This window comes from Megasphaera sp. DISK 18, from assembly GCF_001682955.1.
GTDB classification, from domain to species: Bacteria; Bacillota; Negativicutes; order Veillonellales; family Megasphaeraceae; genus Megasphaera; species Megasphaera massiliensis.
Map to the genome: position 1 here is coordinate 1 of NZ_LUGJ01000017.1, position 57154 is coordinate 57154.

Annotated in this window: 60 protein-coding genes, 6 tRNA genes and 1 other annotated feature (1 of these 67 cut by a window edge); of the genes, 12 read left to right on the top strand and 54 right to left on the bottom strand. The window is 51.0% G+C overall.

Annotated features, from left to right (window positions below):
- The first annotated feature begins 446 nt into the window (after positions 1-446).
- Genes A0U42_RS03710 through A0U42_RS03720 form a run of 3 tightly spaced genes read left to right on the top strand, consistent with a single transcriptional unit; the run spans position 447 to position 2675 of the window.
- Entirely contained in the window at positions 447-1229 is a 783-nt protein-coding gene (locus A0U42_RS03710) for a basic amino acid ABC transporter substrate-binding protein (protein ID WP_044505460.1), read from the top strand.
- Between the two features lie 3 nt (positions 1230-1232).
- Positions 1233-1877 carry an HAD family hydrolase gene (locus tag A0U42_RS03715; protein ID WP_065359928.1) on the top strand — a complete coding sequence of 215 codons (645 nt, stop codon included), beginning with the start codon at positions 1233-1235 and terminating at the stop codon, positions 1875-1877.
- A gap of 15 nt (positions 1878-1892) precedes the next feature.
- Positions 1893-2675, top strand: coding sequence for a basic amino acid ABC transporter substrate-binding protein (locus tag A0U42_RS03720; RefSeq protein ID WP_044505458.1), 783 nt, complete (start codon positions 1893-1895; stop codon positions 2673-2675).
- Between the two features lie 87 nt (positions 2676-2762).
- On the opposite strand, the gene A0U42_RS03725 is transcribed toward A0U42_RS03720, so the two are convergent.
- From A0U42_RS03725 to A0U42_RS03780, 12 genes are all read right to left on the bottom strand, one after another.
- The gene (locus A0U42_RS03725; RefSeq protein WP_255304099.1) at positions 2763-4064 is read right to left on the bottom strand and encodes a hypothetical protein; all 1302 of its coding nucleotides are present in this window, start codon (positions 4062-4064) and stop codon (positions 2763-2765) included.
- Complete coding sequence (gene whiA / locus A0U42_RS03730; RefSeq protein WP_065359929.1) at positions 4051-4986, bottom strand: DNA-binding protein WhiA; 936 nt, start codon at positions 4984-4986, stop codon at positions 4051-4053. The genes A0U42_RS03725 and whiA overlap by 14 nt, the downstream gene beginning before the upstream one ends.
- A gap of 13 nt (positions 4987-4999) precedes the next feature.
- The gene (gene yvcK / locus A0U42_RS03735) at positions 5000-6346 is read right to left on the bottom strand and encodes a YvcK family protein (RefSeq protein WP_065359930.1); all 1347 of its coding nucleotides are present in this window, start codon (positions 6344-6346) and stop codon (positions 5000-5002) included.
- A gap of 11 nt (positions 6347-6357) precedes the next feature.
- Positions 6358-7272, bottom strand: a complete 915-nt coding sequence (rapZ, locus tag A0U42_RS03740; protein ID WP_044505455.1) for an RNase adapter RapZ — start codon at positions 7270-7272, stop codon at positions 6358-6360.
- Between the two features lie 12 nt (positions 7273-7284).
- The gene (locus tag A0U42_RS03745; RefSeq protein WP_065359931.1) at positions 7285-8085 is read right to left on the bottom strand and encodes a Cof-type HAD-IIB family hydrolase; all 801 of its coding nucleotides are present in this window, start codon (positions 8083-8085) and stop codon (positions 7285-7287) included.
- Positions 8085-8477 carry a hypothetical protein gene (locus A0U42_RS03750; RefSeq protein WP_065359932.1) on the bottom strand — a complete coding sequence of 131 codons (393 nt, stop codon included), beginning with the start codon at positions 8475-8477 and terminating at the stop codon, positions 8085-8087. The genes A0U42_RS03745 and A0U42_RS03750 overlap by 1 nt, the downstream gene beginning before the upstream one ends.
- A gap of 85 nt (positions 8478-8562) precedes the next feature.
- Entirely contained in the window at positions 8563-9132 is a 570-nt protein-coding gene (locus A0U42_RS03755) for a DivIVA domain-containing protein (protein WP_044505452.1), read from the bottom strand.
- A 27-nt stretch (positions 9133-9159) separates the two neighbouring features.
- The gene (locus A0U42_RS03760) at positions 9160-9945 is read right to left on the bottom strand and encodes an RNA-binding protein (protein ID WP_044505451.1); all 786 of its coding nucleotides are present in this window, start codon (positions 9943-9945) and stop codon (positions 9160-9162) included.
- Positions 9946-9961: 16 nt separating this feature from the next.
- Complete coding sequence (locus A0U42_RS03765) at positions 9962-10489, bottom strand: cell division protein SepF (protein ID WP_044505450.1); 528 nt, start codon at positions 10487-10489, stop codon at positions 9962-9964.
- Between the two features lie 15 nt (positions 10490-10504).
- The gene (locus A0U42_RS03770; RefSeq protein WP_065359933.1) at positions 10505-11188 is read right to left on the bottom strand and encodes a YggS family pyridoxal phosphate-dependent enzyme; all 684 of its coding nucleotides are present in this window, start codon (positions 11186-11188) and stop codon (positions 10505-10507) included.
- 116 nt (positions 11189-11304) lie between these two features.
- Positions 11305-12111, bottom strand: a complete 807-nt coding sequence (pgeF, locus tag A0U42_RS03775) for a peptidoglycan editing factor PgeF (RefSeq protein ID WP_065359934.1) — start codon at positions 12109-12111, stop codon at positions 11305-11307.
- Between the two features lies 1 nt (position 12112).
- The gene (locus A0U42_RS03780; protein ID WP_065359935.1) at positions 12113-13840 is read right to left on the bottom strand and encodes a radical SAM protein; all 1728 of its coding nucleotides are present in this window, start codon (positions 13838-13840) and stop codon (positions 12113-12115) included.
- 253 nt (positions 13841-14093) lie between these two features.
- Here A0U42_RS03780 and crcB point away from each other — a divergent pair, with 253 nt between their 5' ends.
- Positions 14094-14474: a fluoride efflux transporter CrcB gene (crcB, locus tag A0U42_RS03785; protein ID WP_065359936.1), complete on the top strand. Its 381-nt coding sequence runs from the start codon at positions 14094-14096 to the stop codon at positions 14472-14474.
- A gap of 4 nt (positions 14475-14478) precedes the next feature.
- Here the strand turns inward: crcB and A0U42_RS03790 are convergent, their stop codons facing one another.
- The 14 genes from A0U42_RS03790 to A0U42_RS03855 all read right to left on the bottom strand — a co-directional run bounded on the left by A0U42_RS03790 (position 14479) and on the right by A0U42_RS03855 (position 27803).
- The gene (locus tag A0U42_RS03790; protein ID WP_255304100.1) at positions 14479-15915 is read right to left on the bottom strand and encodes a sodium:solute symporter family protein; all 1437 of its coding nucleotides are present in this window, start codon (positions 15913-15915) and stop codon (positions 14479-14481) included.
- A gap of 45 nt (positions 15916-15960) precedes the next feature.
- Positions 15961-16231: a binding site (T-box leader), on the bottom strand.
- 97 nt (positions 16232-16328) lie between these two features.
- The gene (locus A0U42_RS03795; RefSeq protein ID WP_065359937.1) at positions 16329-17429 is read right to left on the bottom strand and encodes a type II secretion system protein GspD; all 1101 of its coding nucleotides are present in this window, start codon (positions 17427-17429) and stop codon (positions 16329-16331) included.
- Positions 17430-17448: 19 nt separating this feature from the next.
- The gene (locus A0U42_RS03800) at positions 17449-17871 is read right to left on the bottom strand and encodes a hypothetical protein (RefSeq protein WP_065359979.1); all 423 of its coding nucleotides are present in this window, start codon (positions 17869-17871) and stop codon (positions 17449-17451) included.
- A 133-nt stretch (positions 17872-18004) separates the two neighbouring features.
- On the bottom strand, positions 18005-19000 hold the full coding sequence (gene galE, locus A0U42_RS03805; protein ID WP_065359938.1) for a UDP-glucose 4-epimerase GalE: 996 nt from the start codon (positions 18998-19000) through the stop codon (positions 18005-18007).
- A gap of 3 nt (positions 19001-19003) precedes the next feature.
- A complete protein-coding gene (locus tag A0U42_RS03810) occupies positions 19004-20446 on the bottom strand; it encodes a hypothetical protein (RefSeq protein WP_044505443.1) in 1443 nt (480 codons plus the stop codon).
- 155 nt (positions 20447-20601) lie between these two features.
- Positions 20602-21369 (bottom strand): amino acid ABC transporter ATP-binding protein, encoded by a 768-nt coding sequence (locus A0U42_RS03815; protein ID WP_065359939.1) that lies wholly within the window; start codon positions 21367-21369, stop codon positions 20602-20604.
- Between the two features lie 15 nt (positions 21370-21384).
- Positions 21385-22035, bottom strand: a complete 651-nt coding sequence (locus A0U42_RS03820; RefSeq protein ID WP_044505441.1) for an amino acid ABC transporter permease — start codon at positions 22033-22035, stop codon at positions 21385-21387.
- Positions 22036-22182: 147 nt separating this feature from the next.
- The gene (locus A0U42_RS03825) at positions 22183-22986 is read right to left on the bottom strand and encodes an amino acid ABC transporter substrate-binding protein (RefSeq protein WP_044505440.1); all 804 of its coding nucleotides are present in this window, start codon (positions 22984-22986) and stop codon (positions 22183-22185) included.
- 248 nt (positions 22987-23234) lie between these two features.
- Positions 23235-23735 carry a hypothetical protein gene (locus A0U42_RS03830; protein WP_065359940.1) on the bottom strand — a complete coding sequence of 167 codons (501 nt, stop codon included), beginning with the start codon at positions 23733-23735 and terminating at the stop codon, positions 23235-23237.
- A 35-nt stretch (positions 23736-23770) separates the two neighbouring features.
- Positions 23771-24106 (bottom strand): hypothetical protein, encoded by a 336-nt coding sequence (locus tag A0U42_RS03835; RefSeq protein WP_176698844.1) that lies wholly within the window; start codon positions 24104-24106, stop codon positions 23771-23773.
- A gap of 10 nt (positions 24107-24116) precedes the next feature.
- The gene (locus A0U42_RS03840) at positions 24117-25019 is read right to left on the bottom strand and encodes a hypothetical protein (protein WP_065359941.1); all 903 of its coding nucleotides are present in this window, start codon (positions 25017-25019) and stop codon (positions 24117-24119) included.
- A gap of 11 nt (positions 25020-25030) precedes the next feature.
- Entirely contained in the window at positions 25031-25975 is a 945-nt protein-coding gene (locus A0U42_RS03845; protein ID WP_044505437.1) for a phosphodiester glycosidase family protein, read from the bottom strand.
- Positions 25976-25997: 22 nt separating this feature from the next.
- Entirely contained in the window at positions 25998-26807 is an 810-nt protein-coding gene (locus tag A0U42_RS03850) for a polysaccharide deacetylase family protein (RefSeq protein WP_065359942.1), read from the bottom strand.
- A 24-nt stretch (positions 26808-26831) separates the two neighbouring features.
- Positions 26832-27803 (bottom strand): C-terminal binding protein, encoded by a 972-nt coding sequence (locus A0U42_RS03855; protein WP_044505435.1) that lies wholly within the window; start codon positions 27801-27803, stop codon positions 26832-26834.
- A gap of 139 nt (positions 27804-27942) precedes the next feature.
- On the opposite strand from A0U42_RS03855, the gene A0U42_RS03860 reads away from it, so the two are divergent.
- Positions 27943-28031, top strand: a tRNA-Ser gene (locus tag A0U42_RS03860).
- 86 nt (positions 28032-28117) lie between these two features.
- Here A0U42_RS03860 and hydE read toward each other — a convergent pair.
- From hydE to A0U42_RS03940, 16 genes are all read right to left on the bottom strand, one after another.
- Positions 28118-29197 carry a [FeFe] hydrogenase H-cluster radical SAM maturase HydE gene (hydE, locus tag A0U42_RS03865; protein ID WP_044505434.1) on the bottom strand — a complete coding sequence of 360 codons (1080 nt, stop codon included), beginning with the start codon at positions 29195-29197 and terminating at the stop codon, positions 28118-28120.
- A 61-nt stretch (positions 29198-29258) separates the two neighbouring features.
- Entirely contained in the window at positions 29259-30527 is a 1269-nt protein-coding gene (uraA, locus tag A0U42_RS03870) for a uracil permease (protein WP_044505433.1), read from the bottom strand.
- Positions 30528-30590: 63 nt separating this feature from the next.
- Positions 30591-31865 carry an FtsW/RodA/SpoVE family cell cycle protein gene (locus A0U42_RS03875; protein ID WP_065359943.1) on the bottom strand — a complete coding sequence of 425 codons (1275 nt, stop codon included), beginning with the start codon at positions 31863-31865 and terminating at the stop codon, positions 30591-30593.
- Positions 31819-32523 (bottom strand): tRNA (guanosine(46)-N7)-methyltransferase TrmB, encoded by a 705-nt coding sequence (trmB, locus tag A0U42_RS03880; RefSeq protein ID WP_065359944.1) that lies wholly within the window; start codon positions 32521-32523, stop codon positions 31819-31821. Before trmB ends, A0U42_RS03875 begins: the two co-directional genes overlap by 47 nt.
- 154 nt (positions 32524-32677) lie before the next feature.
- Positions 32678-33766, bottom strand: coding sequence for a dipeptide epimerase (locus tag A0U42_RS03885; RefSeq protein ID WP_065359945.1), 1089 nt, complete (start codon positions 33764-33766; stop codon positions 32678-32680).
- 9 nt (positions 33767-33775) lie between these two features.
- Positions 33776-34894 (bottom strand): HAD family hydrolase, encoded by a 1119-nt coding sequence (locus A0U42_RS03890; protein WP_083122261.1) that lies wholly within the window; start codon positions 34892-34894, stop codon positions 33776-33778.
- Positions 34895-34908: 14 nt separating this feature from the next.
- The gene (gene hisIE, locus A0U42_RS03895; protein WP_065359946.1) at positions 34909-35622 is read right to left on the bottom strand and encodes a bifunctional phosphoribosyl-AMP cyclohydrolase/phosphoribosyl-ATP diphosphatase HisIE; all 714 of its coding nucleotides are present in this window, start codon (positions 35620-35622) and stop codon (positions 34909-34911) included.
- Positions 35623-36387: an imidazole glycerol phosphate synthase subunit HisF gene (gene hisF / locus A0U42_RS03900; RefSeq protein ID WP_065359947.1), complete on the bottom strand. Its 765-nt coding sequence runs from the start codon at positions 36385-36387 to the stop codon at positions 35623-35625.
- A gap of 1 nt (position 36388) precedes the next feature.
- Positions 36389-37105, bottom strand: a complete 717-nt coding sequence (gene hisA, locus A0U42_RS03905) for a 1-(5-phosphoribosyl)-5-[(5-phosphoribosylamino)methylideneamino]imidazole-4-carboxamide isomerase (protein WP_044505428.1) — start codon at positions 37103-37105, stop codon at positions 36389-36391.
- Between the two features lie 4 nt (positions 37106-37109).
- Entirely contained in the window at positions 37110-37727 is a 618-nt protein-coding gene (gene hisH, locus A0U42_RS03910) for an imidazole glycerol phosphate synthase subunit HisH (RefSeq protein WP_065359948.1), read from the bottom strand.
- Positions 37724-38311, bottom strand: coding sequence for an imidazoleglycerol-phosphate dehydratase HisB (gene hisB / locus A0U42_RS03915; protein ID WP_044505426.1), 588 nt, complete (start codon positions 38309-38311; stop codon positions 37724-37726). The genes hisH and hisB overlap by 4 nt, the downstream gene beginning before the upstream one ends.
- Positions 38304-39380 carry a histidinol-phosphate transaminase gene (gene hisC, locus A0U42_RS03920; protein ID WP_065359949.1) on the bottom strand — a complete coding sequence of 359 codons (1077 nt, stop codon included), beginning with the start codon at positions 39378-39380 and terminating at the stop codon, positions 38304-38306. Before hisC ends, hisB begins: the two co-directional genes overlap by 8 nt.
- Positions 39370-40662 (bottom strand): histidinol dehydrogenase, encoded by a 1293-nt coding sequence (hisD, locus tag A0U42_RS03925; protein ID WP_065359950.1) that lies wholly within the window; start codon positions 40660-40662, stop codon positions 39370-39372. Before hisD ends, hisC begins: the two co-directional genes overlap by 11 nt.
- A gap of 15 nt (positions 40663-40677) precedes the next feature.
- The gene (gene hisG, locus A0U42_RS03930) at positions 40678-41313 is read right to left on the bottom strand and encodes an ATP phosphoribosyltransferase (protein ID WP_044505423.1); all 636 of its coding nucleotides are present in this window, start codon (positions 41311-41313) and stop codon (positions 40678-40680) included.
- 1 nt (position 41314) lies between these two features.
- Positions 41315-42532, bottom strand: coding sequence for an ATP phosphoribosyltransferase regulatory subunit (locus A0U42_RS03935; RefSeq protein WP_044505422.1), 1218 nt, complete (start codon positions 42530-42532; stop codon positions 41315-41317).
- Between the two features lie 109 nt (positions 42533-42641).
- Complete coding sequence (locus A0U42_RS03940; RefSeq protein ID WP_044505421.1) at positions 42642-42857, bottom strand: DUF951 domain-containing protein; 216 nt, start codon at positions 42855-42857, stop codon at positions 42642-42644.
- Positions 42858-43021: 164 nt separating this feature from the next.
- Between A0U42_RS03940 and A0U42_RS03945 the strand changes: the two genes are divergently transcribed.
- From A0U42_RS03945 to rbr, 4 genes are all read left to right on the top strand, one after another.
- Positions 43022-43330 (top strand): hypothetical protein, encoded by a 309-nt coding sequence (locus tag A0U42_RS03945; RefSeq protein ID WP_065359951.1) that lies wholly within the window; start codon positions 43022-43024, stop codon positions 43328-43330.
- Positions 43317-44024, top strand: coding sequence for a DUF1700 domain-containing protein (locus A0U42_RS03950; RefSeq protein WP_083122264.1), 708 nt, complete (start codon positions 43317-43319; stop codon positions 44022-44024). The genes A0U42_RS03945 and A0U42_RS03950 overlap by 14 nt, the downstream gene beginning before the upstream one ends.
- 2 nt (positions 44025-44026) lie before the next feature.
- On the top strand, positions 44027-44521 hold the full coding sequence (locus A0U42_RS03955; protein ID WP_065359952.1) for a hypothetical protein: 495 nt from the start codon (positions 44027-44029) through the stop codon (positions 44519-44521).
- A 143-nt stretch (positions 44522-44664) separates the two neighbouring features.
- Positions 44665-45204: a rubrerythrin gene (gene rbr, locus A0U42_RS03960; RefSeq protein WP_065359953.1), complete on the top strand. Its 540-nt coding sequence runs from the start codon at positions 44665-44667 to the stop codon at positions 45202-45204.
- 65 nt (positions 45205-45269) lie between these two features.
- Here the strand turns inward: rbr and A0U42_RS03965 are convergent, their stop codons facing one another.
- The 10 genes from A0U42_RS03965 to A0U42_RS04010 form a co-directional block, all read right to left on the bottom strand.
- The gene (locus tag A0U42_RS03965) at positions 45270-45977 is read right to left on the bottom strand and encodes a response regulator transcription factor (protein WP_044505416.1); all 708 of its coding nucleotides are present in this window, start codon (positions 45975-45977) and stop codon (positions 45270-45272) included.
- A 32-nt stretch (positions 45978-46009) separates the two neighbouring features.
- Positions 46010-46852, bottom strand: a complete 843-nt coding sequence (locus A0U42_RS03970; RefSeq protein WP_065359954.1) for a D-alanyl-D-alanine carboxypeptidase family protein — start codon at positions 46850-46852, stop codon at positions 46010-46012.
- 180 nt (positions 46853-47032) lie between these two features.
- The gene (locus A0U42_RS03975; RefSeq protein WP_065359955.1) at positions 47033-47833 is read right to left on the bottom strand and encodes a CpXC domain-containing protein; all 801 of its coding nucleotides are present in this window, start codon (positions 47831-47833) and stop codon (positions 47033-47035) included.
- A gap of 3 nt (positions 47834-47836) precedes the next feature.
- Positions 47837-48583 carry a macro domain-containing protein gene (locus A0U42_RS03980; protein WP_065359956.1) on the bottom strand — a complete coding sequence of 249 codons (747 nt, stop codon included), beginning with the start codon at positions 48581-48583 and terminating at the stop codon, positions 47837-47839.
- 41 nt (positions 48584-48624) lie between these two features.
- Positions 48625-49542 (bottom strand): metal-sensing transcriptional repressor, encoded by a 918-nt coding sequence (locus tag A0U42_RS03985; protein ID WP_065359957.1) that lies wholly within the window; start codon positions 49540-49542, stop codon positions 48625-48627.
- Positions 49543-49617: 75 nt separating this feature from the next.
- Positions 49618-49703 (bottom strand) — tRNA-Leu (locus tag A0U42_RS03990).
- Positions 49704-49725: 22 nt separating this feature from the next.
- Positions 49726-49802 (bottom strand) — tRNA-Asp (locus tag A0U42_RS03995).
- 32 nt (positions 49803-49834) lie between these two features.
- Positions 49835-49920, bottom strand: a tRNA-Leu gene (locus A0U42_RS04000).
- Positions 49921-49935: 15 nt separating this feature from the next.
- Positions 49936-50011: transfer RNA gene (locus A0U42_RS04005), tRNA-Phe, on the bottom strand.
- An 8-nt stretch (positions 50012-50019) separates the two neighbouring features.
- A tRNA-Asp gene (locus A0U42_RS04010) sits at positions 50020-50096 on the bottom strand.
- Between the two features lie 329 nt (positions 50097-50425).
- On the opposite strand from A0U42_RS04010, the gene A0U42_RS04015 reads away from it, so the two are divergent.
- Positions 50426-51424, top strand: coding sequence for a LysR family transcriptional regulator (locus tag A0U42_RS04015; RefSeq protein ID WP_065359958.1), 999 nt, complete (start codon positions 50426-50428; stop codon positions 51422-51424).
- Positions 51425-51483: 59 nt separating this feature from the next.
- On the opposite strand, the gene A0U42_RS04020 is transcribed toward A0U42_RS04015, so the two are convergent.
- Complete coding sequence (locus A0U42_RS04020; RefSeq protein WP_083122268.1) at positions 51484-52938, bottom strand: Na+/H+ antiporter NhaC family protein; 1455 nt, start codon at positions 52936-52938, stop codon at positions 51484-51486.
- 365 nt (positions 52939-53303) lie between these two features.
- Positions 53304-54503, bottom strand: coding sequence for a methionine gamma-lyase (gene megL / locus A0U42_RS04025; RefSeq protein ID WP_065359959.1), 1200 nt, complete (start codon positions 54501-54503; stop codon positions 53304-53306).
- Positions 54504-54848: 345 nt separating this feature from the next.
- On the opposite strand from megL, the gene A0U42_RS04030 reads away from it, so the two are divergent.
- Positions 54849-56669, top strand: coding sequence for a phosphoethanolamine transferase (locus A0U42_RS04030; RefSeq protein WP_065359960.1), 1821 nt, complete (start codon positions 54849-54851; stop codon positions 56667-56669).
- Between the two features lie 129 nt (positions 56670-56798).
- A protein-coding gene (gene amrA / locus A0U42_RS04035) for an AmmeMemoRadiSam system protein A (protein WP_065359961.1) crosses the window boundary here: on the top strand, positions 56799-57154 show its beginning. Its footprint extends 1006 nt past the window's final position; 356 of the gene's 1362 nt are visible here — the first part of the coding sequence; the start codon lies at positions 56799-56801; its stop codon lies off the right edge, out of view.

Genomic DNA, 57154 nt, shown 5'->3' on the forward strand with positions numbered 1-57154 from the left:
TTGTTTTTGGTGTCCGGCTTACGCCGGACGTTTGAATTGATTCGGTTATTTTCTTACGAAAATGACCTGCACTCCCGAGTAAAACTCGGCATAAACAAATCCAAAGATTCATTTACTGGCGTTCATTCAGTTCATTGTTCAGTTTTCAAAGGTCATCGTGTCGCCGTAGCGACGACTTGTTTATCTTACCAAACTCGAAGGAGCTTGTCAAGCACGTTTTTGAAAGATTTTCAAATCGTACTCGCGTCGGCTGTTGTCTCAGCCGGGCCGTCTGAGGCTCTCGCCCTGACAGCTTGTTAAGTATACTACGCCAAGAATTCCTTGTCAAGCAAAAAGTTGACGATTCCTAAAGTTTCCCTTCAAAGGCGTCCCCTTTTATAGTATAATTATGTGGAAGTTGTATTTTATTATTTCCGTTTACAAAAAAGGAACAGGAGTTGTTACGTATGAACAAAAAGTATTTAGTTATGGCGGCAACTGTAGCTGCAGCTGCTACCTTACTCGCCGGATGTGGTTCTTCAGCAGACAAACAGGGCGGTGCTGCCGATGAGCAGAAAACCCTCGTCGTCGGGATGGAACCGACTTTCCCGCCTTTTGAATTCACGGACAACGGCAAGTATGTAGGCTTTGATATTGATTTAGCCAATGCCATCGGTGAAAAGACGGGCATGCAGGTTGAAGTCAAAAGCCTCGGCTTCGACGCCCTCATTCCGGCACTGCGCAGCGGCCAGATCGACATGATTGCTTCCGGCATGGACGCTACTCCGGAACGACAGAAACAAGTTTCCTTTACAGAACCGTACTTCCAAGACGGCTATTCCGTCGTCGTCCGCAAGGATAACGACACCATTCACGGCTTTGATGACCTCAAAGGCCGGACGGTCGGCACTCAGGTCGGCACCAAGGGCGTAGACCTCGGAACGGAAGCCGGTGCCACGGTCAAACAGTATGACGCCAACAGCCAGGGCTGGATGGAACTGCAGAGCAATACCTGCGATGCCGTCATCATCAATACGTCGGTAGCCCTCTACTATCTGAAAGAAGGCGGCGACAAGGACCTCAAAATCGTCGGTGATTCCAAGAAAACCGATGCCGGCATCGCTATGGCTGTCGGAAAAGATAAAACAGACCTCCTCGAAAAAGTCAACAAGGCCTTGGCTGACCTCAAAGCAGACGGAACGTATGCGAAACTCTACAAAAAATGGTTCGGCATCGACCCGCAGATGTAACCCATGTATAAGACGTATATATTCGACTTCGACTACACTTTGGCCAACTCGGAAAAGGGCATCGTCATGTGCTTCCAGCTCCTCTTTGAAGCCGAAGGCTATGAAGGCATTCCAGAAGATGCCATTCGCCGTACGATCGGCATGACTATGTACGATGCCATGAAAAGCCTTACCGGCGAAACGGACCCGGACCGGATCTATGAACTAATTAAGGAATATAAAGTCCGCTTCTCCGACAAGTATATGACAGCCAATACCCATCTCTATCCAGAGACCTTGCCGGTTTTAAAGGCCCTGAAGGAAAGGGGAAGCCGCTGCTGTATCGTATCGACCAAGACCCGTTCGCGCATTAACGAAACACTCCGTAAATATGCCATGGAATCTCTCATCGACCTCGTCGTCGGCATGGAAGACGTCGACAACGCCAAACCGGCACCGGACGGAATCAACAGGGTCTGTGACCATTTCAGCCTGGATAAAAAAGACGTCCTCTATATCGGCGACAATACCATCGATGCCGAAGCGGCCCGAAATGCCGGCGTCGCCTTTGCCGCTGTGACGACAGGAACGACGTCAGAAAAAGATTTTCTTCCCCTGCCCCATGTGGCCATCATGAAAGATCTCAGTGACATCCTTGCTATTCCCTAATTGGAGGAACCTACTATGATGAAGAAAAAAGTTATGACCTTGGCAGCGGCCTCGATAGCCGCCGTGACGCTCCTCGCCGGCTGCGGCGGCAGCACCGAACAATCCGCTGGCGGCGCTAAGGGAGACAAGACGCTCATCGTCGGGACCGAACCGACCTTCCCGCCTTTTGAATTTACGGAAAATGATAAAGACGTCGGCTTCGATATCGATTTAGCCCAGGCCATCTGCGATAAGTTAGGCTACAAGATGGAAGTCAAGAACCTCGGCTTCGACGCCCTGATTCCGGCCTTAAAGAGCGGCCAGATTGACATCATCGCAGCCGGCATGGATGCGACGGAAGAACGGAAGAAACAGATCAACTTCACGGACGTCTACTATCAGGGCGGCTACACCATCGTCGTTCCCGTAGGCAATACGGATATTACCGGTTATGATTCCATCGCCGGAAAAACCGTCGGTGCCCAGGTCGGCTCAAAAGCGGCCGACTATGCCCGTGAACACGGTGCCAATGTCAAGGAGTTCGACACCAATACCCAGGGTTGGATGGAACTAGAAGCCGGCACATGTGACGCTGTCTCCATCGACCAGGCCGTCGCCCAGTACTATCTCCAGCAGGGCGGCAAAGACAAGCTCAAACTCGTCGGTGCTCCGATCACCTCTCGCGGTGTAGCCATGGGGATCAGTAAAGACAAACAGGAACTGACTGACCAGGTCAACCAGGCCTTAAAAGAACTCAAGGCAGACGGAACATACGACAAAATCTATCAGAAATGGTTTGGCACAGCACCGAATAAATAAAGCGTAAAGTCGCTATTCATTCGAACGGTGTCGACCGTCAACAGCATAAGAAAACAGCCATCCATCGGGATGGCTGTTTTCTTATGCTTACTTTTTCTGTGGCTGCTGCAGTTTTGCCAAGCGGTCCTTCAGAGACGTAAAGGGCGTCTGATTGTCAGACTGGAGTTCTTCAGGCTGAATTGTCGTATCACGACGAGCAGCTTTCCGTCTGGATTCGGCTTCGGCAGCCCGCCGTTCTTCTGCTTCACGCGAGCTCTGTACGGCTTCGCGAATAGGCTGAAGATTACTATCCGGTACGACCAGGAAGCGAACCGGCAAGTTGGCCGCGCCTGGCGGCATGATGTGAATGGTCATATCCGTCCCGGCCGGGAAGGTATCCACGTATTCCATGGCATAAGGGTCATTGAGTCCCATAGAATGACGATGACGAGGCAATTCCACGATTTTTTTATCTTCCCCGCGCTGAGGATCGCTGTAGATAAGCTCGGTAACACCAGCATATTCACCGCCTTGGGGATTAAAATAGAGGTGAATGTCTCCGGTCCCTTGGGTACGCAGATGAATGGTGTAATCGAGGCCATAGTTTCCCGTATCTTGCGACGAGCGGTTATCCATGACGTCCCGTCCTTGCAGAAAGCGGTCCATGACACCGTCCGCCAAGAGGATATAGCCGATGCCGCTGTCCGTAGAGTAAGGCGTAAGGGTGCTCATGAAGCGGTCTTTGCCGTGAAAAGTTCCCCGCAGTTTGACGGAGTCACTGGGAAGGTACTGAAGTTTACGGACAAAGGCTGTCGGATCTTCTTTAACCGGCAAAATCATGGACGACAGAATCATCGGTTCCGGAAGACTGACGTTGATGATGCCTGAAAAGAGCTGATCCGGATGGACGACGACTTCATTGAGCCGTTGTCCGACTAAGGCATAATCATGAGGCTGTACCGTAACCTTATTGACCGTCATATTCCCTTCATAATACAGGGTCGACAGTTCCTTGCCGACCTGATAATAATCGGTACTGGGACGCGTATATTGATAGCCTTGAAGGAAGGCGTCAATCGGATAGTCATGGGGATTATACAGCATGGCTACGATTTTGCGGTCTGTCTGCTGCTGATTGACATGATAAAAGTAAAGGCGTACATCACCGCTGACCATGTCCCCATAGAGGATGCCGTCGTTTTCGGCATATTCCGGGCTGTCAGATAAGAGCAGCGTCCCCGTATCAATAGGCGGCGTCATCGAAATGGACTTCATCGGTTGAACGACAACCCGGCTCATGACCTCGGGATCGTCGATTCCCGGAAATCCGGCCGCCAATGGGGTCCCCATAGGGATAAAGGCCGTCAAAAGACCGGCAATATAGGTACATAGTTTCTTAATGTTCATCATGTTGTTGACCTTCTATCTGTTTTGCTATATCGGCAATTTTTTTGAATCGATGAGTTAATCCGGACTTTGTCAATCCTGACTGAGCCGCCAATTCGCTCATCGAAGCCTCCGGATTGGCCATGCGCAGTTCTGCCGCTTCGCGAAGCTTAGCCGACATACGCTGATAAAGTCCCGATTCCTGAATACGGGTAATAGCCTGGCGCTGGCGAACAGCGGCATCGACCGTTTTCTGAAGGTTCGCCGTTTCGCAGTTGACGACACGATTGACGTTGTTGCGCATCTCCTTTACGACACGAACTTCTTCAAAGGTGAGATAGGCCTGGTCCGCCCCGATATACTGCAGGAAATGGGACACGCCGTTCCCTTCTTTTATATAGACCAAATAATCTCCCTTCCGGTCGGTAATCTTAGCCGGCAAACGGAAGCGGCGCATGATTTTGAGCAGCTTTTCTGCAAAGGCCGCATTGCCCGTTACCAATTCCAAATGGTAGTCCCGCTGTGGTTGATTGACAGATCCTCCACCCATAAAGGCGCCTCGCAAAAAGGCACGCTGACACTCAACCTTACGCAGGTCGATGGCAGAAAATTCCGTATCCGTCGGAAAGAGGGACAAGTCGCGCAAAATCCGCGTACTCTCCGGAGACGGCGAGACACGCAGGATATAATAGTTTTTCTTTCGCAAGCGCAACCCCTGGCGGACCCGCACTTCCGGACGGACGGGAAAAGCCTTCATCCACATCTTCAGTACCTTTCGGGCAACGGCATTGTTAGACGTACTGAATTCGATGCCAATCATCCCGTGAGAGCCGAGAATCAGGGATCCGCCCATGCAAAGGAGGGCTGCCAGTTCGGCAAAGCGGCAAGCGGCGTTCTCCGGTTTATAATGGGCAATCTCATTTTTCACTTCTTCCGCAAAAGACAATGGCTGCCGCCTCCTAACGGTGGGTAAGGGTATAACGCTTGAGATAATAGTGAAGTAATTCCGGCGATAAATCGGTCCGCAGAGCATTGATCAAATCAAAGAGAACGTTCGCCAGCTTTTTCGTATCGTGAGTCGCACTGTTTTCTTTATTGATGAGATCCGACAGGATCAGCGTAGCGCCGGTTTCGCCAATTTCTTTTTTATCAATGATGACCGGATGAGAACCGTGGGCCACATAACGCTGCAGCACAGCCGGATCGACGTCACCATTATTGGCAATGACAAAATCGATGATCTTGTCGCCGGCCTGCTTATTGATGGCCTTGACATGATCGGAGACGGTATAGTCATCCGTTTCCCCCTTCTGGGTCATGACGTTGCAAATATAAATTTTAGGCGCTTTACTGTCTCGGATAGCTTCGATGATATCAGGGACGCACAGATTGGGCATGATGCTCGTATAGAGGCTCCCCGGCCCTAAGACGATGGCATCGGCACCTTTGATAGCGTCGACAGCCGACTGGATGGCCTTGGGATGTTCCGGCGTCGTAAAGACGCTCTTGATCCGGCCATGGGCATGAGGAATCTGCGACTCACCTTCGATGATGCGCCCATCGGTCATCTTGGCATTGAGCCTGATTTTTTCTGCCGATGACGGAATGACTTTGCCGCGGACACGCAGAATTTTACTGGTCGCATCCATCGCTTCTTCGACGTCGCCAAGGACCTCGATGAGTGCAGCAATAAAGAGGTTGCCAAAACTGTGACCGGTTAAGTCACCGGAGCCGCCAAAGCGATGGGCAAAAAGCTGTTCCATGAGACCTTCTTTATCGGCCATGGCAACCAGACAGTTTCGTAAATCACCGGGTGCAATAATATCCAGGTCTTCGCGGATTCGCCCGGTCGAACCGCCATCATCGGCAACGGTGACGACAGCCGTCAGATTATACGTCTTCGACTTGAGCCCGCGCAGCATGACGGACAGACCCGTACCACCGCCGATGACGACGACTTTCGGCCCTTTCGAAAGCTGAAATTTAGAAAAAATCAAATCGCTGAAATTTCCCGATTCACCGGGCATGACGACACCGATCATGGTCCGTATGAGCCGCCGCGTCGCCCAGCCCATAATGGCCATGCCGACGATAATGACAAAGATACCCAAACTAGCCAAAATCGTATAATTATAGTGCCCCGTCATTTCATAGAGCAACCGGAAAGCCCACTCTTCCACTTCCCCCAACCACTGATAGTTAAAAGTCAGGATAATGCCGAAGCTGGAAAACATCATGCCCAGCCCGAAAAGGAAGAGCCAGCGCTTAATATGCAGTCCCGGATGCAGCCATTTCATAAAACGCATGACAGTACCTCCTAGGCTTCGCCTTCGTACCCCGGCGCATCTTCTTCAACGTCGTTTTTCTGAATATCGCGGTGTTCGATGGATACATCGACGCCGTTGTCCCGCAAGTGTTTGTACATGGCTTCTGCCATGCAGACACTGCGGTGCATCCCGCCGGTACAGCCGACGGCAATGACTAATTGACTCTTGCCTTCTCGTTCGTAATTAGGCAGGAGAAAATCAATCATATCGAACCATTTTTCCTTATATACTTGGGTAATAGGAAAACTTTCAACGTACTCCCGCACGCAGGGAACGCGGCCCGACTTATGGCGGAAATCGTCAATATAATAAGGGTTCGGCAGGAAGCGAACGTCTTCAACGATATCGGCATCAATGGGCATCCCATGCTTGAAGCCGAAAGAGACGACGGTGACAGTCATACTCTTTTTGCTGTCTGTAATAGCATAGCGCTTCACCAGGATTTCCTTCAGCTGTTTCGGCTGCAAATTAGACGTATCGATAATAAAATCGGCCTTTCTCCGCAAAGAAGCCAGGCGTTTTCGTTCTTCGGCAATCCCCTGACTGATGCGGCCGTGAGGGGCCAACGGGTGAACGCGGCGCGTTTCTTTATAGCGGCGGACCAAAGCCTGATCAGAAGCTTCAATAAAGACGATTTCATAAGAAATTCCTTCTTCTTTCAAATCCTTCAGATCCTTCAGGCACTGACTCATAGCATCAAAAAATTCACCGCCGCGAATGTCGGCAATGAGGGCAACATGGCGCACCCTTTCACCGCCTTTGATGCATAACTCGGCAAACTTAGGGATCAATACCGGCGGAATGTTGTCGATGCAAAAATAGCCGATATCCTCTAAGACTTGAACGGCATGGGTTTTGCCGGCGCCGGACATGCCGGTGACGATAATTAAGTGAAAATGGTCCATAAGAACCTCCTATTACAATACAAATTTCTCGACGACAGCGGCTACGCCGTCTTCATCATTCGACAAGGTGACGTAGTCAGCTGCATCCTTGACTTCCTGCCCCGCATTAGCCATGGCCACGGAAAAACCGGCCGCTTTCAGCATGTCCAAATCGTTTTGCGAATCGCCAATGGCCATGATGTTTTTCGGCTCAATCTGATAGAGCTCACCAAGGCGGCGGATACCACGGCCCTTATCGACGCCAAGGGGCATGATTTCCAAAAAAGTCAAATCGGAAAACAGGATATTAAATCGGCCGGGAAACGTCTTTTCAATAAGGGCCTTGCGGCCTAAGAGCTCTTCGTGTACACCGCGGCTGAGGAGTTTATTGCAGTCACCTTGGACCCGATAAAATTCATCCCCGCAGATGACGGCCTTGACTTTTGTAATTCGTTCATAGTCACGAACCCACGGTTCATCGAGTTCAACCCGCAGTACGTCGTCAATATAGGTCTGCATCTGCCAGGACTGTTCCCGTGCCAAGTTGACCAGCGCCTGGGCATCTTGCTGAGAAATAGTCTGCTGAAAGAGGATTTTCTTTGACTCCAAGGTTTCAATCAGGCCGCCGGCAAAGAGCAGCATCGGGCTGTCGCCTAAAGCCAGCCGTTCGCCATATGCCTTTGCCGTCTGGTACATGCGGCCCGTAGCAATGGCGACGATGACGCCCTTCTGACGAGCTTTTTGCAAGGTTTCTACGGTGTGGTCCGAAACGGAACCGTCACTGCGAAGAAGTGTCCCGTCGAGGTCGATTGTAATCATCTTAATGGGTTCCATTATTTATTAGCTCCCTTCCAGTCAAAAGCGACACCTTTCGGCGCATCGTCCTCTTTTTGGGGGGTATCCGTAAGATACTGCAAATCATCGGCATAGCTTTTGGCCAGTCTGTCTATAGATTTCTGTTGAGCTTCTGTAGCCTTGCTGCGGTTCTTCATAGCCACGGCGATCATAGACGTCACTTCATAACGCGTCAAGTTATAAGAACGGTCGAACCGTTCCATCGGCGCCCCGGTCAACCCGGCTTCAGACAAAGCGTAGACGGCCTTGTATTCCCAAGAACTCCGGTCGACGCTGTCAAATTGATTCGGCGCATAAGGGTTATAGGCACCGGCCGGACTTACAACGCCCAAAAGAAGGCAGGCTGCCAGTAACAAAAAAAGCTTCTTCATCGTCGTTCCTCCTATAAATAAATATACTCCCCGCCGGGTCTAACATATGTCATACCTGAAAGAGAGCATATTCATGAAACACGTATTATTTGGATTTAGGGGCATCTTTTTTGCCGCTATCCTGACGTCCCTGGTCGGGGCGGACCGGCTGAGCCGATTTTTCGCTGACAGAAACAGACGAAGCCATATTATCCGTTGCTTTGCCTTCACCGTCAGCCGCCATATCATCGAGCAGCCGCAGCTGGCTGGTCAATATAGCCCGACATTTTGCGCGGTATGCTCCCGTTTGAGCCTTGAGCTTTTCCCATTCCTGCTGGGAATTCTGCAGGCTCATCATCGTTTCATCCAGCATCTTCTGCTTTTTACTTTCGGCTTCCTGTAAAATCAAATCCGCTTCCTTACGGGCTGAAACCTTAACATTTTCAGCCGTCTGCTGAGCCAACATAAGCGTACTGTTCATGGTTGCTTCCATTTTTTCATACTGTGTCAGCTTATCCTGCAGGCTGTCACAGCGTTCTTTCAGTTCACAATACTCCCGGTACACTTTTTCATAGTCGCTGGCAATATTATTCATGAAAGCATCGACATCTTCCTCGCTGTAGCCACGAAAGCCGCGTTTAAACTCTTTATTATGAATATCCATAGGTGTAAGCATGGTGGTATCTCCTCCGTACAAAGGGAACTACATATAGCGCTTTAACAGCACGCCGGTTCGACCTTTTCGCGACGTTCCGGTAATTTCGGCCAGCTCCATCCGCCCTTTGCCGCGGAGAGAAATGACATCGCCTTGACGAACTTCCTGACTGGGCCCTTTGGCGGGCTGCCAATTGACCTGTACCCGTTCGCCCTTAATCGCATCGGCAGCTTTCGTGCGGGAAATGCCAAACCCCGATGAAACGATGGCATCCAGGCGAAGCGAGGCCACCGTCGTTTTGATTTCTTTCACTTTTTCCTGACGCGGCGCAATATCGCTCAGGGATATTTCTTCAATCGCAACGGGTACCATCGCGATTTTCGTAAAGTTCTGCTGTAAATAAGGGACCAACGGAGTTTCCGCCAATAGTACCGCTCCGGCATCCTGCATGATGATGTCGCCGAAACGTCCCCGGTCGATGCCGAGGCTCATGAGCGAGCCCAGGACATCGCGATGCCCTAAGAGGCGATAGCGGTCATCCCAACTCAGCTTGCAGGCCGTAATTCCAAAATCGACGGGACCGTCATAGTCGACACTGACAAAAGCCAATCTGACTCGTTCAGCCCCTTCGTAACCGCCGGAAGTGCGAAGTACCAAAGACGGCACATGAGCCTGAATAGTCTCTCCGATTTGGACGGCACCGGGTGATACAAACTCACTGACGGCATAAGGACGTCCCTTAGCTGTACTGTCTGCCAAGTCAATAAGACGGGCAGCCAATTCACCGTTATCCGTCCCTTGATAATAACGGATAATTCTATCTCTATTCTTCAAAACAATCCCTCAATCATTAACGAAGCGGTGTATTTCCGCCGTTGTTGTCATTATTCGTGCCGCCGGCATTCCACGTAAGAGGCGGGGCATTAAAATCGCTGTAGTCATCGCGTTTCCCATGGTCTACAGTAACATTGCTGGGTACGCAGAGGAAGATTTCCTTGCCGACCTTCTGAATATTGCCGTCGATGGCATAGGTAGCACCGCTGACGAAGTCGACGACGCGCTTAGCTACGTCTTCCGGCGTCGCTTCAAAGTTGATGACAACCGGTTTACGGTCGCGGATGTAATCAGCAATGCTCTGAGAATCATCGAAGGTTTCCGGTTCGACGATGACCATACGCAGCGGTTTGGCCGGAGTCGGCGTATAGTTGACGCTGGTACGAGTCGGTGCTACGGCAGGAGTACGGCGCGGTACGCGTTCTTCTTCATATTCCAATTCGTCTTCATATTCGTCCGTTTCAAATTCGTCGTCTTCATTGACACCACCGACGCCGCTCACGACATTTACGAATCTATTCCACATATTCTTTGACTTCTTCATAGTAAATACTCCTCCTTAGTAATTACGTGCCCCAAAGATTGCCGTGCCGACGCGGACGACATTGGCGCCTTCTTCAATTGCTATTTCAAAGTCATGGGTCATCCCCATGGACAGATACTGGATCTGGCCTTCCGGAAATTTCGGCTTCATATCTTCATATAAAGCGCGGGCAATGCGGAATATGGGCCGTACGTCCTCAACGTTTTCATAATTGGGCGCCATACACATCAGCCCCCGAACACAGACGTGATCCAACCCCTTTGCCAGTTCACAAATCGCCGGAAAATCTTCGACTTCCATTCCAAATTTACTTTCTTCACGGGCTACATTGACCTGTAAAAGGATATCCTGCACCTTCCCAATCTTGCCGGCTTCCTTATTTACCGCTTTCAGCAAGTGCTCCGAATCAATGGAATGAATCAGATGGAAGTGTTCTACGGCATGTTTCGCCTTATTGGTCTGTAAATGTCCGATTAAATGCCAGGTCAATCCATTATCCGGAAAAGCCTCTAATTTTTGCATCGCTTCCTGGACGCGGTTTTCACCGACATCGGTCACACCGCACCGGGCGGCCTCTTCCATCATCTCTACGGGATGATTCTTCGTCACTGCAACAAGCGTAATTTTGTCAGTTCTGCCGACACGGGCAGCTGCATCAGCAATTTTCTTGTGTACTGCCTCAAGATTTTCCTTAATCAAGCCTATCCCTCCGTCGTGCATGCAATTACATGTATTTATAAAACATTACACTTCTTTTATTATATATAGTTAGTCCTATAAAAGCTAGTCATATTTAAAAATTTATTCATCTGCTTTTACAAAATCGCAAAGGCGCCCATGCGGCCTGTATGACCGCCGTCACGGCGATACGAAAAGAATCTGTCGGCGCAGTCAAAGACACAGCTTTCCGTCGTCTCGATATGCTCCGGAATTAAGCCGGCCTCGGTCAAGAGAAGATGATTGGCCTTCCATAAGTCGACTCGCCAGGTTCCTTCATGCTGAACCGCACACTCGCCATAAGCCGGCCCCAGATGCCGAAAAGTCATAGCGGTATCTTCACTGACTTCAAAATGCGCTTTTGAAATAGACGGTCCGATATAGGCCAATATATCTTTCGGTTTGGAACCATAGGCCAGCTGCATGGCCAGCACCGTTTTAGCCGCCAGCCTCTGCGCCGTCCCTCGCCAACCATCATGAACGACGGCACAGACTCTTTTTACCGGATCAAACAATATAACCGGTACGCAGTCGGCAATACACATCATGAGCGGCACGCCGGGAATATTCGTCATGAGGGAGTCCGTATGGGGAAAGGCATCGCCATAGCTTCCGGCACCGCGGCCGATTTCAGTCGGGCCGACAGCGACGATATGATCCTCATGGGTCTGCCGGGCCGTCGTCAGCTGCTGCAGGTCACAGCCCAAAAGGGCACAGAGACGCCGCCTGTTTTCGAGGACGTCCTGCGTCCGGTCCTCGACGTGAAGGCCTAAATTGAGGGATAGAAAAGGGCCTTCACTGACGCCGCCGCTGCGGCCGGTCACACCGTGACGCAGCCCGGCATCAGCCAATAACGTGCTTTCTTCCCAACCAATTCCGTTTTCATGTTCTACCCACTTGGTCATCTTAGCCTCCACAAATATGACAGCGGCGGCAGCCGTCAAAACACGGCAAGGTATAGTCGCCGGCTTCAGCCTTCTTTAATTCATCGGTCAGATACGTCGGTACCAACCCGGGATCAAGGGTATCCCAAGGAAGGACAGCATCGAGGGGCCGCTGGTCATATAAAAATCCGTCAATATTAAAATGAAGCTCTTTAGCCGCCCTTTTCCAGCCCTTGACGCCGCCGTATTCACAAGCTTTAGCCAGGACCTGGCCGACGCGTCGATCGCCGCGGGACAGGACGCCTTGGATATAAGCGGACCGCAGGGGCTCGATGAGCAGCTCGATCTGTTTATCTTTCAAGGACTTCTTTAAAAAGGCCAGCCTTTTCTCGACGACTTTCTTGTCGGTCATGGCCATCCACTGAAACGGCGTCAGCGGTTTGGGGATAAAGAGATTGATGCTTAAGGTAATACGGCTCGTATTGCCGATGGCCTTCATATGCTCTTGGACCCGACGGGTCATGTCGACGATGCCTTCAATATCGGCATCGGTTTCCATCGGCAGGCCGACCATGATGTACATGCGCACGTGACGGATTCCGGCTTCCGTTGCAAGGTCGATGGATTTCAGCAGATGTTCTTCCGTGATGCCCTTATTGATGATATCCCGCATCCGTTTACTGCCCGCTTCCGGTGCCAGGGTAATCGTCTTTTGGCCGCTCTCGGCCAGCCCCTTTACAATGGCCGGGGTAATCGAATCGGCCCGCAAAGAGGCACAGGAAAAACCCATACCTTGGTTACGGATAAAGGTGACTAATTCGTCAATATAAGGATAATCTGAAATAGCGGCCCCCATAAGGCCGATTTTCTTTCCCAATTCTTTACCGCGGAGAACGGCTGATTTGACGTATTCCAAGGGACGGACACGAGGTCTGCGGTAGCAGTACCCGGCCATACAGAAGCGGCAGTGACGACCGCATCCCCTGGCGATTTCAATGAGATACATGGCACCGAATTCCGTATTCGGCGTGGCAATGACCGTTTCTGCCGGCTGGGTCAGTTCCCGCCATTGCCGTTCCACCTTCGCCGGAATCCCTTCTTCCGGGACGATTCGCAGGAGATGGCCGTCTTCGTCGTATTCGTGACGGTATAAGGACGGTACATAGACGCCCGGCACGTGCTGAGCCAAGTAGCGCAAGAGGTCATGACGCCCTAAATGCTGCTCCTTTGCTTTTCCATAGGCATCGAGGAAGGCATGAATAAAGCCTTCCCCTTCACCGACCAGGACGACATCGATAAAGGGTGATAAGGGTTCAGGATTAAAAAAAGCCACCGGGCCGCCCATGACGACCAGCGTATCGTCATCTCCGCGATCAGCTGCTAAAACAGGGATACGCCCCATCTCCAAAATAGAAGGCACGTTGAAATAGTCCATTTCAAAACTGACGGAAAAACCCAGGATTTCAAAATCGGAAAGGGGCCGTCTGTTTTCTAAAGACACCAAGGGTTCCCCTGTTTTTTCAAAGACTTTCATCAAGTCTTTATCGGGCAGGAAGGCTCTCTCACAGAGCCAGTCTTCGCGGCCGTTTACTTCGCGGTAAATAATCTGCATCCCTAAATTGCTCATGGCTACGTCATACGTATTGGGATAGCAAATGGCCATAGCCCGCCGCGTCCCAAAGGGATAGACGACGGCACCGGTTTCCTGACTCACCAGTTCATCCAGTGCCTTCTCTATTTGCCAGCTCATCGACATTCCCCCTTTATACGGCAAAAGCTCCCCGGCTAAGGGAGCTTTCCGTGCAACTCCTTCGAGATTCACCAAGTCGCCTGCAGGAGACGGCTCTCATCTTAGGTATCCTATATTGTATCACAGATTGTGTCAATGAGCCAACAGCCAATCGAATCGTCAATCCCAAACATTGCTCTAAAGGGAACATCGTGCTATCTTATAAAAGACATAGATTAGTGTATTTTATAAAATGGATAATAAGGAGAATCTCATGGAAAAAATTATCTTCATCGCCCTCGGCGGCGGTATCGGCTCGGCCTTGCGCTACGGTATCACTCAACTGACCATTCGCTACGGCGCTGTCAGTCTCCCTTACGGAACGATTCTGGCCAATACTATCGGGTCTTTTTGCATCGGCCTCCTCTTCGTACTCTTCACACAGATGTCAAGCCTTCCGCCGACGGTCAAGCTCTTTTTCGTAACCGGCATCCTCGGTGGTTTTACGACCTTTTCGACGTACAACATGGAACTATTGACCCTCGTCCGCACCGGCGACCTAATGTCGGCAGCGGCCTATTTTTCACTCAACGTCATCGGCGGCTTCCTCTGCTGCTGGCTCGGATTTGCCGTCGGCAACGCCTTCTGGCAGTAGTCCTTTAATGCTGGGCCGGAGCGCTGACCTTTTCAGCCAGCCCTTCCGTTGAAATGGCTTTCTTCGAGACCAGGCTGATACCGCAGAAGGTCACACTGCAAACGATCCATTCAGCATAAATGACATGGGGCAGAATCCGAACCGCGGGAATGACCATCCAGGCGATGAGGACGATGATCGAAGCCATGATTGTATAGAAGGCCGCCTGGCGCGAGCAGTAAGCCGGCGCATACATCGTCATGAGGACGATGACGGCAAAAGCGGTCATGAGTGACAAGCCCGCCATGAGCGTCGAAATGATGCCGCTGATGGTAAGGGCAAAGCCCAGCGTAAGGATTCCCAACAGGAGTACCGAAATACGGGTGACGGCCATGTACTTCTTATCCGACATCTGCGGATCAATGAACTGCTTATGAATATCGTGAGAATACAGCGTCGCTGCCGATAAGAGCAAATTGCAGGCCGTGCTGACGTCAGCGGCCCACAAAGAAGCCAAGGTAATCCCGGCAATCCAAGGATTAAGCGACATGATGAGCTGCGGCAAGGCCGTTGTCGGTGAAATAGAAGGATACATTTCTGATGCAATGACGCCGAGCAAGGCCGCTACGAAACCGACGGGCAGCATGACCAGGCCGCCGATGACAAAGCCTTTGCGGGCCGTCTGCACATCTTTGGCACCCAGCGAAATCTGGATGATGGCCTGAAGGGAAATATTGACCGTAATCAAGACGACGATCCAGGTGACAATCGTCATCGGTCCCACGCCGCTGAAGAAATCCATAGACGTCATGGACGGTGCTTGGATGGCTACGACATCGATACCGCCGGCCATCGCCACGATGAGGAAGGCCGCAACAGTAATGCCGACGTACTGCAAAGTTACGTTAAGGATATTAGACTGACTGGCCGACCACATGCCGCCGATAAGGGTAATCCCGATGAATACGACGGCACTGGTGAACATCCCCGTAACCGGCGTGAAAATATCCGGCATGAGGGCTGCCAGGACGGCGCCGCCGGCTACGTACTGAAGACTCATGACGACGAGCTGTACCAAAACCTGGCAGGCAATGCCGGCCACCATGCTGCGCCGATCATAATACCGTTCAAGGAGTTCCGGAACGGTCGTAATATTGAGACGCCGATACTTCTTGGCGACCGTCAATCCCATGACAATGGCACCGATCCCCCAGGCTGCCGTATACCAGCCGGCGGACAAGCCGACTTTATAAGCCTGTTCGGCAACGCCGATCGTCGAGGCACCGCCGACGGCAAGGCCGACGATGGATACCATAATAAGAGGCGTCGTAAGTTTGCGGCCGGCCAATACATAGGCTTCGGCAGAATCCGCAGCCCGCCGCTTCACATACCAGCTGATACCGAAAAGTACGCCGATATAAGCTAAAATAATAACGATTTGAATTCCTGTTGTTCCCATCATAAAAACTCCTCTCTTCCTAATTTCCCGAAAAAAAAATCGCCCCTAAAAAGGGACGACGACGTCGCGGTACCACCCAATTTATCGATAGAACAAAAAAAGGGTGGCACCCAGGGACGGAAAAATCCGCGGTACCACCCTATTTATCTTGAATCGATCAACTCATGGCCGTATAACGGCAGCCGCCCCGGTACAGCCTACTACAGTTCAGCCGTACAGTTCAGGAATGAACTTCAGACCTCATCGCCTGTACCCTCACACCGCCCGGATACTCTCTGAAAAGTTTAAAGGCCTTACTTTTTTCCGTCACAACTGTTATCAGGAAATTAATTGTTGATAATGATTATACCGGAAAATAAATGAAAGTCAAGAGAATATTTTCATAAAAACCGACGAAAACCACGTAAAACGTCGTACTAATCCGGTAATACCTGCGATTTCAAGATTAAAACGATTTCTGTATTCTTATGCGACTTATAATGATAGCGGAATAATTTTCCGATTAAAGGCAGGTCTGCCAAAATCGGGACTTTTCGAAAATGCTCAAGGTCTTCACGGCGAATGAGGCCGCCGATAACGAGAGGCTGGCCTTCTTGCAGGCGCACCGTCGTCCGAGCCTGACGGGTCGCAATGCGGTAAGCCTTCAGTTCGGGGACAAAGACCGGCGTGCTGACTTCGGCAAATAAATCCGCCGTCACCGAATTATCCGGATGAACTTGAGGGGTATAAGTCAATTTAATGCCTGCATCTTCATAGGTCGTACTGATAGCCGTCTCCTGTCCGGACCGATGCTCGGTCTGAACGGGAATCTTATCGCCAATGAGGATATGAGCTTCTCTGCCATTGCTGGCTACGATATGGGGCCGGGCTAAGATTTTCGCCTTACCGCGTTCTTCTAAGGCATGAATCGTCCCGGACAGGGAAAAAATACTGTGAGCGGCGCCGCCTTCAACGGTCGACCAATTGTACTCGATACCGGTCTGCTTCAACAGGCTGTCATCGATGGAAGCGATTTCAACGGACACATCGACTTGCCGCGGCGGCACATCGAGTCGCTTGACCAAGGCCTGTACCGCCGCCTGAGTCTGTGCGGTTCCGCCGACGACCACCGTATTCGTATCGCCGTGCCAGCGTACGTCGGCTTCAGGGACGGCTGCCTCAACGGCTTCCTTTACCGTTTCAGGATCGGCATAGCGGAGCCGCCATGTATGAAACGTTTTTACACGCTTTCCGGTATGAGGGCCGGTAATCGTCCGTATCGGCCCGGATGCATCGTAATAGAGTCCTTTACTGTCCGCAATCGCCTGCAGGGCCTCTTCGACGGTAATATCCCGCAGGGTCATCGTGAGTGTGCCTTCTACACTGTCATCGACGATAAGATTCATCTGTCCCGACCGTGCCAGTCCTTCGAGAACGGTCCGAACGGGGACATCCCTCACCTGAATATCGATGGCAGCCGCCTGAAAGGGCAGAAAACAACAGACAGCTGCCGCCCAGGCTTTAGTATAAAACTTCATGACACTTCCTTTCTCCCCCTCACAAGCGAATCTCCCAAAGTTTTCCGTCACGCATAAGCCCTACAGCTTGGCGGTTGATATAAGCAATATACCAGCCCTGCCAGGATTCTCCGGCAGCGCAGGCAGCCGACTGGCCCTGCCACTGCAACAGGACCAGGTGAGCCTTCCCGTGATGAATCGACCCGCCAACGGTGGGCAAGGTCCATTGCGGCTGAACGTATTCCGTTGTCTTTACCGATTTCGCAGTCGGTGACATATCGGGTCCCCCTTTTGGTTCCGCGGCGACAGCTTTCTTCGGCAAACTGCCGCCAAATAAATCAGGCAGGGGCTTATACTGTATCGCCGGCCTTACGTCGTAGACGAGGCTTCCTTCAGCCTCCTTCTCCGGCGTATCAAAAACGGGATGCTTCTCAGCTTGCTGCTGAGAGGCATCCCGTTTCATGTTTACTTGTCCCTGGGGCTCTTCCCACAAAAACCAAACAGCGCCAAGGCAGACAAGTATCCCCACATAGGGAAGCCAAGTCTTGCGACGTTGAACGATACCGTTCCCCACCTTTTGCAGGACCGATAAACCCCTATTTTTTATCGCCATACCCCTGCGGATGGTGTTGATGCCAATGCCAGGCATCGGCTATAATTTGTTCTACTTTACTGTGTGTCGGCTGCCAGCCTGTGATGCGGCGGATTTTTTCCGATCCGGCAATGAGCACAGCCGGATCGCCGGCACGACGCGGTGCTTCTTCCACGTTAAAATCACGACCTGTAACCTTCTTGGCGGCTTCAATCATTTCCCGGACGCTGAAGCCGTTCTGAGACCCCAGATTAAAGTACTGCGACTCGCCGCCTTCCGACAAGTAGCGAAGGACGCGTACGTGGGCATCGGCAAGATCGGTGACGTGGATATAATCACGAACACAAGTCCCGTCCGGCGTCGGATAGTCTGTGCCGAAAATTTTAATGCTGTCACGCTGTCCCAAAGCGGTCTGCAAAATCAAAGGAATGAGGTGCGTTTCCGGTGTATGATCTTCCCCGATGGCACCACTGCCATCAGCTCCTGCAGCATTAAAGTAGCGAAGAGCTACATAGTGCAGCCCGTAAGCACGGCTGAACTGAGCCAACATCATTTCAATCATGAGCTTGGTCTGGCCATAGACATTGGTCGGCTGGTAGGGCATATCTTCCGTAATCGGCGTCTTTTCCGGTTCGCCATAAACAGCTGCCGTCGACGAAAAGACGAAGTATTTGACCTTGGCCTGACGGACAGCTTCAAGGAGGCAATATGAGCCTACGACATTATTATCGTAATAAATGGTCGGATTTTCCATCGATTCGCCAACCTGGCTATGGGCCGCAAAATGCATGACGGCATCGATGTTCAATGTCTTCAAGGATCCGGCGTACGCATCAATATCGTGGATGTCGACGACGTAAAAGGGGATCTCTTCCGGGACGGCTGCCCGATGGCCGCGGGACAGGTTGTCAATGACGACGACCTTATGGCCTTCTTGAAGCAGGGCCTTCACCGTATGGCTGCCGATATAGCCGGCACCGCCGGTAACTAATACATTCATAGCTTAACCTTCCTGCAGTTTTTTCAGGCGGCCGCCGAGGAATTTCTTGTATACTTCGACGCCGGGCTGATTGAAGGCATCGACATTGGCAAATTCGCCTTCATAAGCAATGGACAGGCAGAGCATGAACATCAATTCACCCAAATGATACGGAGTGATGGCCGGCATGATGTAGTTGGCACTGGGACGGCCGTCACCGGCAAGGGCTTCGGCGTTGGAGCTGCGAGCAGCTTCTAAGATCTGACTGAGAGGCAAACCGCTGAAAGCGGCCAATTTCGGATATTCGTCGTAAAGATGAGGTACCGTAACGTCATCGGGCCAGTTTTCGACAGAGACGAACTGGACGACTTTATCCTGCGGGCCTTCCTGATGTTCCTGGGTCTGCGCATGCATGTCCGTCGTACCGACAGCCACGATCGGCGTACGGCCATAGTTGACGACATTGCCCTGTTTGTCAAGGCGCTTGCCGAGGGATTCAGCCAAGAGCTGAATATACCACTCCGACAAGGATTTCAAGCTGTCGGCATAGGGCATGAGAACTTCCAGGCTGCGGCCATGATTTTTACCGGCCAGGAATTTAAGGACACTGTTGAGAAGGGCCGGATTTTTCCAAATATCCGGATTCTGGCAAGCGTGATCCATATCACGGGCACCGTCAAGGAACTGACGGATGCTGAAACCGGTCAAGGCGCCTACGATGAGACCGACTTCAGAAAAGACACTGAATCGTCCGCCAATGCCATCGGGAACGTAGAAAATAGGCCAGCCCGATTTTTTAGCCAGACCGTGAAGCAGCGTTTCTTTATCGCCGCCGTCGTGAGGGTCCGTAACGGCTACGGTTTCAAGGGCAATGCCGGCGTCGCTCATAGCTTCTTTCAAGACCATGTAGTTCGACATCGGTTCGATTGTCGAGCCCGATTTAGAAATGACAACGGCCATTACCGTATAGTTCGGCTTCGTCTGGCTGTCATTTTTCAAGAATTGAATAAGGCCTGCCATTTTATGAGAGTCAACATTATTGCCGGCAAAGAAGGCTTTCGGGAAGCCATTGCGTTCTTCCGTGCTCTTTAAATTCCAAAATTCACCGCACTGAACGTCAAACAAAACTTTCCCGCCCAAATAGGAACCGCCAATCCCCAAGAATACGACGGCATCGACGCGGTTGCGCGTCGTCCGAGCCAATTCTTCAAGGGCAAAAATACGTTCCGGGCTGTTGATGTTGCCATCTTCAATATACGGCAGCTGCGTAAAAAGAACGGCTTCCGGTTCTCCGTCTTTGGAGAGATGTCCCGGCATGGTGCCGTTCTTGCGCATGTTCATCACCGCTTCATGAGCCTTGGTATAGACCGGTGAAAAGTCCTTTACCTCTGCTTCCGTGACGGCCTGAGGGCCATAAAGATTGGTTACGTCAAAAGTAAAGCCTGAACGTAATTTTAACTGTGTCATGTTCACTTCACTACCTTTCGATAGAATAATGTCTTATTCACGTATGAAATCATTATAGCACAGAATGGGTATACTATGCCACCTGCGGGGCACTGAATGCCCCATGTAAACCAAAAGCCCCTGTACGGGGCTTTAAAGACAGCACGATGTTCTGCTTAGAACCGCAGCATCGACTGAAGGAAGCTTTGTGTCCGTTCATTTTGCGGATGTTCAAAGACGTCTTCCGGTTTACCTTGTTCTTGAATAATGCCGTCAGCCATAAAAATAACCCGGTCGGCCACTTCTTTGGCAAAAGCCATTTCATGGGTTACGATGATCATGGTCATGTTTTCATCAGCCAACTGCTGTATCGTGCGCAGAACTTCACCGGTCAATTCCGGATCAAGGGCACTGGTCGGTTCGTCAAAGAGCATGATATCCGGGTCCATCGCCAAAGAGCGGGCAATGGCCACACGCTGCTGCTGACCGCCGGAAAGGCGGGACGGATAGGTGTCTCTTTTTTCCCACAAGCCGACCTTTCTAAGCAGTTCCTCGGCCTGAGGCATGATTTCTTCGGTCTTCATCTTCTTGACGACGCGAGGCGCTTCCAAGATGTTATCCAACACCGTCATGTGCGGAAACAAGTTGAAGTGCTGAAAGCACATGCCCATGCGGCGACAGATAGCCCGAACGTCGGCAGCCGGTGCATAGACGGCACGCTGGCTCCCGGCAGGCGTACTGGCCATGGTCTTGCCGTCGACGACGATAGAGCCGCTGTTGATGGTTTCCAACTGGCAAAGGCATCTCAGAAAGGTACTCTTACCGCTTCCTGACGGGCCGATGATAGAAACGACTTCCCCCGCTTCTACATGGAGGGAGACGTCTTTTAATACTTCCAAATTCCCGAAACTCTTTCGGATATGGTCCATTTCAATAAAACTCATGACAAGACGTCCTCCTTATTCATCATAGACGGCGTAGCGTTTTTCCAGATAACCGAAAATTTTGGTCAGGATAAACGTAAAGAATAAATAGAATACAGCAGCAACTAAAAAGGCCGTCGTATCGAAATCGCGCTGAACGATGGACCGCGTAATGCGCAGGATGTCGTTCATGGCCAGGATGTAGACGAGGGACGTATCTTTGAGCAGGTTAATCGTTTCATTGGACACTGGCGGCAAAACCCGTTTTACGACCTGAGGCAGGATAATGCGGCGCATGGTCTGAATATAGGTCATCCCCAGAACTTTGGCTCCTTCATACTGGCCGCGGTCGATGGACTGGATTCCGCCGCGGAAGATTTCGGCAAAGTAAGCGGCATAGTTAAAGACGAAGGCGATGATGGCCGCCGGAAAAGCCGGCAGGGTAAAGCCGTCGATGATAAAAGGCAGTCCGTAATAGATGAACAAGATCTGCAGCATCAGCGGCGTACCACGCATGACATAAATATAGGCATACATGGTCTTTCGCAGGATGGCTATCTTAGAAATGCGGCCAACGGCCATGAGGATACCCAAGGGCAGACTCAAGACGATGGTAATAACAAAAATTTGCAGTGTAATTTTCAGGCCTGCTGCGACGGCAGGCACAATCTGAATTAAATAATCCATGCTGGCTCCTTTTTCAGGCACGGCGATTCACACAGGCAGTGTGCAACACGGAAAAACAACCTCTCCGTCCATGCCGGGGACCTCTCCACGACGGGGAGCTGTCAGCGTCATCTGACCGAAAGGTTGTTTTTCGTACATCTTTCCCGATTACCGTACTTTTATGGTAATATCTTCGTTAAACCACTTCTGGGACAACTTAGTCATTGTACCATCTTCACTCATCTGTTTCAAGACATCATTGAGTTTATCCCGCAGCAGATTGTCATCTTTACGCAGGCCGACGCCGAATTGTTCGTCACCCATTTTGTCATCAATGACTTTAAACTGACCCGGCTTCTTGGTCATATAATACCGGCCTACAACACTGTCGACGAGGACACCGTCAATACGGCCGATTTCAAGGTCCATAAAGGCATTGACGAAATCGCCGTATTTCTTGACTTCGGACAAGGATTTCTGGAAGTCCATGTTCTTTTCCAAGGCATTGATGGAGCTGCTGCCTTCCTGAGTCCCTAAGATTTTGCCGGCCAGGCCTTCACGATTGGTAATCGGCGAATCGGTCCGGACGACGAGAAGCTGCTGATTGTGCATATAAGGCTTAGAAAAGGCAATTTGCTGAGCCCGTTCGTCGGTAATGGTCAGGCCGTTCCACAAGAGGTCGACTTGCTTACTCTTAAGAGCTGCTTCCTTGCTGTCCCAGTCGATTGGTTTAAATTCAACGGGGACGCCGAGGCGTTTAGACGCTTCCTGAGCCAAGTCAATATCGAAACCGACAAGGTTGCCGCTTTCATCACGGAAACCCATAGGCGGGAAGTTATCATCGAGGCCGATGACGATTTTATCCGGCAGTTTCTGCTCTGCCTGGCTGCTGTTATCCGTGCCGCAGCCAACGAGTAATGCAGCCGCTGCTGCCGTTAACGCACCGGCAGCCAATATTTTTTTCCAATTCATGTAAATTCCTCCTTACAGAGTAACATAACGATTAAAGGCTGTCAGAAACTCCCTTCCCGGCCCTCCATCCGAAAGCCTGTGAGTTTCCCTTACTAATTCATCATGGGCGGTGTAATTACAAAGGACAGACCGTCTCTTGATGTATATGACATATTTTACTTTATTTCGTTAAAAAGATAAAGGGTTTTAATCATGAAAAATCAGCATGTTTCCATGCTGATCAATGCATATTCTGAATAAATTGCCCTTTACACCTCATCATCGTCCTTATCCTGCATATCCTTGATGGTGTCGATGATCTGCTGTTTGCTCTTTTTCGACAGAAACTGGAGACGGACGGGAAGTACGACGAGTCCCCCTTCTTCGGCTTGCCCCAACTGGATTTCCTGCCACGTATCGCCGATAACAAAGATATCCTTATACGGAAGGAATACCAGACTGCGATCGGTATGAAACTGGTCATCATAAAATTCGTGAAGCGACCGGAACTGCCGGCGGACAATAATGCCTTTTTCCGCCACGTAGCACATGACGTCGCTTTGCCGGTGGATGCGCCACAGACAAAAGGCAAGAACGGCCCAGTTATCGAGATGTTCGACGAGGCGTGTTTCCCCCATCATAAGCCAGAAAAAGTAAATGGCCACTAAGAGAAACAAGATTTTCATAAATCCGGAAAACCATTTTGAATTTTCATAAGCCGCCGTAATAGGGCCGCAGCGAAACTGTTTTTCCAGGTCTTTTTTTTCCATGGCCACGCCTCCTTCAACGACAAGCGGCGGCAAAGCTATTTACGCAGCTTTTTACTGGTCTTGGGAGCCGTTTTAATGACGACGTTGCGGCCATCCTTCACGACTTCCAGGGAGATATCACCGACACCGTCTTTAAAATAGGCCATCTTGATATCGAGGAGGATGGATCCTACTTTTTCCTGAAGATCATCGGTAAAGAACTGACGGCGAAAATCGCCGGCCGTCTGTTTCTTATCTGATTTTCGGACAGGTTGACGGCGAGGGCTGGCGTCATCATCTTCCCAACCCATCGTTTCAAAGGTATCTTCTTCCTGAACCCCTTTGAACATATCTTCAATTGAACGATTCTTAGGAATCTTATGTTTTGCCAAGGTCAATCACCTATTCCTTTTCCATTTTATCCGACTTTTCCGACGCTTCATGCATACTGTTCAGCGTGATGCTGTTGAAGTCTTCCGGTGTCCGATAGGTAGCAATTTTCTTAAATCCTACGCCCAAACGGCCCCGATAAGCGGCAATGACTTTGTCGTCACGGTTCATTTCAGCGATGTAAATTTCCTGGCCGTCGAGACCGATGAGCCTGAAATTACCGCTCGGCGAAATTTCGCGCCAGCTGCTGGTAGCCCCGTCGAGCATGTACACGACACCGGTCCGGAGGTTATCGTAGAAGAAGGTATCCGAATCGTAGAAGACGGCGATGCGGCCGATATTTTCAGCCTGGACGTGAATACGCCGCGTATCGTAGTTGGCATCGGTTCGATAAATGCGATAACGGTCTTCCCCAACTTCGAGTTTCATGTAAACGACATTGGTCGCCGTCGAATAAGCGACGTCGACGATTTTGCTGTCTGCCGGTGCATCTTCAATGGGCGTATCTAACTCCCGGTCCGGATAGATTGGATTGTACTGGGCAATGTAAACACCGTATTCCCCGGTCTTATTGTCGCGGCCATAGGTCGCAAAAATAGCTAGGTTACGGTCCGGAAGCCATTCAAAGAAAGAGACGTTGCGGCCGTGCAGATTGATGCGCTGGGGATCGTTCTTTTTCCCGGCTTCATAGATGGTAACCTGATCATCGAGAATAGTCGCCATGAAGCGCTTATCATAAGAATAGAAGCTGCGGCCGTTCGTTTCTGTACCGTCTCCCATGGCCTCCTGCTGAGTCGTCCCGCCGATTTGGAAGTCCGACGTCGGCGCAAACAAGACCTGGTCTAAATAAATATAAATGCCGGCCTGGACGGCAATACCAAGCATAAAGACGCCAATAAACTTTCGAAATTTCATAGCCTGCCCTCCTACTTGACGACGAACGCCGTCGGAATCATGCGTTCACCCAAGAGGTCCGCCGGTTTGTTGATGACTTTTCCATTGTAATACAACGTCGAACTGGATCCGCCATCGAGGTTGGCTGCAATGACGGCCCCTTCTTCATACATGATATTCTGAAGGTCACGCAAGGTCGCTCCGACAGAATATCCGGGCTGACGACCGTCAATGACCAGAAGCAGTACGGTACCGTCCTTACGCTGGCCAATGGCCGTGCGCGGCCCGACGCCCCAACCGCCATCGCCATTGGTAATCATCTTTTCCCCGTTGACGATAAGCGCCGGTCCGAAGGAGATGCCTTCGACGACGTCCTTTTCTCGCAGTTCGGCTTTCGAATAGTTCCCGACGATGAGGTTGCCGCCGGAAGTAAAGCCGACAAATTCATTCGTTTCATCGTCAGAAGAGTTCTGACCGAGGAGATATTTTCCATCGTGAATAATGAAGCCGTAAGGCTGACGGCCCGTTCCGGTCCCATTGGCATCATAGAAGCCGCCGGCATTGATAGCCGCTACGGCACCGACGCGTTCGGCAATGCCGCTCGTCGTATCGCCTTTTTCATCCATATTTTCCGCCGTTGCAACCTGCAGGCGATGGGGATCGGGGACTTCCAACAGGAAGCCCTTAAATCGGCTGGAATCGATATTTTTCAGGGTAAGTGTCGTATCCGTGCGAGCTTTGAAATTAAACAGCTCCTGCTTCGGCGTCGAGCTGATACCGCCTAAGATCTCATCAATTTCCTGCTGCGTAAAAAGCCACGTAATGTACTGCGGATGGCGGCTCTTCAAAATAGCGCCCACAACCGTCCGCTTCAAATTGTCGAAGGGTCCGAAGAGGACGACAAAAGGCGATGTCAGAGAGAAAAAAATGGCGATAAAGATAAAAAACTTACCGATTTCTTTTACGTGTTTCCTCATATGTAACCTCGAAAAAATAAAGTTAACGTTCTTCGTATTGCGGTGTTGTAACGCGCTGCTTGAAGTTTTCAATGTCGACAGCGTTGCCGATCCAAATCCGTTTGACGGCATACAGGTTATCCCCATATTTTGCCCAGCCCGGGTCCATGGTCACGGCCAATTTAATGCCGGCTGCCTTTAAGACCTCACCGGCTTCCCGGGTATAGCCGCCATAAGGGTAACAGAAGTATTCATTGGTAATACCGAGCTGTTCTTTTAACTCAGCCTGACTCTTTTTAATCTCGTCGGCAAAGGTGTTCCCCGTCATCTCCGTTGCCCGTTCATGACGATAGCTGTGCGACGCAATGGTAAGGCCTGAAGCCTGCATTTCTTTGACCTGCTGCCAATTGATGCGCGTCCCCTGGTCCGTGTCATAAGTCGGCACGAAAACCGTCCCGGCAAAACCGTATTCCTTTAAAATAGGCATGACGATACGGTACGTATCGGGATAGCCGTCATCAAAGGTAAGGACAACAGGCCGTACCGGCACCGGTTTGCCATGGGCCAAGTAGTCGTAAAGCTGATCCATGGTCAGGGGATGAAAATCGTTATCTTTCAAAAATTTCATCTGCTCCCGAAAGTGGGACTCCAACAGAACGGCGTCATTATCCGGAACGTCGCCGATCATATGGTACATCAGAACGGGAATCCCCTCTTTCGGTACAGCCATAGCAACTTCCTGCGACGGTTTCTTTTCCGCCGCAGGTGCATCGACCTTTTTATTGTCCAGTGCGCAGCCTGCCAGTATAAGGCAGCTCAACAGAGCCATACAGGCTAATTTCAAGATGCGCAAATCGTACAGCCCCTCTCATCAAGATCATTCATTGTCCCGCAAGGTTACTACGGGCAATTCATCATAGTGGCCGGCCAGAAACAGCCGGATATAGCGTTCAGCATCGTCGCGGATATCACGCATCGCTTCAACGGAATGGAAGCTGACGCTCGGCGTCAGTAAAAATTCCGGCCGGGCAATCATTTTGAGCAGCATCGGACTCGGATGCTCTGTCGACAGGGCATCGAGGGCGGCACTGCGGATATGGCCGTCATCGACGGCATGGTACAGGGCCGCTTCATCAACTAAGCCGCCGCGGCAGCAGTTGACGAACATGGCACCTTTCTTCATAGCTTCGAATTGTTCATCTTGAAAAATGTAGCGTGTCGATTCGTTCAGCGGCATGTGCAGTGATACGACGTCGCTAGTCTGAAGAAGTTTATCAAAATCGACAGGGCGGACGCTGCTTTCCATCATGAATTTTTCACTGACGAAGGGATCGTAAGCCTGGATTTTGCATCCAAAGGCCTGCAATCTTGAAGCAACGGCACGGCCGACATGGCCAAACCCGACGAGACCAATAAGATTTTTACTGACCCGGTGCAGGGGCCAGGGAATAGAGCCGAATTCCCAACGGCTGTTGGTCCGGATATCACTCTGATATTCCGGCAGCTGTCGAATCAAAGCCAAGATCATAGCGCAGGCATGATCGGCAATGTCGTCGACACAATAGGAAGTATTATTGATGACCATGACGCCCTTTTCGTGCGCCGCTTTTATATCGACATTATCAGACCGAGTCGATAAGACGACAATGAGTTTCAAGTCATCCAATTCCTCAAGAAGTGAAGCCGTAATCGGTTCGGCATGGCAGATAATAATCTCGGCATCATGCAGCCTGTCGGCTAATTCATCTTCATCTCCCGGAGGACAATATTCAACGCGCGCTACATCGCGCAGTCTCTCTCCAAAATCATCTTCATCCTGACGTCCTGTCAAAACACTTATGTGATACATTATCACAGCCCCTTTTCTATAACCAAAATCATTTAGACATAAAGATACATCTAATTATATACCATGTAATCGTCAATTATCAAGTATTCCCGCCGACCTTGACGGAGTTGTCAAAACTTTGATATAATATTTTCGTTATGGAAAGGTGTCCGAGTGGTTTAAGGAGCTAGTCTTGAAAACTAGTGATGCGGCAACGCACCGTGGGTTCGAATCCCACCCTTTCCGCCAATCACAAAAAGCAGGTTCCCAAAGGGACCTGCTTTTTTTATATACCTATATACTATATCTGCATCCTCGGCGAGGGGCTTCCTGCCTTACTTGCGATGGAAAAAGTGCGGCGAGTCGCCCCACTGACCGAACCCGATGGTATCGCCGACAGAGGCGACGCGGGCGCTGATGCAGTTCTTGCACTGCTCCGGCACTTCATCGACACAGGGTTTGTTATCGTACAAGAGGTACTGCGGACGGAACTTGGGAACGGTGACAATCGGCATGAGCACGTTGGCTCCGGCCTTTAAGCCCAGTTCGCGTCCCAAGGGATGGAGAGCCTGCAGAGCCGTCGTCGCCGCAATGTTGACATCGGGCAAAAAGAGCCGGGTCACGGCAATCATCTTGAGTCCCATTTCCAGCCGCCGTTTCTGTTCTTCCTTGCTGTCCATGCCGCTGGCCAAGACGGCTTTCCCGATAGGCGTATTATGGTGAACGACGTAAGGCCCCATGCCGATCATATCGATATCCATATCGCGATAGAGCAGAATGTCGTCTGCCAAGTCACCGATCGTTTGACCGGGAAGACCGATCATATCCCCCGTCCCGACCTGATAGCCGATGCGTCGCAGACTTTCAAGGCAAGCTTTGCGAACCTGCCATTTATGATGGCCGTCATCGGGATGAAGGGTCGCATAGAGAGCGGGATTACTGGTCTCGATGCGCAGCAAGTAGCGGTGAGCGCCGGCTTCAAACCAGCGCCGATAGGTATCTTCCGTCTGTTCACCGACGCAGAGGGTCAGTCCCAACTTGCCGTCGCTCAGCTTTTTGATATCGCGAATCAAGCCTTCGACGTAATCGATAAAAGCCTCGTCCTGCCGTTCGCCGGACTGGATAGTCAGCGAGCCGTACTTATTTTCATAAGCCCAGCGGGCCATGGCCAAAATATCTTCCCGCGGAGTGTCGAAGCGTTCGACTTCGTCATTGCTCTTGCGGATGCCGCAGTACTTACAATCTTTAATGCAGTAGTTGGAAAACTCGATGAGTCCCCGATAGTAGACGACGCGGCCGACATTGGCAGCCTTGACGGCATAAGCCGCATCATACAAGGCCTGCAATTCGTCAGGTTCAGTCAGACTCAGCAGGGCGATTAAATCATCGCGGGTTTTCGGTGGTTTAATCTTCATCATAATATCTCCTTTCAGCGCCGCCAAAGGCAGCCCTTACGGACCAACGGAAGAAAGCCTTTTATCCTTCATTGGCCCAGTGGATTTTTTCAAAGAATAAGAATACACAGCTCATGATCATAGCCACGACCGTTGCCAGGCCCATGCCTTTAAGCTGGACCGGCCCCAAGACAATCGTTGCGCCGCTGAGACCGGAAATCATGGTAACCGCCGTTAAAATAAGATTCTTCGAGCGCGTATAGTCGACCTTCTTTTCAACCAGCATGCGCAGCCCCGAGGCGGCGATGAAGCCGAATAAGAGGATGCAGACCCCGCCCATGACCGGAGTCGGAATGGCATGGATGAGAGCCGCAATCTTTCCGATGAAAGAAAAGAGGATGGCAAAGATAGCCGCGCCGCCGATGACCCAGGTACTGTATACGCCGGTAATCGCCATGACGCCCATATTTTCACCGTACGTCGTATTCGGTGTCGAACCGACGAGACCCGAGAGGACATTCGATACGCCGTCCGCAAAGAGTGAGCGGTGAAGGCCGGGATCGGTAATGAGGTCGCGGCCGACGATATCACTGGTAACAAAGAGATGGCCCAAATGTTCAGCCAGGACGACGAACAAGGCCGGCATGATCATCATAATGGCACTGATATTAAATTCCGGCTTATAGAACGTCGGCAAGGCAAACCAAGGTACTTCCTGAACGTGGGCCAAGTCGACGACACCCATGAAGAAGGACAGGATATAACCGGCAATGACCCCGATGAGGATAGGGATGATGCCGATGAAGCCGCGGCCGAGGACGGTCGTCAAAATGGTGACGATGAGGGTAAAGGTCGAAATGATCATAGCCGTTTCATTGGACATGCCCTGGACTTCCCCCATATAGCCCGACATGTTCATGGCTAAGGGCGCCAATTCCAAACCGATGATGGCTACGATCGATCCCATGGCAGCCGGCGGGAACAAGATATCGATCCACTTCGTCCCCACCTTGTCGACGACAGCCGCCAAGATGATAAAGGACAGGCCGAAGACGATGAACCCCCCTTGGGCATCACCATAGGTCATGCCCGGCGTAGCCGTAACGGCCAAAACCGGTGAAATAAAGGCAAAGCTCGAGCCGAGATAGGCCGGCAGCCGCCACTTACAAATCGTCAAGTACAGCAAGGTGCCGACGCCGTTCATAAATAAAGCCGTCGCCGGATCGACATGAAGCAGGAACGGTACCAGTACGGTAGAGCCGAACATGGCAAATAAATGCTGTAAACTCAAAGGAATGGTCGGCAGTAAGGGCAGCCGTTCTTCTACGTGTATAACCCTATGTTGTTGCATGCAATCTCCTCCCAAATAAAGACAGATTTCTTATAAAAATCAGATTTTACAAGGAGCCGCCCCTTAGAATGGCTCCGTTTCAACGTCGGCCTGCCCCGCTTCGGCTTCACAGAAATTATCATAACTGATACGCAGTAAAAAGGTGACCGAAATGATATTTAAGATAAGCGAAGATCCGCCGTAACTGATAAACGGTAAGGGAACGCCGACGACAGGAACGATGCCCGTGACCATGGCCATGTTGATGAGGCCCTGTCCGCAGAGGGAAAAGGTAATACCCAAGGCCAGGAAGGTTCCGAAACGGTCGCGGCAGCGGACAGCCGTTTTGACGCCGACCGACAGCAGGCTGCAAAACAAAAACAAGACGATGACAGCCCCGATGAGGCCCCATTCCTGAGCGATAACGGCAAAGGCAAAGTCCGTATGGGCTTCCGGCAGGTAATTGAACTTACTGATCCCGGTCCCCATGCCTTGTCCAAAGACACCGCCAGAACCGACGGCAATATAACTTTGAACCGTCTGATAACCGCTGCTCTGACTATAAGGCCAAGGGTCCCACCAGGTAATGATACGCATCATCTGATAAGAGTGGGCAAACAAATAGACGACCAAGGCCAAAACGGCGACGATAGCGATGGCAAAGGCAACACGCTGTTTCCACGAAAATTTAGTGTGAATCACGGTGAGTTCACAGCAAAAAAACATCATAAGCACCGGGAAAAAAATGACGATGGCCGTCCCGGCATCGGGTTGCAGTAAGACCAGGAAAGAAAAAAAGAGGGTCGGAATGAAGGCAAAAAAGCCATAGCGATGGAGAAACAAAGAAAAGAGCCGCTTCCCGAACGGGATTTTTCTTTCCCATTTATCGATGGGAAAGATGTTCCGAAGGTGGAGGGACATCAATTCCTTATTCCCGTGCCGCTCTAAATAAAAGGCGATGGCGGCGGCCATGGTAATGATGGCTGCTAACTTAGCAAATTCCGACGGCTGGAAGGAAAAAACACCGAATCCCAGCCAGCGCCGGGCGCCGTTTACCGTAATGCCGACGAATTTGACGGCAATGAGGCAGACGACATTGATCAGGACAATCTTGCTGCACCAGCGGCGAATGAATTGATATCCCCATCGCCAAATGAACCAGGCAGCTGCAATGCCGGCGCCTAAAAAGAACAGCTGCTTGACCAAATACCCGGACAAGGATGCCCCTTCGTCAAGGACAAAGGTCGAGCTGAGGATATTTTCCAGACCGATGACCACCAAAAGGGCTATGGATGCCAGCATCCATAGGAGGTTACTCCTCCGGGCCTTCGTTTCGGCATTCATCTTTTTCGACAACATGAGCGATCACTTCCTGTGGGCGTGTGGCAACACAATGAAAAATAGGCTGTCCCTTGGCACTGAATTTAGCCTCGTATTCGGTCATGGCTTCGTTCAATACCGAGCTGTTATGCAAATCATAGGTCACTTCCGACAGCGGCCATCCGCAGGCTTTAAATTCATCGAGGGTAAAATCGAAGAGGCCTGCGTTGTCAGACTTAAAGTAGATCTTACCGCCTTCTTTTAAAAGGCGGGCATAGCGGTCGAGAAAGCTGCGGTACGTCAGGCGCCGTTTGGCATGACGCTTCTTGGGCCAGGGATCGCAGAAATTGATAAAGAAGCGGTCGACTTCACCGGGCTCAAAGATATCTTCCAGGCGGGCAACATCAAAGCGCAGGAGCTGTACATTATCGACTTCGGCGTCGGCACACTTTTTGCCGGCATAATAAAGGACTCCGGCCTGAATTTCGATGCCGATAAAGTTGACATCGCGGTGAAGCTGAGCTAATTGGGAAATAAAGTTTCCCTTGCCGGTACCGAGTTCTACCCACAGCGGCGCTTCCGGGGAGGCAAAGAGCGTATGCCACTTCCCCTTATACATTTGACAATCGTCGAGATGGAGAAACTCACTGTACTCCTTAATGGCCTCGTCAATCCACGGTTTTCTTCGTAAACGCATGTATCCTCCTCGATTTCATAAATGGATTCATCGTACAAGAACCCTTCAGACCTGCTGCACAAGCCGGAAGGGTTCCTTAACAAACTGTATGATACTTTTTTTATTATAAAAAATGTCAGCCATCGTGTCAACAGAAAAAGCCGGACCCTTTTCGTTAAAAAGGGGTCCAGCCTTCAATGCCTTGAATCCCGAGGCCCGGAAGTTCCGAGAGGACGAGATGGTCTTTATCATAGGTAATACCGCCGTGAATGGGGTCTGCTGCCATGAGGTCGGCGGCGTCCAAATCATTCTTGGCAATAACGGCTGTCCCTGCCGATAAGGCCGCCGCTGCAGTGATACCGATTTTGCATTCCAACATGCAGCCCATCATGCACTCGACTCCGGCCGCTTCTGCCATGGCCGCAATTTTTGAAGCCGGACCGAGACCACCGGCCTTCATGAGTTTGATATTGATGAGGTCGCAGGCCCTCATAGACAGCAAGCGAAAGACATCAGTCGGACTGAAAGCCGACTCATCGGCCATGATGGGAGTATCGACGTGATCCGTCACCTGTTTGAGGCCTTCAAAATCGACGGCCTTTACAGGCTGTTCAATGAGTTCAATGGCAAGATTCGCGTCTTCCATGGCCCGAATAAGGCGAATGGCTTCCTTGGGTTTCCATCCCTGGTTGGCATCGAGGCGGATGGCGATGTCTTTTCCGACAGCCTGGCGAATGGCAGCGACGCGCTCAAAGTCGACAGTACTGTCAATCCCAACTTTCAGCTTTAAATGACGGTACCCGGCCTGAACGGCTTTTACCGCATCGGAAGCCATGACGTCAGGCGGATTGACACTGATCGTAAGGTCCGATGCAATACGTTGGCGGCGGCCGCCAAAGAAGCGATAGAGGGGCATGCCGTAGCGCTGTCCAAAGAGATCGTGGACAGCAATGTCAAGGGCTGCCTTGGCTGATGTATTGTGGACCATCGCCCTTTGAATCGTTTCTAAAATGAGGTCACGGTCATCGATATCCATGCCGATCAACTTCGGCCCGATAACCTCTTGGACGGCCCCTGCCACCGACTGATGACTGTCGCCGGTGATGACGACCGTTGCCGGCGCATTGCCGTAACCGACATGGCCGTCATCGGTGTGAACTTTTACGACTAAGTCTTCAGCGACATCGACGCGGCGCAGAGCCGTAATAAACGGTGTTTTTAAAGGAATGGCAATTTTCCCGATTTCGATTGCAGTAATTTTCATAAATAAGTCCTATACTAAAAAATCTAAAATAGCTTCGACGGTCGGCACGATATGCGGAACACCTTCTCGATCAAACATCTCCCTGGCGTCATCTCCATCGATGCCGGTCAAGGTCCCGATCATGACGGCCCCTAAGGCTTTGGCACACCAAACGTCGGCCAGGGAATCTCCGACGACATAGTACGTCCCCTGCTTGAAATCATTCATACGGCGTACATAGTCGCCGTAACGAGCCTTATCTTTGCCAAAGGCCCCCAGGCAATAGACGAAAGGATTCGGTTTATCAAGCGATAAGTTCAGCATGCCCTCGGCTTCTTCGACGTCACTGTAGGTCGCCACGTAATGCTCGTCGAATTCTTTCAGCCAGCCGTAGGTGCGGAAGGGAATTTCCATTTCAGCCCGCGACCGTCCGGTGGCGATGGCAATGGCGTAGCCCCGACGCTTGAGTTCTTGGAACATATGGCGGATGCCTTGGACCGTGCCCAGCGGTTCTTCTCGGGTCAAGAATCCCGATTTTCCCGGTGCATAGGCCTTTTTCCCATAGGTCTTTTCATAGAGTTCATCGCCAAAGTACCAATCCTGGAAGGTTTCAAAGGCCAGATTCCATAACAGCGAATGAAGGGGTGTCCACCGACGCGTCCCCTCTCCCAAGGCTGCTGCGACGGCATCACTCAAATAAACGAATACATCGTCCTTTCCGGCCTCATCGGGCACCGTTTCAACCAGCCGCTGATAAACGGCTTCAGCCGAAGGAACCGCACAGCCTCGGAGACGTCTGCCCAGGGATTGAATATCCGCCGGTGTCTCAAAGGCCATATTCAAGGCGCCGTGATGTGCGGCATACGGCTCTAAAAGGAGCCACAGTGTGACGACGAGATGGGCATGGACCATATCCCAGTTGCTGTTGACGCCGTGTTTTTTGAGCCACAGCAAGATGGCATCGTCTTTCCAAAACCGCCGGCGCAGACTGTCAATGGCTTCATCACTGAGTTCAGATGTAACCTTCTTGTGGCCTAAACAGAGGTACTTTTCACTGTAATACCACTCCCAAAGGACCAGGGCCGATACGTCAAAATACCGTTTTTCGCTGAGTAAGACGCCGTCGACGTCAAAAATTACCTTCTTCATGAGACTCCCTTTTCTTAAAATGTCTTATCTAAATGGCCGACAGTCTTCTTATTGCCCTTGACGTGGGACCGTTCTTCCAATACCTTCATGACGTCATTGACAGTAACGCCCGTATCTTCCCACAAGACGGCCAGATGATACAATAAGTCCGCTGACTCCTTGCAGACTTCAAGCCGCAGGTTTTCGGCCGCCTCTGACCGATCATCGACAACAGGGTCGGCATTCTTAGCTGCGATGATGACTTCTGCCGATTCTTCACCGATTTTCTTGCAGATTTTATCGATGCCCGTCTGCAGCAAGTAGGACGTATAGGATTTTTCCGTCGGATGAACTCGCTTATCGCTGATTTCCCGGCTGAGATCAGACAAGATGGACAGGCTTCCGGTGTAGCTTTTTTCCCATTCCGTCATGGACCGGAAGAAGCACGATTTATGGCCCGTATGGCAGGCTGCGCCGACTTGGTCGACAGTCAGCAAAATCGTATCGGCATCGCAGTCGACGGCGATGGAGCGGACATGCTGAAAATGGCCCGACGTTTCCCCCTTATGCCACAATTCATTTCGGCTGCGGCTGTAATACCAGGCGTCGCCGCTTTCAACGGTACGCCGGAGCGCTTCTTCATTCATATAAGCCACCATCAGGATTTTTCCGCTGCATCCTTCTTGAACGACGGCCGGAACCAATCCGGCGCCGTCAAATTTTATATCTTTCATCGATACACTATCCATTTATACTTCTGCCCCTCTCATGGGAATCCCCTGTTCCTGTAAATAAAGTTTCAAATCGGGAATATCGATTTGTCCAAAGTGAAACACCGAAGCTGCCAAGGCTGCATCGACACCGGTATCGAAGACGTCTTTAAAATCCTGCATCGTGCCGGCCCCGCCGGAGGCAATGATTGGCACGGGAAGTTCAGAAGCCAAACGGCGGTTCAATTCCAAATCGAAACCGGCCTTTTCTCCGTCAGCATCCATGGAATTCATGCAGATTTCACCGGCCCCTAAAGCAACGCCCTGTTTGGCCCAAGCCATGGCGTCGATGCCGGTATTCTTACGTCCCCCTTCGACGTATACCTGCCAGCTGCCATGGTTGTCGCGCTTGGCATCGATAGACAAGACGACACACTGGCTGCCAAAACGCTGGGCAGCCTCGCGAATCAGTTCCGGCCGCCGAACAGCCGCCGAGTTGACCGATACCTTATCGGCACCGGCCCGCAAGACTTGGTGAAAGTCGTCGATACTGGAAATACCGCCGCCGATCGTAAAGGGGATGGTTATCGTTTCGGCCACGGCGCGAACGACGTCCAGGAAGATATGGCGTTTTTCATGGGTCGCCGTAATATCGTAAAAGACGAGTTCGTCTGCCAGCTGGTCTGAATAGAATTTCCCTAAGCTGACCGGATCGTCAACATCCTGCAGGTGCTTAAATTGTTTGCCCTTCACGACGCGGCCGTTCCGGACGTCAAGGCAGGGCACGATTCGTTTCGCCAACATCTTACATTCCCCCTAAACTTCGGATTTCCGCCATGGTAATTTTCCCCTCGTACAAGGCTTTCCCGGTAATGGCACCGTAGATGCCCATGGCCTTCAGTTTTTTTAAATCGTCGATGCTGCTCATGCCGCCGGAAGCGATAAGGCGAATATAAGGCAGCTGCTGGAGCTGACCAAGGACGGTAAAATTCGGTCCGGTCAGCATCCCATCACGACTGATATCGGTATAAATCAAGGTATTGATGCCCAGGTCCAGCATCGATTGGGCAAAAGGCAAAACGCGTTTATCGCTGCCGTCGACCCAACCGCGGGTGGCCACGACGTCTTCCTTGGCATCGATGGATACGGCCAGCATGGAGCCGTATTTTTTAGCCATGGCAGCCATAAAATCCGGGTCTTCGACGGCCTTAGAGCCGATGATGACCCGATTGACGCCGGCCTCTAAATAGGTTTCAATCGCTTCTTCACTGCGGATACCGCCGCCGACTTCGACAGGGATATCGACGGCTTCACAAATGTCGCTGATAATAGAAGCATTAGCGAGACTCCCGGAAAAAGCGCCGTCAAGGTCGACGACGTGGAGAAAGAGAGCCCCTTCGTCAGCCCATTTAACAGCCGCTTCGACAGGATTGTCAAAATAGGTCGTACTGTCATCTTTTACGCCTTGGCGCAAGCGGACGGCACGGCCGTTTTGGATATCAATGGCGGGAAATACAATCATGGTCTCATCCTTCCTGTTTCACATAATCGACGACATTTTTCAGGAGCTGCTGTCCTACGCGGCCGCTCTTTTCCGGATGGAATTGGAAGCCAAGGACGTTATTGAGGCCGCAGATAGCCGGTACCGGTTCTCCGTAGTCGGCCGTGGCAATGACGTCAGGCGTCGCAGCCGGTGCTTTATGATACGAATGAACAAAATACACGTAAGGCTCTTTGGGAAGATTCGTTTTGAGCCAGTGGTCCTGACGAAATTCCAAGGCATTCCAGCCCATGTGCGGTACTTTCAATTTCGTGTGAAAGGGTACGATATCGCCGGGCAGAAAACCTAAGCCCTTATACGTTCCGCCTTCAAAACTCTGTTCAAATAAAAGCTGCATCCCCAAGCAGACACCCATGAAGAATTTTCCGGCTTTTACTTGTTCCTGTAAGAGAGGAATGAGGTCAAATTTTTCTAAGTTCCCTATGGCATCCCGAACAGCGCCGACACCGGGGAGTTCGATTAAATCAGCGTCACGAATGACGGAGGCATCGCGGGTAATGGCCGCTTCGATGCCGAGGCGCTTCCAAGCATGATAGACATTGGCCAGGTTTCCGACTTCATAGTCAATGACAGCAATCTTCATTCCAACACCCCTTTTGTCGATAAGACACTCGTTTCATCACCGTCCATACGGACCGCTTCCTTTAAGGCATGGCCTAAGGCTTTAAAGATCGATTCGACGATGTGATGGGCATTTACGCCGTATAAGTTAGTCACGTGAAGGTTCATGCGTCCGTGAACGGAAAGGGCGTAAAGAAATTCCCGGAGCATTTCCGTTTCAAAGGCACCGATTCGTTCGACCTTAAGGTTCACATCGTAAACGAGGTACGGTCGGCCGCTGAGATCGATGACGACCCTCGTCAGAGCCTCATCCATGGGGCAGTAGAACATACCGTAGCGGTGAATGCCCTTCTTATCACCGAGGGCCTTGGTCAAGGCGTCACCAAAGACGATGGCCAAATCTTCCAAGACATGGTGGGTATCGACATCCAGGTCCCCATGAACGTGAAGGGTAATATCCATGCCGCTGTGGCAGGCCAAGAGATTCATCATGTGGTCAAAAAATCCGATGCCCGTCGAACCGCCAAAGGTCCCGGAACCATCGATATTGAGGGATACGGCAATCTGCGTTTCTGCCGTCTCCCGTTCGATTTGAGCGCTACGCATGTTTTTTCACCTCTTTCGTAAGGACAGCGACGACTTTTTGGACGACGTCTTCTGTCGTAATCGTAATCCGCAGGCAGTTTTTGAGATTGTCCGCCTTATACGAGCGGACGGAAATGTCGGCATCGCGCAGGGCCTTGTCCATGGCCGGTCCGTCGGGAACGCGAATGAGGACGAAGTTGGTCGCACTGGGATAGGCCGTAATTTCAGGCACGTCCTCCAAGGCTTTGTAGAAAACGTCGCGGGCCGCCAGCGTCGGCGGGATATTATGAGCCAAAATGTCATCGGCGTATTCTAAAGCCGCCAAAGCCGCATTCTGAGAGAGGATATTCAGGTTATAGACAAGTTTCGTCAGCCCCAAGGCCTCGATGACGGATTTTTGAGCCACGCCGTAACCGACACGGCAGCCGGCCAACCCGAAAGCTTTGGACAAGGTCCGGATAACGATGAGGTTGTCGTATTGGGAAAGCTTGGTAATGATGCTGGGCACATCGGCAAATTCCAAGTAGGCTTCATCGATGACGACGGGGTTTTCCGAAGCCTGTAACACGGCTTCTACATACGCCATTGGCAGCATCTCACCCGTCGGGTTATTGGGATTGCAGAGAACGGTCACTTTGGGCTGTAGTTCCTTTACCTTTTCAAGGAATCCGTCACAATCTCTACGATAGCCGTCGAGGTCGGGAACAGTGACTACCTTAGCTCCGAGAACTTCGGCATCGAGACCGTATATATCGAAGGTCGGCGTGTGCGTAAGCAGGACATCTCCGGGATTTAAGAAGGTGTTCATGACCAGGCTGATGATTTCATCCCCGCCATTTCCGACCAGGACTTCTTCCGGACCACAGCCGACGTATTGAGCCAAAGCTTCTCGCAGTTCCCCGGCAAAGGGATCCGGGTAATGGTAGGATGGCGTCTGTTTCATACGGGCCAGGAAGGCTTCTGCGACCTGGGGAAAATCGAAGATATTATAAGGACTTTCATTGGCGTCAATGACGATTGATTCGTTTATTTTCGGTGCCGCATAGGGCTTAAAAGATTGTATGGTCTGACGAAGCCATTTATTGTTCATCGATTCTCCTCCTTACAGCCAGGCCGTGAGCCTGTAATCCTTCGACATTGGCAAAGCGGATGACCTTATCGGCTACGGCTTCAAAGGCTTCCTTATTATAGGACAAGAGACTGCTGCGCTTGACAAAATCATAGACGCCGAGGGGAGATGAAAAAGCAGCCGTTCCCATAGTCGGCAAGGTGTGATTAGGCCCTGCAAAGTAATCGCCTAAAGGTTCTGTCGTATAGGGCCCGATAAAGATGGCCCCGGCGTTGACGATTCTTTTCGCATAGTCTTCGGCATCAGGGAAGGCGATTTCCAAATGTTCCGGAGCAATGAGATTCATGATGTCGACGGCCTGATCTTTATCCTTAACGATAAAGAACTTGGCGTATTTTTCAATCGCTTCCGAAGCAATAGCCTTACGCGGCAGGTCTTCCAACTGACGTTTGATTTCGCGTTCTACTTCACTGGCAAGGGCTGCACTCGGCGTGACCAGGAATACGGCAGCCCGCCGATCGTGTTCAGCTTGGGCCAATAGGTCGGCCGCAATCCATACGGGATTGGCTTCGTGGTCTGCCAAGACGCCGACTTCACTGGGTCCGGCAATCATGTCGATACCGACCGTACCGAAGACCAACCGTTTCGCCATGGCTACATAGGCATTGCCCGGGCCGACGATTTTAAAGACCGGTGCAATGCTTTCCGTACCGTACGCAGCAGCGGCAATCCCCTGAGCCCCGCCGACCTTGTAAATTTCCGTAGCACCGGCGACGTGAGCCGCTGCCAAAATATACGGATTGACCGATCCGTCTTTAGCCGGCGGGGTAAAGACGGCAATGGACGGGACACCGGCGACGTGAGCCGGAATCGTATCCATGAGAACCGTCGACGGATAAGCAGCTGTCCCGCCGGGCACATAGACGCCGACGCGCTGAATAGGTGTGAATTTCGCACCCAGGCGGACGCCGGGACGGAAGGTATCGAACCAGGTCTTTTCCACCTGCCGTTCATGATAGGCTCGGATGTTAGCCGCCCCTTCTTCAAGGATACTCATAAAATCGGGACCGACGGCAGCAACGGCCCGGTCTATTTCTTCCGGCGTGACCAGGAAATCCTCGATGGCGACACCGTCAAATTTTTTTGTATACATACGAACAGCTGCGTCTCCGTCCTGTTCGACATTGGCTAAAATTTCTTCTACGGCCTTGCGGATATCTTCACTTTCGGCCTGATCGCGCCGAGTAATACGGCGAATATCGCGCAAGGTCAACCCCTTGGCGGGTACATCTATCCATTCCATCCTGATTCCCCCTACTTATGCCTTTATGCTGTGCTGACGGATGACGTCCATGAGCAGCTGAATATCGCGGTACTTCATTTTAAACGAAACGGGATTGCAGATCATGCGGGCACTGAAATCCATGAAATAATTCAAGACTTCCAGTCCATTCGCTTTCAGCGTGTTGCCCGTTTCAACAATATCGACGATGACGTCGGACAAACCGACGATGGGTGCCAATTCGACAGAGCCATTGAGTTTGATAATATCTACACTGTGATGATTGGCTTCAAAATAACTGCGCGCAATCCGCGGGTACTTAGTACCGATCGTAATTCGCCTGGTCATGTCAACTTTTTTCCCGGCAATGCCGGCGACAGCCATGCGGCAGCAGCCGATGCCGAGGTCCATAACTTCATAGACATCCGCTCCCGGAGCTTCTTCAAGGAGAACGTCTTTGCCGACGATGCCGACATCGGCCGCCCCTCGTTCGACATAGACCGCCACATCGGGCGATTTGACTAAAGTCACCTTGAGCTGTCCTTTGGCATCTTCAAAAATCAGCCGGCGACTTTCTTCGGAATACGTCGGAAATTCATAGCCGCTGTCGGCCAGATATTTCATGACGGCTTTATGAATGCGGCCCTTAGCCAGGGCAATGTGAATGGCCATCTTACAACCTCCCCATCAATGTTTCCAGGTCTTCTGCCGTCAGGCACTGACCGTCTTTATAATACGAGCCGTTGCGGTATATGGCATGAATGCTGTAATCAGAACTATCGATAAATGACGAATCAGGATAGGCCGCAACGCGGAACCCTTTACTGCGCCAATTCATAAGGTCCCGAATCAACGGCTGATCACTCGTCGTATAGGAAACGGCTAACTGAAAAGACGGCTCCGTATCTTCAAGAATACCGGCATCGTTCATGTATTCATACAAGAGGTTGATATTCATGCCGAAGCCGCAGGCCGGACGATCGACGCCAAAACGAGACGACAGGCGGTCATAGCGGCCGCCGTCGATGATATCGTACAAGGCTCCGTCAACATACACCTTAAAGACGGTATCCGTATAATATCCCAAAGGACTGGCAAAGCCGAAATCGAGTTGGACTTTATCGGCATAACCGGCATAGAGGATGTAATCATAAACGGCTTCCAATCGAGACAAGGCATTCAGCATGCCGCTGTTAATCGAATAGTCTCGAGCCTTGCTGAGAGTCTGGGCATAGGAACCGAACAGAACCGGCAGGGAAATGAGGGCTTCCCGGGCTTCCGCCGAAAGGGAGAGGGACTCAATATAGGACTTACAGGCAACGAGGTTTCGTTCTGCCATGTATCGTTTCAGGGTTTCCTTCTGTTCTGCCGAAATGGGAAGACCTTCGAACAGGGCCTTCGTATAGGCAGCCGTGCCGATATCGATGCGAATGTTTTCGACGCCGACAGCCTTTAATATCTCTGCTGCCGTAACGATGACTTCGCCATCACATTCCGGGCTGGAGTCGCCCAAAATTTCAATGCCGCCTTGTAAAAAATCCTTGCCATATGTCGACCGGCCGTAGTATTCACGAAAGACCGTGCTGACATAACCGAATTTAATGAGCTGGTTGGCACGAGGAAATTCTCGGGCCGCCGTTTCAACGACGGGCAGCGTCACATCGGGGCGCAGGACGAGGACCCGACCGTCGGTATCGATGGTCTTAACCATTTGCTGGCGAAGATGAGGAAAGAAGTGCCGGTACACATCGTAATCTTCAAAACTGGGCGTCTCAATAATCTTACAGCCGTGGTTCATGATGACGGAAATGATTTTTCCCTGGATTCGGTCATAATTGCGCATTTCATCATGGTGGAGCATCTTCACTCCATCCAAGGTATTGTTGTTCATCCTATGACCACCCTTTCTTTATCACTTTATCTTGGTAAAGTATTAAAATATTAACTGTTGATTATTGTACCACAAAGTTCCAAAAATAAAAATACCTTTTTCTAAATTTTTACGCTTTTTCCGAATCTTCGCCATGAGAATGGAGCCGTTTCTTGACAGCCTTTTCAAACTTCGGTCTGGGAATCATAACCCGGTGTCCGCAGCCGGTGCAGCGGATGACAAAATCGACGCCGATACGAAGTACTTCCCACTCATTGCAGCCGCAGGGATGGGCTTTCTTCATTTGGACCACGTCGCCTACATAGTAACGGACAAAATCAGCCATAAAAAATTCCTCCTCTATCAGAAGCTAATGATTGCATATATATCATTATATAGTCTGAACCATGGCCCTGCAAGTCACTGCTGTCCGAAAAGGAGGGTGCAATTGACCGACCTCATAGGCTGTGTTAAGATAAGGGATAATCACAGAAACGAGGAGGGATTTTTTTGACGTCATCGACGAACCAGCAAAGCCTGCGCCGATTATATCGACTCTGTTATGCTGTCGGCTCTGTCCTGACCTTGTGCATGGTCGCCCTTTTGGGCTGGATAGCTGTCTGTATCGCCTTAGAAAAAGAACCGCTGGCATCGATTGCCTTTTTACCCGATATGCCAACCTACGGTATCTTCATCCTCATCGCCGTCACGGCGGCGGTCACCATTGCCGTCTGGCAATACGGCGCATCATTTCACCAACGCTATGAAGAATCGGTAAGAAAGGAAGGGCCTCTAAACCAAAAACATGAAAAAGAATGAATTCATGGACCTCTTGCAGTATTATTTCCGCAAGAGCGATAAAAATGACTTAAAAGGCATCATCGAAGACTGTGAAGAACAGTTCCGCCTCGGCGCCAGTCAGGGCAAAACAGAAGAAGAAATCTGCTGTAAACTCGGCCACCCGAAGAACATCTACCGTTACTATATCGGCGAACCCGTTGTCCCCGAAGACAATCCTCGCATGCCCGGAGATGACTATGACGACTCGTACGAAGAATACGACGATTTCGGCCCGGGGACTGCCTCTTCCCGCTATGATCTGCCGGAACAGCCGGACGACTATGGCCGGCCCCGGAAGACTCGCCGGTCCTACCAGTCCCGTCCGCCCCAACGCCGATCGTACCAAGAACCGGACCGGGAAACGGGGCGTGATTTCAATTGGAATGACGGGGCAAACAACACGGCCAAAGCCGTTGCCAGCCCTTTTCTGGACATTCTCGGCACCTTGTTCGGCATTTTAAGCGGTTTCTTATACGCCGGGCTCACCCTGATCATCTTGGCGTCCATCGCCATCTCCTTCATTCCCGCCTACGCCTACAGTGATCTTCTGCCCTTGCCTACGATTTCAGTCATGACTCGCGTCCTGGTCGTACTCACGGTGCTCTTCGCCAGCTTAACGGCCACGTATGCCGGCCAGGCCTGCCATGCGGCAGCCCGCGGAAGGAGGTCCTGATCATGGCTCGCGTTATTATCTGTCTCTTTTTGACCCTGGCCTTTGCCTTCGGCAGCTATACGTCCTTTATGAGCAGCGACTACCCGGCCCTGAAGCGTTGGATGACTTATTATAAGGAATATAAGGAACTCCAAGGAGCTTTAGATAAGGGCAATGCCAGCAAAGAGGAAATGCTCGATAAACTGCGGACCATGTATCCCGAAAAAGCCGCCGAAATCGAACGCCAATTTGAATCGAAGTACGGCAACCTGAAAGATTCGGCCGCAGAAGCCGGTACGGACCTCAGGCAGGAATGGGACTCCCGAGTTCGTGACGACAGCGAAAGCCTCCGCAGCCGGGATGAATCTTCCGATTCCGAAAAGTCATCCGATTCGTCGACCCGCCGCAAAGAAGAGACGCGGGATACCCGCCGTGACGATACCGAATCCCGGGCGGAATCTTCCGATCGTTCGGTCGTTCACGACAATAATCGTGCAGCAGACGAAAAAAAGCAGTAATTCGCCCCTATTCCTTTTTATCAACAAGGAATAGCTCTTCGTTGACAGTAAAATCAAAAGGTGTTACAATAATAGCAACCCAGAGGGGTGCTAAAAATAACAATATCCCTATGACTTTATTATCATTAAGGAGGAATTGAATTATGGAATTAAAAGGTTCAAAAACAGAAAAAAACTTACAGGCTGCATTTTCCGGTGAATCCCAGGCACGCAATAAGTACACCTATTATGCCAGCGTAGCAAAAAAAGCAGGCTACGAACAGATCAAAGCCTTCTTTGAAGAAACGGCCAACAACGAAAAAGAACACGCTAAAATCTGGTTCAAACTTCTCCATGGCGGCGAAATGCCGAACGACGTCGATGCATTGAAAGATGCGGCTGCCGGCGAACACTACGAATGGACGGAAATGTATCCGACCTTCGCTAAAGAAGCTCGCGAAGAAGGCTTCGACAAGATCGCTTTCTTGTTCGAAAAAGTCGCTCAAATCGAAAAACATCACGAAGAACGTTACTTAGCGCTCCTCAACAACATCGAATCGAAACAAGTATTCAAACGTTCTGAAAAGAAAACGTGGGTATGCCGCAACTGTGGTTTCATCGTAGAAGCTGACGAAGCTCCGAAGATCTGTCCGGTCTGTGCTCATCCTCAGTCCTTCTTTGAAATCCAAGCTACGAACTACTAAGCAATACGAAGGGAGCCCTCTTACGAGGGCTCCCTTTTTTTATTGCCTATGCAGACAACACCTTGTTATTCTTCTACGCGAAAACGATAACCGTTTCCCCAGACTGTTTCAATCGCCGTAAACGGCGGCTCTACTTCATTCAACTTATCCCGCAGGCGATTGACATGGACCGTGACCGTCGCCAATTCGCCCAAGGCGTCGAGATGCCAAATCATTTCAAAGAGGTATTTCTTAGAAAACACCTGATTGGGGTGACGGGCCAAAAACAAAAGCAAGTTGAATTCCTTGCCCGTCAAGGAAATTTCCCGACTGCCGCGAAAGACTTGATGCCGTTTGACAAAGATACGCAGATCTCCGATTTGGATATCGGGCTTGCTGTTATCCGCCTCCGTACGCTGGCTGCCTAAGAGTCGTTCATGGATATCGAGATGGGCTTTTAAGCGGGCAATCATTTCCGACGGATTAAAAGGTTTTACGATATAATCATCGGCACCCAAGCTGAATCCTTTTACCTTATCTTCCAAGGCATCCCGTGCCGTGATGAAAAGAATGGGGACGTTGCTGACGGCCCGCAGTTTGCGGCACAGTAAAAAACCATCCGTATCGGAAAGGTCGACATCGAGGATGACCGCCTCAATATCGCCCCCGTCAAAAAGTTTCATTCCCTCTTTACCTGTCATGGCGACGGCCACATCAAAGCCGTTCGTCTCCAGAAAATCGCGTTCGATAGCCGCAATCATCCGGTCTTGATCAATAATTAACACACGCGCCATAACAATCCCCCCTCAGAAATGATTCAATCAGCTTAGTTCCCGGTCTGAAGCCGGCGGAACCCGTAGTCTAAAATGGCCGGAGCATCGGTCCATCGATTGTCATCATTATACAGGACCAATACTAAGGTATGGCCGTCTCGCGTTGCCGATGCGACCAGGCAGTCGCCGGCAGCGTTGGTAAAGCCTGTCTTAATACCATTGGCTCCTTGATAGCCGCTGGTCAGGAAATGATTCGTCGTCGTGACCCGTTTCGGTGCCCGATTATCTAAATAATGGACGTCATAGGCCTTGAGGCCGACGATATATCGAAATTCAGGGAAGTTTTTCATCCCATAAGCGGCCATCTTAGCCATATCCAAGGCCGTCGTATAATGGTGGGCTGCCGTCAGTCCGTTGGGATTGACGAAATTCGTATGGGCTGCTCCCATTTTAACGGCTTCTGCATTCATCTTTTCCGCATAGCCTGCAACGGAACCGCCCAGAGTCTGTGCCACAGCGACGGCAGCGTCATTGCCGGAAACGACCATCATGCCCCGCAAAGCTTCGCGAATGGTAATCGGGTCTCCCGGCGCAATTCCCAAGCTGGAAGGCTCGGTATTGGCCGCTTCCCAAGAAATCTGTAAAGGCTGATCCAGTTTATCTTTATACTGATCTAATGCCGTAATCAAGGTAACGATTTTTGTCGTACTGGCCGGATGGACCCACTTTGTCGGATTGACCTGATATAATACTTTTCCCGTATCGATATCGATCATACACGCCGATTCGGCAATTGTCGGCGGCATATCGGCCTGGGCCGTCACCGTCATGGAACCAATCATAAAGCCAATTGCAATAACCGTAGTCAACATAATTCGTTTTAAAATTGAAAACATCAAATGCGCCCTTTCTTTTCTAAAAATCAATAGATAAACAGGTATCTTACAAACCTAAACTATTAATAATATTATATTTTTTATCAAATAATCTGTCAATAAATCGGGACTCCGCAAAGGGGACGTACTTTCCCCGGCCGATTCCCGATTTATTGAACAGTTATGCCTTTTTCATCGACGCTAGGCCTGCGGTTTTACCACCGTTTGGAAGATTTCCTCGCCGATTGTTTTTATCCAGAATCCAATGAGGTTGCCGTAGGTATCCCGATTGGCATCGGCTTCCGCAGCCTTGATGAGATACGTCATGAACCGGCTGGCCCAGGCATACCCGAAACGTTCAAAGGGCGCCTGTTTCTCACGGGAAAGCTGATCGATGATCGGCATGAAAATGTCTCGGGTCACTTCTTTCAGCTTCTCTGTAAGGGGATAAACATAGGCCATTCCCTTTTCATCTTTCTTCATGAAAACAAGGGCTAAGCGTTCCGGATCATGGCCGTCGTCAGCATAATCGAGATGATATGCCTCTAAGGGAAGCCGCTCTTTATCCTCTTTGCTGAGCAGCTGATAAGCCCCATATTTAATGATTTCATACAACCGATCGTCGTAGGCGCTTTCGCATTCGATGATTTTCTCCCGCCATTCGCCCCAGGTCAGGGCAGCCCGGCAGGTGTATGCTGCCAAGGACGTCGTCCCCAAAGCACCTTGAACTTCGTCGAGGGTAACGGTTTCCTTAGGGTCAGGAATGTGCCATATCAGCAGTTTCTTGTCCCTGTCGATATAGAGGCACTTGCTTTCAATATGGATCTTACTTTGGCAGTGAGGACAGGTATAAAAAAATAAATTCTCATCAAAAAGAACGCGGTCCTTCAGGGACACATCACCGGCGTCAATGATATCCCAAGTATGGAATACCCCGGACGCCCGGCATGCCGGACACTGGATGGAAACGTCCATTTCATGGGTTCCTATGGTCGAGGCCATGGGCTACTCCCCTTTCTCTTGTTTGTCTGAGTATAAGGCTCGAATCTGTAAGGCCGTCTGCTCGACATCGGCCAGGCTGGGCCTCGTCAATTGTAAAAAAGGCTGAATGATGGCTTCTACAGCCTTCACCTTCCCGGCCAGAACGATCGGGTCCGGTGTTCCTTCACGACAAGGCAGCAAGGCCAAGGCCGTACCGATTTTCGCCGCCAGCCCTCCGCGTGCACTTGCCGAGGCCTCCCGCAATTGATGGAGCCAAAAGAACACCGCCGATTTCGTATAGGCTGCCTGTTCCGCATCATCGGCGCAGACGATATCCAATCGGTCAAAATCGCCGCCTTCCGTGAGCAGCAAGGGAACGACGGCCGCCGCCGCCCGCTGGAGAGGATAGCCTTTATCGGCTGAGCTGAGCGGTGCCAAGGCCAGCTCTTTCAGCTTCTTTTCCCGGGCCAACTGCAAGGCCTCTCGGCAGGCCGATAAGAGGGTCTCTTCCTCTCCCCGTTTGCCGCCGGCCCAATAAGGCCCTACGGCATGGATGACAAAAGCGGCTTTTAATTGGCAGCCCTTGGTCATGACGGCATGGCCGACGTGACACATGCCGATATGACGGCAATAGGCCGAAAAAGAAATGCCCCCTCTTTGATGAATCTTACGGCTGACGGGACTTGTCGGCAACAGGGTTGAACTGGCAGAATATACGATTCCGTCGGTATTCCATTCCGATATATCACCGTTTAATACCCGAAACTGCATGGCAGTCACACCCTTTCACAATGGATAAGTTCATTATACCATTACTTTACAAAGGTATTAATAGCCTTCTTCAGTTTTTCTACAGCAGCTTCATCATCGTCACGGATGGCATCGACGATACAGTGGTCGATATGGTCCTTCAAGATGACCCGACTTACACCGGCAATGGCCGAATGGACAGCCGCCAGCTGAACTAAGACGTCGCTGCAGTCCCGTTCCTCTTCGACCATGCGCTTAATGGCTTCGATATGACCGCTGATGCGCGACAAGCGGTTCATGACGCGCTTCGTTTCGGCATGGTGATGATGGTGACCCCTCCCATGATCGGCAATGGGCACAGGAGAGATGTCCTCGTCGTAAACAAAATCGTCGGCATCGGCGTCCTTGATGGCTTTGATGAAATAAAACGACTCCGTATCCATGGCGACGGTAACTGAAAATCCTGCACTGATCAGTTTTTCCCCCAGGATATCGACGGGCGGCAGGATTGGTGCCCCGCCGTGAATGGCATTGACGGCCTTGCGGGACATATCATGCATGATGACCAGCATCCCGCCCGGAGCGACGGCATCGTACAAGCGGCGGATGACGTCGCGGCTGTGGTCGGCGATGTGGGGATAAAAATTAAGGCAGCAGACGGCATCGTAACGACGGGCCTCAAAGTGGTATTTAAGGACGTCCCCCGTCGTAAAAGTAACGTTCGCCAAAGAGGAAAATTTATCCTTAGCGACATCGATCATCTGCTGGGAGTAATCGAAGCCTTCTACCGCCCCGTCAGCACCGACGGCCTCGGACAAATAGGGCAGGAGGACGCCGGTTCCGCAGCCGGCATCGAGGACGGCCGCCCCTGTTTCAAGCGCCATCAGCCTTAAAAATTCCGACAAAATGGTCCGATTCTCTTTCCGGTCACGGTCCCAGTGTTTAGCATAGTTCTCAAAAAAAACGTGTTCCTTATCCATGCGTATTTCCTCCGTTCGGAGTGGATTCATGCCTATAAAAAACGGTCCTGCCGCATAGCGGTAGGACCGTTCAGGTGGTGCGGTTGGGGGGACTTGAACCCCCATGAACTTTCGTTCACTACCCCCTCAAAGTAGCGCGTCTGCCATTCCGCCACAACCGCATATAAAATTAAAAAAAGAATATGGCGACCCCGATCAGATTTGAACTGACGATCTTCGCCGTGACAGGGCGACATGTTAAACCGCTACACCACGGGGCCGTTTCTATTCGCTGCTTCTCAACGAGAAGCTATGGTGCGGTTGGGGGGACTTGAACCCCCATGAGCTTACGCTCACTACCCCCTCAAAGTAGCGCGTCTGCCATTCCGCCACAACCGCATGACATGATATTGTTGGTGCTCAGGGACGGAATTGAACCGCCGACACGGGGATTTTCAGTCCCCTGCTCTACCGACTGAGCTACCTGAGCAAAAAAAATGGCGACCCCGATCAGATTTGAACTGACGATCTTCGCCGTGACAGGGCGACATGTTAAACCGCTACACCACGGGGCCGTTTGCCATTGTATCGGCACGTAGTGCCTCAACGATAATTATTCTATCATGGTCGTCTATATTTTGCAAGCTATTTTTTTATAATTTTTTACAAAGGGACAATTTTCCTTTTCAGAAAAACCACGCTGCCGCCCTCTTCGTTCCCCCATGTCAGTCCGCTGCCTCCCCTGAACAGCAGTTTTCGCCCCATCGGGCACCCACTCATTAGACCGCCGTGGTCCATACACAAGGCCTTTCCTTTAAAAGTATCGTCGACTCTGTTAAAATAAGACTATCCATCATCACCGAGAGCATCATACTGCATCAACTATACGAAGGAAGTGCCTTTCATGACCCTGCAACAGCTTTATTACATCGTTGAGTTATCAAAACACAATTCCATCTCAGCTGCGGCTGAAGCTCTTTTTATTGCCCAGCCCAGCCTGAGTACGACCATCAAGGAACTCGAAAAAGAATTCCATATCACCATCCTCAAACGGAACCGCCACGGCATCACCTTTACCCCGGAAGGCCTGGAATTTCTTAATTACGCCAATCATATCATCGAGCAGACGATCAATCTGCGGGAACATTTCAATCCCCACCAGCCAAGTAAGAACAAGCTGCGCCTTTCCATCTCGTCCCAGCACTATATGTTTGCCGTCGATGCCTTTACGGACTACCTGCAAACGTTATCCAAAAAGCCGCAGTATGCCATCACCTTCCGGGAAGGCCGTACGTCCCAGGTCATTCAGGACGTCGTCACCCAGCGCAGCCAAATCGGCATCATCTTCATTTCCAAGATGACGCAAAAATTCATGACCCGGACGCTGCGCAAAAACAGGCTGAAATTCACCGAGCTCTTTGCGTACCCTCCGTCGGTCTTTCTTCAAGCCAACCATCCCTTGGCAAAATACCCGTCGCTTTCGATCGATCAGCTCCGGCCTTATCCTTATATTCAATATACGCAGGAAGAAGATTCGTATCAGTTTTCCGAAGAAGTCATCATTCCTGATATCAAACCGGAACGGGAAATCAGCACGACGGATCGTTCGACCTTATTCAGTGTCATTGCCGCCACCGATGCCTATACCATCGGGACGGGCATCTTATTCCGCAACGATCGAAAATGGCCCATCGTATCGATTCCGATGAAAAATCCTTTGGATATTATGCGCGTCGGCTGGATTAAACTTCAGGAGACGCCCTTACCCTTAGCCGCCAGAGCCTATATCGAACAGCTCGAAAAAACCTTGGTTCACAATCATGTCATCGCCGAAAATCAGCCGACCAAACAAGCACCGGAACGAATCGCCCAAAACATACTCACGAAATACCGGTCAGAATAAAGGCCAAAAAGCTCTTCCCTTGCACGGGGAAGAGCTTTTTTATGTTCACGGCTCAGCCGCTACAAGAGCGCAGCCTTTTCATGCGAGCCGTCAACCTGACTCTGGGGCTTTTGAGCTTCAAAATTCCAAGGATCCTTGCGAATAAAACCGTCTGAGAAGGGAATAAAGATCGAAATGATGGCCGAAATGCCGAGAAGGTAAATAAACCAGCAGTACGGCAGGACTTCCAGTGGCGATACCTTGCCGTTGGCAAAGCCGACCATGATCAGCATCTGGGCCCCATAGGGAACGAGGCCTTGGAAAATCGTCGAGAAGGTACTCAAGAGGGCCGCACTGCGGCGGGGATCGACGTGGAACTTATAGCAGATGCGCTTGGCTACTTCGCCGTTGATGATGATAGAAACCGTATTATTGGCCGTAGCAATATCGGTAATGGAAACCAGCGCCGAAATACCCAATTCGGCAGAATTCTTGTCTTTGATAAAGCGCTGCACCGTGGTCAAGAGATAAGCGATGCCGCCGGCCTTGTTGACCATGGCCGCCAAGCCGCCGGTCAGCATAGACAGGAAGAAGATATCCGTCATGCCTAAAAAACCTTTGTAAATCGCTTGGGCAAAAGACAGGGGCGACAAATCTCCGTAAAAGAGACCGATAGCCCCTGCCAGGAGCGTGCCGCCGACGAGGACAGCAAACACATTGGCCCCGGCAACAGCCGTCACCAAAACGACGAGATACGGCAACACTTTGATCAGGCTAAAGGGATGATCACCGGCACTGACGGCCGTCTCTGAACCGCCAAAGAGTACGAGCAAGATAACGGTCAAGATGGCCGGCACCAGGGTCAGCCAAAAATTAAGGCGGAACTTATCTTTCATGGCGCAGCCTTGCGTCCGCGTTGAAGCGATGGTCGTATCGGAAATGATAGAGAGATTGTCACCGAGCATGATGCCGCCCATGACGCAGCCGATCATCAGCGGCAGGGGGATGCCGGCCTTTTCGGCGACAGCTACGGCAATCGGACCGATGGCAGCGGCACTGCCGACGGAGGTCCCCGTCGCCGTGGCGATGAAGCTGGCGATGACAAAGACACCGGCCGCCAGGTATTCCGGCGGAATATAGGTCAAGCCCAAATTGACCGTCGAGTCGATGCCGCCCATGGCCTTGCAGGTAGCCGCGAAGCCGCCGGCCATGAGGTAAATGATGCACATGATAATGATGTTGGAATCGCCGCATCCTTTGACAAAGGTTTCAAATTTTTCGTCAAAGTTACTGTCCCGGATAAGGATAAATGCCGTAATCGCACCGATAGCCGCCGCCAGCGGGGCCGGGAATTGGTAGAATGCCATTTCCATGCCGCTCATATCGAGAATAATGCCGCTGCCCAAGTAGACTGCAATGAATACGACAAAGGGAATCAAAGCCAATGCGTTTGGCTTTATAGGGTGGTCTTCATAACGCCGTTCCTTGGTAATGGCCTTTTCCACCTTCTTTTCGAGGACTTCATTATCTTTCATAAGTCGTCTCCTTTCGCATCTTAGAGAGTATCGTTTCACACCGCCCCATCGTCCCCTGTAGTGGCGCCGTATCACAAGGGTCACGGACGGGCAGCCGTCCACGCACGAACCGTTTTGTTTTAACCCGCGCTTCTTGAAGGCTATGGCCCGGCAGGAGGGGCTCTCTCACGATCTTTTCTTTATTGTACATCATATTATTTTCTTTGTATAATATATATTCACTTAACAATTATATAGTTAAAGGCTATTTAAGCCATAAAAATAACCTATAATCCAGTCTCCCGCATAATACATACACAAAGGGCGTCCCGAAAAGTTCCGGGACGCCTCGTGTACTCATACATCATTGATACAAGAAAATCCGTCTATTTTACTAAATCAAGAGCCTGTTTAAGATCGGCAATGATGTCTTCCGGATCTTCAAGGCCTACGGAAAGGCGAACCAATCCTTCACTGATGCCGGCAGCTTTTAATTCGTCCGGAGTATACGTCGAGTGGGTCATAGAGGCTGCGTGTTCAATGAGCGTTTCCGCATCACCGAGGGATACGGCCAAGCTGCACAGTTTGACGTTATTCATGACAACGGCCCCTTCTTCCTTGCCGCCTTTCAATTCAAAGGAAATCATACCGCCGGGAAGACTCATCTGTTTTTTAGCCAGTTCGTACTGGGGGAAGCTCTTAAGCCCCGGATAGGCAACACTCTTTACGGCCGGATGGGTTTCCAGGAATTCAGCGACCTTCATGGCATTGGACGAGTGTTTTTCCATGCGCAGGGCCAAGGTCTTCATGCCGCGGGAAATGAGGAAGGCGTCAAAAGGACTGAGGACGGCACCGGTCATGTCTTTGAGACCGAAGAGTCGGACGTTGGTGATGTAGTCCAGTTTCCCTACGACGAAGCCGGCAATGACGTCACCGTGCCCGTTCAAATACTTCGTTGCCGAGTGAACGACGACGTCGGCACCGAGGGACAGCGGCTTTTGGATATACGGCGAGCAGAAAGTATTATCGACGACGACCGTAATGTCTCCCATTTCATGGGCGATCTTGCTGATGCTTTCAATATCGGAAATCTTTAACGTCGGGTTGGCCGGCGTTTCCAAGTAGACGACGCGGGTATTCGGTTTAATGGCTTTTTTAACGGCGTCGAGGTCAGTAATGTCGACAAAGGATACGTCTACGCCGTAACGGGTCATGCCATGATTCAGCAGGGCGAAGGTGCAGCCGTAGAGGGTATCCCCGGCAACGACGTGATCGCCGGCACGGAGGAGCGTCCAAAGAGCCGACGAGATGGCGCCCATACCCGATCCCATGGAGCAGCAGGCTTCGCCGCCTTCAAGCATGGCCACTTTTTCTTCGACCTGTGTATTCGACGGATTGCCGAGGCGGGAATAGATATAGCCCGGTTCCTGGAGGGCAAAGCGATTGCCGCCTTGTTCGGCCGAATCAAAAATAAAGGTGGATGTTTGATAAATCGGATTGGTGAGCGCTCCGAATTCATTTTTCATGGCACCGGCATGAATGGCCTGTGTCGCAAAACCCATTTTTTTCAGCAGTTCTTTTTCCATGATGATGTCCTCCTTTAAGGTATGTCAAATAATAAGGATATATGACTGTTTCCATTGGCAAACCGTGTTTTATCAAATCTTTGCAGTTCCGATTTTTATGCCATTATATCTCTTCATTTTTAGTGTACCATAAGCCTCTTAGCCTGTATAATACGTATCTTCCGAAGGATTTTCATAGTTTCCGGCTATGCATGGAAAAAGAATTTTAAGTCCCTTTTTTATCGAGAAATCTTTGCATTTTTCTCTATGTTATTCCGCGTATTTGATGTATAATATAGAAGATACACGTTGTTTACATTGTTTACATCGTTTTTACACTAGAGATAGAGAGGGTAGATCGAATCCATGTACTTCGCAATGAATGCACTTAAAAAATGGCGACACAGACTGCTTCGTCTGTTCCTTGTCTTTGCCATCATCTACATCGCCTGTTTTCAATGGCAGTTCATCGTGTCCCTGGGAATGGGGCCTGACAACATTGCCGACATGACTTTTGGTCTGTTTCCGGGCGTCACTGCCGTCGTCTTGTCACTGGCATTTTACTGGAAGCATCTGTCCGTGCAGAACGTGCTGCCGCCGGCCCTCATCGGCCTCGGGTGGATCGTGACCGGTCCCTATCTCAGCTACGTGTCACTGATAAATACCAACACGATTTATTTAAATAACATTTACGACATCTATGTCGGGCTTTACTTCTTTGCCATCTTCTTCTGCCTGAACATGCTCATCAAGCAGTACGTACCGCGAAAATTAGGGTCCCTCATCATGACCGTCGTCCAGCTCGTCGGCGTCTTTCTCATCCTGCTCCAATGGGCTTACTATGCCTTGTACCACTCATCGATTACGACGTCGGGCGCCCTGCTCATCTTTCAGACCGGACCGGCAGAAACCCTGGAATACTTCCAGTCCCTGGGTGTTACCAAAATCATCACCATTGCCGTCAGCCTGATTGCCCTTCTCAGCGCCTTGTTCCTGTTGAATTATCGCCAAGACGTCCTGCCCCGAACGGAAACGTACCGCAAATTGATTCCGGTTTTATCGGTACTGTTCATCATCGCCCCGTCTATCGTCGCCTTAGGGGAAGAAATCCTGCCGGAATCCTTCCCGGTCCGAACCTTTTTAGACACTCACGACTACATGGAGCGCTCGGCCTTATATGCCGAGAATCATGATGATAAATACGCCAATTTACAGGCCGTCCAACTGAACCCGGCAGACTATCCCAATACGGTCGTCGTCGTCATCGGCGAATCGGAAACGCGAACCTTGATGAACGCTTACAACCCCGATCACGTCCCCAATACGCCGTGGTTGACCGCCATGAAGGCCAATCCCGACTTCACCTTGTTCACTAACGCCTACAGCAGTGTTTGGTATACCGTCCCGGTTCTTGAACACGCCTTGACCGAGTCGAACTTCTACAATAACAAACCCTTCAACGAATCGATTTCCATCATTGACATGGCCAAAAAGGCCGGCTATAAGACGTATTGGTTCAGCAATCAGGGTTCGGTCGGCGTCGCCGATACCCCCATTACCTTAGTCGCCAATACGGCCGACGTCTCAGAATGGGTCGACCGCGATTTAAAGGAATCGACACAGGACGGCGCCCTCTTACAATTCCTCAAGCGGGTCAATCCGAAGGAAAAGAATTTCGTCGTCCTCCATCTCATGGGCAGCCACATCGAATATCGCAACCGCTACCCTAAAGAATTCCAGAAATTTGACGACGGCCATCTGAACCGTGCCGCCGACTTCGACAATACCGTGCTTTATACGGACTGGGTTCTCTCGCAGATTTTTGACTACGCCCGGGAAAACCTCAACCTCGACGCCATGGTCTACTTCTCAGATCACGGCAGTGATCCCGACGTCGCCCGCCAGCCGGACAGCGCCAGCTTCAAGGTCCTGCGCATCCCCATGTTCGTCTATCTGTCCGACGGTTACAAGGAGCGCAATCCTGAAGTCGTCTCGGCCGTCAAAGCCAACAAAGACAAGTTCTTTACCAATGACTTGGAATACGAATTCATCTGCGGCATCCTCAACATGCAGTCCCCCAATTACGATCCGACCATGTCCATCGCCTCGTCAAAGTGGAAGATGGAGCGTAAGGATCTTCGGACCCGCTTTGGGCAGACGAGCCTTTTAGAAGATACTGAATATTGACCAAAAGGACTATCATCAGATAGTCCTTTTTTTCATGCCTGGAATCGGTCCCGGGCTATGAGGCCCCGGCCGATTGGGGTATAATAAAGTTGACTCTAATTATCCATCCCAGAAAAGGAGGTAATCACGATGGAACACGTCTGTGCAGCAGCCGGATTCTTTCCCCATCCGCCTATCATGCTGCCCGAAATAGGCGGCCCTGAATTGTCAAAAATGGCCGCCACCGTCGAGGCTGTCGAAGCGGCTTCGGCACTGATTGTCAGTCAAAAACCGGAAACACTGGTCATCTTATCGCCCCACAATTACGTATTTCCCGACGGAGCCGCTATCATCGCCGCGCCGCGCCTCTACGGCAACCTGGCCGTCTTCGGCTATCCGGAGCTTTCGATGGATGTTCGGACCGATATGGACCTTGCCGAAGAAATTGTCAACAAGGCCAGTCAACAGACCGATATCTATCGCCTCGACGCCGCCTGGAGCGATCG

Coding starts and splice junctions, on each gene's coding strand:
- A0U42_RS04030 (WP_065359960.1), top strand. CDS start 54,849: ATGTACTTCGCAATGAATGCACTTAAAAAATGGCGACACAGACTGCTT.
- hisA (WP_044505428.1), bottom strand. CDS start 37,105: ATGATTGTATTTCCCGCCATTGATATCCAAAACGGCCGTGCCGTCCGC.
- A0U42_RS03965 (WP_044505416.1), bottom strand. CDS start 45,977: ATGGCGCGTGTGTTAATTATTGATCAAGACCGGATGATTGCGGCTATC.
- A0U42_RS03780 (WP_065359935.1), bottom strand. CDS start 13,840: ATGAGCTGGCAAATAGAGAAGGCACTGGATGAACTGGTGAGTCAGGAA.
- galE (WP_065359938.1), bottom strand. CDS start 19,000: ATGAATGTATTAGTTACCGGCGGTGCCGGCTATATCGGCAGCCATACG.
- A0U42_RS03745 (WP_065359931.1), bottom strand. CDS start 8,085: ATGGAACCCATTAAGATGATTACAATCGACCTCGACGGGACACTTCTT.
- A0U42_RS04015 (WP_065359958.1), top strand. CDS start 50,426: ATGACCCTGCAACAGCTTTATTACATCGTTGAGTTATCAAAACACAAT.
- A0U42_RS03715 (WP_065359928.1), top strand. CDS start 1,233: ATGTATAAGACGTATATATTCGACTTCGACTACACTTTGGCCAACTCG.
- A0U42_RS03750 (WP_065359932.1), bottom strand. CDS start 8,477: ATGAAGAAGCTTTTTTTGTTACTGGCAGCCTGCCTTCTTTTGGGCGTT.
- hisH (WP_065359948.1), bottom strand. CDS start 37,727: ATGAAGATTGCTGTCATTGACTATGAAGTCGGAAACCTGGCCAATGTC.
- A0U42_RS03980 (WP_065359956.1), bottom strand. CDS start 48,583: ATGCAGTTTCGGGTATTAAACGGTGATATATCGGAATGGAATACCGAC.
- A0U42_RS03815 (WP_065359939.1), bottom strand. CDS start 21,369: ATGAGTTTTATTGAAATGGACCATATCCGAAAGAGTTTCGGGAATTTG.
- A0U42_RS04020 (WP_083122268.1), bottom strand. CDS start 52,938: ATGAAAGATAATGAAGTCCTCGAAAAGAAGGTGGAAAAGGCCATTACC.
- A0U42_RS03855 (WP_044505435.1), bottom strand. CDS start 27,803: ATGTATCACATAAGTGTTTTGACAGGACGTCAGGATGAAGATGATTTT.
- A0U42_RS03820 (WP_044505441.1), bottom strand. CDS start 22,035: ATGGATTATTTAATTCAGATTGTGCCTGCCGTCGCAGCAGGCCTGAAA.
- hisD (WP_065359950.1), bottom strand. CDS start 40,662: ATGGAATGGATAGATGTACCCGCCAAGGGGTTGACCTTGCGCGATATT.
- hydE (WP_044505434.1), bottom strand. CDS start 29,197: ATGAAGATTAAACCACCGAAAACCCGCGATGATTTAATCGCCCTGCTG.
- A0U42_RS03790 (WP_255304100.1), bottom strand. CDS start 15,915: ATGATGGGAACAACAGGAATTCAAATCGTTATTATTTTAGCTTATATC.
- A0U42_RS03975 (WP_065359955.1), bottom strand. CDS start 47,833: ATGGCCTCGACCATAGGAACCCATGAAATGGACGTTTCCATCCAGTGT.
- trmB (WP_065359944.1), bottom strand. CDS start 32,523: ATGCGTTTACGAAGAAAACCGTGGATTGACGAGGCCATTAAGGAGTAC.
- pgeF (WP_065359934.1), bottom strand. CDS start 12,111: ATGACCAAGTGGGTAGAACATGAAAACGGAATTGGTTGGGAAGAAAGC.
- A0U42_RS03795 (WP_065359937.1), bottom strand. CDS start 17,429: ATGAAGTTTTATACTAAAGCCTGGGCGGCAGCTGTCTGTTGTTTTCTG.
- A0U42_RS03845 (WP_044505437.1), bottom strand. CDS start 25,975: ATGAGGAAACACGTAAAAGAAATCGGTAAGTTTTTTATCTTTATCGCC.
- A0U42_RS03725 (WP_255304099.1), bottom strand. CDS start 4,064: ATGATGAACATTAAGAAACTATGTACCTATATTGCCGGTCTTTTGACG.
- yvcK (WP_065359930.1), bottom strand. CDS start 6,346: ATGCGTTTTATGAAATGGCTGCATCCGGGACTGCATATTAAGCGCTGG.
- A0U42_RS03875 (WP_065359943.1), bottom strand. CDS start 31,865: ATGTTGTCGAAAAAGATGAATGCCGAAACGAAGGCCCGGAGGAGTAAC.
- hisC (WP_065359949.1), bottom strand. CDS start 39,380: ATGAACAATAAATGGCTTCGTCAGACCATACAATCTTTTAAGCCCTAT.
- hisIE (WP_065359946.1), bottom strand. CDS start 35,622: ATGGATAGTGTATCGATGAAAGATATAAAATTTGACGGCGCCGGATTG.
- rapZ (WP_044505455.1), bottom strand. CDS start 7,272: ATGGACCATTTTCACTTAATTATCGTCACCGGCATGTCCGGCGCCGGC.
- A0U42_RS03840 (WP_065359941.1), bottom strand. CDS start 25,019: ATGAAATTTCGAAAGTTTATTGGCGTCTTTATGCTTGGTATTGCCGTC.
- uraA (WP_044505433.1), bottom strand. CDS start 30,527: ATGCAACAACATAGGGTTATACACGTAGAAGAACGGCTGCCCTTACTG.
- A0U42_RS03935 (WP_044505422.1), bottom strand. CDS start 42,532: ATGAACAACAATACCTTGGATGGAGTGAAGATGCTCCACCATGATGAA.
- A0U42_RS03800 (WP_065359979.1), bottom strand. CDS start 17,871: ATGAAACGGGATGCCTCTCAGCAGCAAGCTGAGAAGCATCCCGTTTTT.
- A0U42_RS03810 (WP_044505443.1), bottom strand. CDS start 20,446: ATGACACAGTTAAAATTACGTTCAGGCTTTACTTTTGACGTAACCAAT.
- A0U42_RS03765 (WP_044505450.1), bottom strand. CDS start 10,489: ATGAAGAAGTCAAAGAATATGTGGAATAGATTCGTAAATGTCGTGAGC.
- A0U42_RS03755 (WP_044505452.1), bottom strand. CDS start 9,132: ATGCTTACACCTATGGATATTCATAATAAAGAGTTTAAACGCGGCTTT.
- A0U42_RS03950 (WP_083122264.1), top strand. CDS start 43,317: ATGAAAAAGAATGAATTCATGGACCTCTTGCAGTATTATTTCCGCAAG.
- megL (WP_065359959.1), bottom strand. CDS start 54,503: ATGGAAAAAGAACTGCTGAAAAAAATGGGTTTTGCGACACAGGCCATT.
- A0U42_RS03720 (WP_044505458.1), top strand. CDS start 1,893: ATGATGAAGAAAAAAGTTATGACCTTGGCAGCGGCCTCGATAGCCGCC.
- A0U42_RS03830 (WP_065359940.1), bottom strand. CDS start 23,735: ATGGAAAAAAAAGACCTGGAAAAACAGTTTCGCTGCGGCCCTATTACG.
- A0U42_RS03985 (WP_065359957.1), bottom strand. CDS start 49,542: ATGGATAAGGAACACGTTTTTTTTGAGAACTATGCTAAACACTGGGAC.
- A0U42_RS03825 (WP_044505440.1), bottom strand. CDS start 22,986: ATGAATTGGAAAAAAATATTGGCTGCCGGTGCGTTAACGGCAGCAGCG.
- A0U42_RS03955 (WP_065359952.1), top strand. CDS start 44,027: ATGGCTCGCGTTATTATCTGTCTCTTTTTGACCCTGGCCTTTGCCTTC.
- A0U42_RS03710 (WP_044505460.1), top strand. CDS start 447: ATGAACAAAAAGTATTTAGTTATGGCGGCAACTGTAGCTGCAGCTGCT.
- hisB (WP_044505426.1), bottom strand. CDS start 38,311: ATGCGTAGCGCTCAAATCGAACGGGAGACGGCAGAAACGCAGATTGCC.
- crcB (WP_065359936.1), top strand. CDS start 14,094: ATGGAAAAAATTATCTTCATCGCCCTCGGCGGCGGTATCGGCTCGGCC.
- hisG (WP_044505423.1), bottom strand. CDS start 41,313: ATGGCCATTCACATTGCCCTGGCTAAGGGCCGCATTCATAAAGCCGTC.
- A0U42_RS03970 (WP_065359954.1), bottom strand. CDS start 46,852: ATGTTTTCAATTTTAAAACGAATTATGTTGACTACGGTTATTGCAATT.
- A0U42_RS03885 (WP_065359945.1), bottom strand. CDS start 33,766: ATGAAAATTACTGCAATCGAAATCGGGAAAATTGCCATTCCTTTAAAA.
- A0U42_RS03940 (WP_044505421.1), bottom strand. CDS start 42,857: ATGGCTGATTTTGTCCGTTACTATGTAGGCGACGTGGTCCAAATGAAG.
- rbr (WP_065359953.1), top strand. CDS start 44,665: ATGGAATTAAAAGGTTCAAAAACAGAAAAAAACTTACAGGCTGCATTT.
- hisF (WP_065359947.1), bottom strand. CDS start 36,387: ATGTTGGCGAAACGAATCGTGCCCTGCCTTGACGTCCGGAACGGCCGC.
- A0U42_RS03890 (WP_083122261.1), bottom strand. CDS start 34,894: ATGAAGAAGGTAATTTTTGACGTCGACGGCGTCTTACTCAGCGAAAAA.